This window comes from Metabacillus rhizolycopersici (assembly GCF_020075705.1).
The window spans coordinates 1-56,106 of sequence record NZ_JAIQUM010000034.1 but is presented as its reverse complement, the minus strand read 5'-3'; the positions used below and the strand labels follow the sequence as shown (position 1 = coordinate 56,106).

Here is a 56,106-nt window from a genome sequence, read left to right as displayed (position 1 = left end):
TACAGTACCAAAATTACCCTTACTTTCAACTTACATCCATCGCTTTAATGGCTATCTAATACAGATCATAATGAAATCTTAAGAATAAGCGAGGAATCCAGAGTTATTCCTTTCTTTATAGAGGGAGGTTAGTGGAAGAAGTAGTGCTAAAATAAGGTTAAATTTTACCTTATTGAGGTTTTAAAAATGAAGAAACCAGTTTGGAGTTCAATTATTATATCTTTTTTTCTTAATAAAATAGGAAAAAAGGAGTAAAATCAAAGTAAATTATATAAAAACGACAAGGAAGGTTGGATTTGATGGGAAGTCAAGTACGTTCAGTTCCTCGTCCGCTTGTGCGAACAAATCAGTGGTTTATTGTGGTGTCTGTATTGTTTACCTGGATAACTAAGCAAGAATGGATCCTTGCTATTCCTTTCTTAGCAGGTTTAATGGGTTTATTTTTTGGATTTAATCCTGTAATGCGTTTAGCTAAGCTGTTTTTTAGAAAGCACCCATCACAATATATTCCTGAGGAATGGGATCAGCAGCAATTCAATCAGACAATTGCGGTCATTTGTCTAGCAGGGGGATTAATAAGTTTTCTAATGAATTGGACCATTTTAGGTTATGTCTTCACCATTATGGTTGCTGCAGCTGCATTTATTGCAATTTTAGGTTTTTGTGTTGGTTGCTATATAAGATTTCATTGGAAACAATACCAATACAGAAGATCTCTAAATAAACAATAAATAAATGTGATGGTTGAGACAGGAAATATTGTTCATTTTCTGTCTTTTTTTATTAATTAGAAACACAAAAGGTGCAATTGTTAAAGATCACCAGCTACTTCGTCATTTTTTTTTCTTGTTCAACGAAGCAGGTTAGTGTAATAAAGGGTCCAAGGGTTATAATTAAGGATGCAGCTTTATTAAAAAACTAGCAAGTTATTAGGTTAGAGAAGAGGTTAACAATGAAAAATAGAGAGGAAGCTATCGGTTACTGTTTGGGGATTGGTAATACATATGAAGATTATCCATTTCGCGATAAGAATTGGACTTTAATACGACATATAGATAACAAGAAAGTGTTTGCGTGGATATTTGAAAAGGATGGCCATATTTGGATTAATGTGAAATGTGAACCCGGTTTTTTAGATTATTGGCGTCAGATTTACAATTCGGTAGTTCCGGCATTTCATCTTAATAAGGACCATTGGAATTCGATAATTCTTGACGGTACTGTTCCAAAGGAAGAAATTTACGAAATGATAAAACAAAGCTATATGTTAACTAAAAAAAGTAATAGTAAAGTTAATTTCAAAAAGTAAAGGCATTGATTCAGCAGGAAGGATTAATGCCTTTTTCTGTGGAACCTTACTATGATTGTGAAATAATCTACTTAAAGTAACGGGTGCGTTAGTTTAATAAAACATAGAACAAAAAAATGGAATTTTTGGACCCAGTTGATAGTAAAGAATATAAAGATGCTACCGCACTGAGCAATAAAGTAGTATTGAAGATCAAAACAATTTCTAGCTAACAACAAAAAAACTATTTACTGACTAGATAAATAGTTTTTTGTTATGGTGTCTAAATTTAAATCCAATTTACGTATTTGAGGCCATAAACAGAGCCAACTGTCATAAAAATTGACCAAATGACTAAACTGATTCCCATCCAAGTAATTACTCTAATTCTAGATGAACCAAGCAAAAGAGCTGTTAAAGCAGCTAAATCTGTTCCAAGTAACGAGGGTGAAAGCAAAGAAAACACTGGAAGACCATATTTTTCCCAAATATGTCTGGCTCTAGTTTCTCTTTTTGAAGGCTCCGATTTTCCTTTTTTTTCTCTCCGTTTGTTACGCCATTCAGAAATTTGTCTAAAAAACATTGCAAAGACTAAAACCATAATAAAATTTCCTAAAAAAGCAATAATCCCAACGGCTACAGGTGACATCTCCAACACAATACCTACTGGAATAATATAAAAAACATCCAGTAATGGTAATATTGATATTAAAAATAAAGCGATATATTGCCAAATTCCATCTGCTTGTTGAACTAAACCAGCTAATCGAAGCCCGTTTCTTATTCTATTAAAGGGCGCGATTGTGGAGCAACACAGGTAGAAAATGATCAAACTTTTTTATAAAACCGATACTTAACTCTGCTGGATATGAATCCATTTTGATCAATCTTTTTTCAAAATGGATTCTTTGTATTTATCGTAAAATATTGGTTTGTCAGGTAACTTTGATCAAACTTTATTTCAAAGCAACAGAATTCCAAAAGAATGGCGGAAAAATTGTGATGAATGGTGGAAAAAAAGCAATCAATAGTGGAATTCCCTCCATCCAATCGAGGATAGCTTGATGATAGGAGCGATTCTAAGTTTAATGGTAAAATAAAAGCAGTGTATAAGTCTACAAAATACATAAAATCGAGTTTACAACTAGGAGGGGAGAAAGTGGACCATATTACCTTTTATCCACAGGGCGATCGGGCAATCACGATTAATTTTGGGAACGAAATACAGAAAGATCTCCATCAGAAAATAACTATTTTCACCAAACACTTAGAAACAGACCCATTTCCAGGTATGCTTGAGGTAATTCCAAGCTTTACAGCTGTTACTATCTTTTATGACCCAACTAAAGTTGAGTTACCGACACCCAATCAGACTCCATACGAACAAATCGTTAAAATAGTAAAATCTAAACTATTCACTCTCCCATTATCCAATAGTCAAAAGTCAAAAACTGTGACAATCCCAGTGTGCTATGGTGGTGAGTATGGTCTGGACTTACAAGCAGTAGCAAACTACCATCAATTATCAGAACAGCAAGTCATACATATCCACTCAAATCAAGAATATATCGTTTATATGATCGGGTTTGCTCCAGGCTTTCCTTATTTGGGTGGGATGGCAAAAGAAATTGTCACACCTCGAAAAGCGACACCGCGATTGAAGATTCCAGCTGGGAGTGTAGGCATTGGAGGAGAACAAACAGGTGTTTACCCAATTGAAAGTCCAGGAGGCTGGCAAATTATTGGCAGAACACCACTCCAGCTTTTTCAGAAAAATTCGAAACAACCTAGTCTATTAAAAGCGGGAGATGTTGTTCGCTTTCAACCAATTACACCACAAAGATTCACGAGTATGGAGGTTTTTGAGTAATGACGTTAAAAGTTATTGACCCAGGATTATCGACATCCGTGCAGGATTTGGGTAGAATCGGTTTTCAGCAATATGGAGTTGTTGTTGGTGGTGTAATGGATGAAATCGCTGCTAGAATTGCTAACGTCCTCATCGGTAATAAGGAAGAAGATGCAGTTCTTGAACTGACACTGATGGGACCAACATTGTTGATTCAAAAAGATATAGTCATATCAATTTGCGGTGCTGATTTGTCCGCTAAAATTGACAGGGTGCCTATCCCATTATGGAAACCAATTTTCGTGAAAGAAGGAAGTATTCTTCATTTTGGACGTCCTCAAAAAGGGTGTCGTGCCTATTTGGCTATCGCAGGTGGAATTGATGTTTCAATGATAATGGGAAGTCGCAGTACATATGTAAGAGGTGGATTCGGTGGGTATCAAGGTCGTGCATTACAAGAGGGAGATGTTCTTAATCAGAACCCACACAAAAGCAAAAAAACAACCTGTTTAATGGATTACCTTGGCAGGAAAATTAGTTCAAATCCTTTTCATACCGTTCATTGGACAGTGAGTTCTAAAATAAAGCCAATGTATGATAAAAATCCAGAAATTCACTTTATAAAAGGACCACAGTTTGATCAATTTTCAGTGAAATCAAAGCAAAAGTTTGTAACTGAACACTATCAAGTTACATCTAAATCTGATCGCATGGGCTACCGACTGTCTGGAACAGCATTGGAATTAACGTCACAAGTGGAACTCTTGTCAGAAGCTGTAACAATGGGAACGATCCAAGTTCCGAATGATGGACAACCGATTATCTTAATGGCAGATCGACAAACGATTGGTGGCTACCCGAAAATTGGCTGTGTAGCAAGCATTGATTTTCCTGTATTAGCTCAAGTGATGCCAGGAGAAAAACTGACCTTTAAAGAAATCACCATTAATGAAGCACAGAGACTGTTGATTGAGAGAGAGCATGCATTTTCTGAGTTAAGAAGTGGAATATCATTAGCGATTAGGAGGATGAAAAATGGTGCAAATTGATTTGAACTGTGATATGGGGGAGAGCTTTGGGAGATATACAATCGGTGCTGATGATCACATTATCTCTTCGATTACTTCTGCTAATATTGCGTGCGGTTTTCATGCCGGAGATCCAGCGACGATGAGGAAATCAGTCCGCATAGCGTTAGATCAGTCCGTTAGCATTGGGGCTCACCCTGGCTTAGATGATTTAAGTGGATTTGGCAGAAGGAACATGTCAATCACTCCACAAGAGGTTTATGATATCGTTGTTTACCAAATTGGTGCACTGCATGGTTTTGTATTAGCAGAAGGAGCGGTGTTGAATCACGTTAAACCTCATGGTGCTTTATATAATATGGCTGCAGTTAATGCGAAGCTTGCTGAAGCAATTGCCGAAGCCGTCTATAAAATAAATCCAGAACTTATTTTATATGGGCTTTCAGGGAGTGAATTAATTAAAGCAGGAAAAAAGCTCGGACTAAAAACAGCGAATGAGGTATTCGCAGATCGGACGTATCAGGAAGATGGGACGTTAACACCACGAATTCGCGAAAATGCACTCATCAAAAATGAAGGCGATGCAGTCGCACAAGTGTTAAGAATGGTAAAAGAACAAACGGTTTTCTCAACAACGGGAATTGAAGTACCGATAAAAGCAGATACAATTTGCATCCATGGCGATGGAGATCATTCAGTAGAATTTGCTCGGAAAATACACAATGTTCTTCGTGAGAATGGAGTAGAAGTTAGGTCGTTGTGAGTTGAAACAAGGTTAGATTAAAAATTCAGGAATTTTTAATCTAACCTTGTTTTATCTTTATCTAATCCTCAATGACAAAATTTCTATTCTTTAACTAAAGTTGATAGAAGCGTCTAGCAAGTAGTACAATTAAATCTATATTTGGTTGCGTTTACATTTTTGAGGTGTAATAGCACTAAGCTGAAGGATACTTAATTAACTCTTGTTTCGAAATAATCATAACTTACAAAAATAGGGTGTGTTTAGAATGAAAATCAATTTCTATGATGAGAGTATTAGCCAGAATTTAGTAGTAAATGATCGTAAAATTGTATTCCCCTCATCGGCTTTTGGGATTCTCAGGAAAGAGTTGGTTAGGAATATAGGGATAGATAGACTAAAAGGTTTTCTTTTCCATTTCGGGTGGGAAACGGGCGTTAATGATGCTAAAGAAGCTTTGAAAAAGGGTTTATCGTTAGAATATATGATCAAATATGGACCAATTCTTCATATTAATAATGGTCATATCAGAGGGATAAGGCATGAATGCAACGTTGAATTGGATGAAAATCATAACATCCTATCCTATTTTTCAACGGGGACTTGGATTGATTCTTATGAGGCAGAGGAACATATAAAACAATTAGGTAAATCTACATCTCCAGTCTGTCATACACTTATCGGTTATTCAAGTGGATTTATGTCAACGGTAGGTGGCGAGCCACTTCTTGCTAAAGAAGTAACGTGTGTCGGAAAGGGAGATTCAGAATGCAGTTGGATCTTAAGGACACAAAAAGAATGGGAAAGTGAAATGCAAGATGAACTTCCTTTTTACAATGAAACACCTATCGTAAAGGAACTAGAGTATACGTACGAACAAATGCTTGAACAAAAAAACTTCGTTACACGTTTGGCAGATTTTCAAAAAAAAATAACGGAAGAGATAACCAATGGAAGTAATTTGCAAACGATTGCCAATATGGTATATGACATCGTTCAATTACCAATCATCATTGAAGATATAGATCATCAAACGATTACTTATTCAGGTTTATCTGAAGTAAAATATCTAGAACTGAAAGATGATATGGAACAATATATTCAAGAAAATGCACATAAAAATACGATAAAAAGAAAGGAAAAAAGTCTATTACCGTTTAGAAAAAAAACAATTAAAACCCTCAATCAGGAACGTCTTGTTACGCCAATTCTTGTTCAAAAGGAGGTTTTGGGGTATTGTAGCTTTATTTATGAGGAAAGAAAAAATGACAAATATGAGGAAGATTATTTGTTTCTAGATCGCTTTGCAAATGCGGCTTCTCTTATTCTATTAAATGAAAAGACTAAATTTGAATCTTTTGAGAGGATGAAGGGGAATTTTCTAGAACAAATATTAGACGGACAATTCACTGCAAGTGAATTAATCAAAAGGGGAAAGTATACGGGTCTAGATCTTGGACAGCCTTATTATATAACGGTGATGGATTATAAAAAATCGCAAACGTCTATTGAGGAAGAATTTCTTTTGCAGGAAAAAATCTTCGACACTACCTTTCGCTACTTTAGTGAAAAAAAACATAATATCCTAGTATGTCAACGTGATGGAAAGATGATTCTATTTATAACGAATGAAACTCTCAAGAAGCCTACTATATATGATGTGATGGAAAATTTCCATGATTTTATGATAGTGAAATATCCTCAAGGTGATTTTAAATTTGGAATTAGTAATGTAGGCGACGGGATAAAACATGCTGCAAAATACTATGAGGAAGCAATGATTGCCCTACGATTAACAGGAAGGAAAAAAATTGTTCCATTTAAAACATTAGGGATTGTAGGGGTACTAATTAACTCAAAAAATATAAGTGGCATTAAAATGACAGCGGAACAAGAACTTGGACCTCTATATAAAATGACAGACCCCAAAACGAAAGAACTCCTTAAAACGTTATACAATTTCTTGCTAAATGGTGGGAAGCTTGAGCAAACTATGAGTGATCTTTCTCTATCAATGAGTGGTTTAAGGCATAGGATTAATAAGATAGAAAGTTTACTAGAAAAGGATCTTCGAGATCCAAATGAAACACATCAATTATTACTGATTTTAAAATCCTTAATCGTTTTAGGTGAATTAGATATCGAATAGAAAAGGCCGTCCAGTTTCTAACTGGTTGGCCTTTTCTATTTTTATTCTATTAGAATTTAAAATTAGCATAAGGAAAACTAAGACTTTCGCCATAAGGAATGTAAGATAAGCCAAGTTTTTTTAATCGTAAATTAGGCAAACCTCACTTCAAAGTTTTGTTGAATAAGAAAAGTGCGGGATAAACTACCCGGAAATATGTATGTACGTCCTACAAACGACTGAAGGAAGTTTACCTTATAGGAGTAATTAGTCTTGATATTTGTTAGATGGACAAAAAATAGTCAATAAGAGAAAAAACATGGACAATTTTTGTTCTATTATGAAAATTGCGAATTTAATACACTATAGGTAGTAATTGATAAGAAAAAAAGCTTGAAGGAAACAATGTAAGCGATGTCAATTGTTGAATCAAAGACCATCAATATCAACGTATTTATGCAAAATCAAATAAACCATAAGTAAACAAAGGGGTGTAAATATGGGGAACATTGCAGTAAAGGAAGAAGTAACGGCTGAGCAGATTTTAGCTGGAGCAGAAAAGATTGGGAAATTAGCGGAAGCAGAAGCGAAGGAAGCAGAAAGGAATGCGACGATTTCTGAAAATGTCATTAACTTGATCAAAGAAACGCAAATATCCAGGTTAATGCTTCCTAAGAAATATGGTGGACCACAAATCGATTTGCACACGTTTGCGAAGATGGTTCGTACAGTTGCCAATTACAATATTTCAGCAGCGTGGTTAACGTATCTTTATCCGCTACATAATGTGTTGCCGTCCTATCTTCCTCCGAAGGGGAGAGACGAAATCGTCAATCAAGGTGGATTAATCTGTGATGTATTTGCAGCAGTTGGAAAGGCGGAAAAGGATGGTGACGGGTATCGCATAAGTGGGACGTGGAATTTTGCCAGTGGTTGTTTATATAGCGATTGGCTTGGTCTTGGTGTTGCGATTCAGTTTGATGATCAGGAAAAGCCAGAAGTTTGTTTGCCAATCTTAAAGGCATCCGACATTCAAATCGTAGAAAATTGGGATACCTTTGGATTAAGAGGTTCTGGAAGTAACCAAGTAATTGCGGATAACGTGTATGTCCCGATGGAACGTATTTTACGCCTAAATGCAGCAGATCGTACAGGTAGACCACCAGAGGAGGATTATGATAAAGACTATCCACTATACCATGTTCCATTTTTCCCTGCATTTTATCTAGGATTTCCAAACATGGCATTAGGTGGTGCAGAGCGGATCCTTTCAGAGTTTAAAACACTTACTGAAAAACGTGTGCGCTTAATGGATGGAGTACGTGAAAGTGAATCACCTCGTAGTCAAAGGGTATTAGCAGAAATGACAACAGAATTTCATGCGGCAGAAGCATTGATGGATAAATATATTCGTTTATTAGAGAACTATGAAAAAGATGGGAAGAAAACAGGCCGAGCAGAATTCTTTGCGATTAGAACAAAAATAATCAAGATCTGTACAGACATCGCTGTAAGAGCACTTTTAACGCTTGGAGGAGCAGCACTTTATAAAGGCGGAACAATGGAATTATTTATTAGAGATATTTTATCAGTAGCTACACATAAGACATCGCTATATGAGGATTCAGTAGCTGCCTATGGAAAAGAAGTATTTGATTTCGAGAGTGGAGTTAGAGGATAAAAGAAGGAAGTATCCATACTTTATAACTAGTTTAATAGTTAGATTTAGAAGGATTTTGTCTAAGTCATTGATAAATAGAAAATTTTATTCCAATACATGAAAAATAGGAGGAATTTTAAAATGGATGATCGTCAATTTCGTAATGCAATGGGGAAATTTGCAACAGGTGTAACAGTGATAGCGACAGAGGTGGAAGGAGAAGTGCATGGTATGACAGCAAATGCTTTCATGTCTGTGTCAATTAATCCAAAGCTTGTTGTTATCTCAATCGGAGAAAACGCACGAATTCTTAACAAAATTAAACAAAGTAAAATATTCACAGTTAATATTTTAGCAGCAGATCAACAGGAACTTTCAATGATTTTTGCTGGTCAGTTGAAAGAACACCGTGAAGTCGAGTTTGATCGTCTTGATGGCAAACCGGTTACACCTGGTGCTGTCGCACAAATAGCTTGTGAAGTATCAGCTGAGCATGTTGAAGGTGACCATACTTTATTTATTGGGAAAGTGACAGATATTCACCTTGAAGATGCTGAGCCACTCATTTTTTACAGTGGACGTTATCGTTCATTGACAGAAGAAAAAACAGCAGCATTGTAGATTACGTTTGAAAGGAGATCGTATGGAGACGATTTATTTGAACCCAACCAATTTGGCACACTGGCAGAAAAGGGCAAGAACAAGCGTTATTGCACTTGGATTTTTTGACGGCATTCATAAAGGACATCGCCTGGTGATTGAAACAGCTACACGGAAAGCGAAGGAAAAGAATCTCTCACTTTCTGTCATGAGTTTTTTCCCGCACCCTAAAACCATTTTATCCAATGGGAAAAAGCGTGTAGATTATTTATTGCCGCTTTCTGAAAAAGAGAAAATGCTCCAAACATTGGGTGTTGATACGTTTTATATAATTGAATTCGACAAAGATTTTGCTGCGCTTTCACCAGAACAGTTTGTGACTAAATATTTGATTGGGCTCGGTGTCGTCCATGCAGTCGCTGGCTTCGACTATACGTATGGCAGTCTTGGAGCAGGGAATATGGATCGCCTCAAAAATGATTCGGGTGGTCTCCTTGAAGTGACAAAGGTGTCTAAGGTTGAATGGTGTGGTCAGAAAATCAGTTCATCATGCATTCGAGAAAAATTGTCAAAAGGCCATGTCGAGGAGTTGCCTAACTATCTCGGATACTCTTATGAAGTAAAATGTGACTGGGACGGAATGTTATTTAAACTTAGCCCATACTATACACTCCCTGCACCCGGTCGCTATGCTGTCACGCTGAAAAATGAGATGGGTTCAACGCAAACTGAAGTGATTGTAATGGAAAAACAAGAAGGTCAATCTCTGAAATGTGTGAAGAAGATCCCCATATTCATGAAAGGAAATCTATCCATTGTATGGCACCGTCAAATCAGAGTAGAGGATGTCAAAACTAAGCACGTAAATACGAATGTATTAGTATATTAAAAGCTAAAATCATTATTTCATAAGTTCTTAAGGGAGTGGGGAAAATGGCTGAAATTATCGCAGGTATCGCAATGTCACACAGTCCAATGATCATGACGAATGAAGCTGGCGGTGGAGAAAAAGGGAAGCGGTTTCTTGAAAAAACAAGCGAAATGAAGAAATGGTTGGAAGATAGTGGGGCAGATATTATCGTATTGGTTTCAGATGATCATTTTAACAGTTATTTCTATGATCATATGCCTGCGTTTACAATCGGAATCGGTAAATGTGAAGGATGGGGAGACTGGCAAATACCAGAATACAAAATTCCTGTACAGCAAGACTTGGCAAAGCATATCCTCCAAACTAGTTTAGAAAATAATATTGATTTTACATTTACAATGTCAATGAAGGTAGATCATGGTCATACGCAATCTATTTATTTCTTAAACTCAGATCTAAACATACCGGTTGTTCCAATCGCTGTAAATACATCTGCACCACCGTTACCAACAATGGATCGTTGTTTCCAAGTAGGTGAAATGATACGTAAATCGATTGAGTCGTGGGATTCTGATAAAAAAGTGGCAATTGTTGCGTCAGGTGGATTATCTCATTGGGTACCAATTCCAAAAATTGATAGTGAGAAACCAGAGGATCAACAGTTGATTCACATATTAAAAAATGGCCGACAAGAAATCGAACAACTTGACGAATACTTACAAACACGAAAAACAAGAGTCACACAAATTAAATCAGGTCCAGTGAATGAAGAATGGGATCGAGAGTTTTTGCGTTTAATTACTGAAAGGGATTTTCAAGCTTTAAGAAAATGGAGCCCTGAATTTATTGAGGAAAATGGCGGGAATGGAGGCCAAGAAATCCACAACTGGCTTGTATTGTTGGGTGCCCTCCAAAACTTTGAAACAGAGGTGGCATACTATGAGCCGATTCCAGAATGGGTAACAGGAATGGCGATTGTACAGTTCACTCAGCCGATTAATCAAAATAAAAGTAATAAATCGTCTGAATACGAAACAATTAAGTAACCATAAATAATTAGTATTCGTTTAAGCAAAATGATTATCATTCCAGTAGGAAATGTAATCTTATTATAAAAAATGAATACAGGTACATGATATTCACTCTATGACCATAGATGGGTTTGTTATTTAGTAGAATGTGATTCTACTTTATTTATTAAAAAAAGGGGAGAGATTGAGATGACAATTTGGACGGACTTAGCAGATTTAGAATTAAAACTTCACTATATAAATGCGGGTGGAATAAAAACAAGAGTGCTTGAAGCTGGTAGTGGAGAACCACTTATTTTGCTTCATGGTACTGGGGGACATATTGAAGCGTACGCAAGAAATATTAGAGGCCTCAGTGAAACTTTTCGAGTAATCGTTATTGATATGGTTGGACATGGATATACAGACAAACCAAATCGTCCATATGGAATCGACTATTATAGTGATCATTTATTATGGGTTATGCAGGCTTTGGATTTGTCGGAAGCGTATATTTCCGGTGAATCATTAGGCGGTTGGGTAGCAGCTTGGTTTGCAGCACATCATCCTGAATATGTGAAGGCCTTAGTTTTAAATACGCCAGGAAACGTGAACAACAAACCTGAAGTGATGCAAAAACTGAAAGATTCAACTATAAAGGCAGTTATTGAAGCAAACTATGAAAATGTAAAAACAAGACTTGAGTGGCTAATGTATGATAAAAGCCAAGTAACAGAAGAACTAATCGAAGCACGGTATAAAATCTATACACAACCAGAGTATCAACAATCGGTGTATAATATCGTTTGCCTTCAAGACATCGAAGTAAGAAAACAATACAGCTGGGATCCATCTTGGTGTGGGAAAATTAATGTTCCAACTTTATTAGCTTGGACTAGCCATGATCCTACTTCAACTGTAGAGGAAGGAAAACCGCTTCAAGAAATGATTCCAAATAGTGAATTTGCAGTCATTCAAGATGCGGGACACTGGCCACAATGGGAAAAGGTTGAAGAATTTAACAGCGTGTTAACAAACTTCCTATTGGAAAAGGGTAATTTAATCGAAGCAAAATAACCGGAGTATTTTATAATAAATCAATAATCATGCTTCTTCATAAATAATAGGTTACTAGTTTAGACTATTAAAAAATAGATTTTTTCAAAGAGGGGGTTATCCTCCTCTTTGATTGCTAAATTAAAGTTATTACTTTTTATAGAAAGAGGTTTTTTCTTTGAGCAACCAAGTAAAAGATCGAGAAAATCAGGCATATGAGCATTTGCTACAGGCGGAAGTAGAGAAGAAAACTGTTAAACCACTTACAGATTTATATCCAGATATGACAGTTGATGAGGCATATCAAGTACAATTGAAAGCCATTGATCAGAAAGTAAAGGACGGCCAACGAATTGTCGGCAAAAAAATTGGTTTAACTTCACTTGCCATGCAGGAGCTGCTAGGTGTTGACCAACCGGATTACGGGCATCTGTTGGATAGTATGGAAGTTAGTAATAATGGCGTTATTACAATGAATCGTGTTTTCCAACCCAAGGTGGAAGCGGAGATTGCATTTGTTCTCCATAAAGATCTGAAAGGTCCATCTGTCACCATAGAGGATGTCTTAGACGCAACCGAATACATTGTCCCTGCTTTAGAAATTGTGGACAGCAGAATCGTTGATTGGAGAATAAAATTACAAGACACCATTGCAGATAATGCTTCTTGCGGCCTCTTTGTGTTAGGAGATAAAAGATTTTCTGTAACTGATTTAGACTTAACAAAAATCGAAATGAATTTGTATCAAAATGGAGAACTTATGAACACGGGATATGGATCAGCTGTATTAGGTAATCCAGCAAAATGTGTGGCTTGGCTAGCAAATAAATTATTTGAATACGATGTCATTCTTAAAGCTGGGGAAGTTATTCTTTCAGGAGCATTATCGGCAGCAGTAAATGCACAAAAAGGAGATCGATTCACAGCCGAATTTACTCATTTAGGAAAAGTAGAAGCTACTTTTCATTAAACGGAAGCAAACACAAATACAAGTACTTAAATTACGGGGAACTGTTACTATCTAAAGGTTCCCTCAATCAAGAGATTAGCAGATTATACTGGACCCAATAAGATTTTGTTGAGATGAGTTACAGATGCTTGAAAAATGTTTGAGAAATTTCCGCCCCGTCGTTTCGTTTCAACTAGGAAAATAAAATGTAAACGCAAACAATGAGCGTGATCTTACACCATAGTCTTTTTAAGAGTCAGAATATGCGAAATAAAACTACCTAGTCAATATTGTTTTTTGAAAGAAAAATAAGAACTAGGACTCTGCTTCTATTCTATTTTAAATAAAAGGTTCATTACAGGGGGTAACTTTATGGCTCAAAAGGAAACAAAAAAAGCGTGGATTGTGATTAGCTTATTATTCTTATTGACTGTGATTAGTAATGCAGATAAGGCAATTATCGGATTTGCTTCTGTTCCAATAATCGCGGAACTAGGATTGACTGCCGAGCAATGGGGAATTGTAGGGAGTGTTTTCTTCTTATTGTATTCAATATCAGCCATTCTAGGTGGTGCACTTGCCGATCGGTTTGGAATTGGAAAAGTAATCGTTGGAATGGTAGCAGTTTGGTCTCTCGTTCAGTTTTCAACTATATTTGTGTCGAGCTTTACATTTTTATTAATTACGAGAATCATTTTAGGGGCGGGTGAAGGACCTTCATACTCTTTAGCGATGACTGCAGCATCTAGATGGCTTCCTAAGGAAAAACTCGGAGTAGGAATATCGATGGTATCTATTGGTGGACCTCTTGGGGTAGCAATATCAGCTCCAATTTTAATGTATCTTATTATGAATTTTGGGTGGCGTACAGCTTTTGTAGCTACTGGGATCGTTGGTGTAATTTGGATTGTTGTATGGTTATGGTTAGTAAAAGAGAAAGAGGATTCAGCAGTTGAAACATCATCGACAAAAGTAGGTTCTGGCACATCCACAATCCAACCAGAAACAAACTTCTCTTCTGTCTTACTTTCTAAAAATTTCATCTTCGTTGCTTTATGTGGCTTCGCAACATATTGGTCATTTACAATTGGATTAAATTGGCTCCCTAATTACTTAGAGAATGTTCGTCAACTAAGTGCAGAACAATTACAAATTGTTGTAGCCCTACCTTGGATTCTCATTACGATTTCACAAGTCGTATTTTCTGCAATTTCAGACCGTTTGTATCGTAAAACTCAAAATGTTGTCAAAGCGCGAGTGTTTGTTCTTGGATCTGTCCTGTTAGCGGGATCAGTCTGCTACTTTATTGGGACGATGGTAAGCTCTAACTTCATGGCAATTGCTTTACTATCCCTCGGGTTAACTTTTGGATGTATTACATTAGTTCAAGGACCTGCCATATTAGTGGAGCTTGTTTCTAAAAAGCATCATGGTAAAATTCAAGGTTGGTTTATGGCAATCACCTCATTAGGTGGTATCGTTGGACCATATGTAACAGGTTTACTCGTTCAAAATGCTTCAAATCCAGCTTCGGGATTCCATTACTCTTTTCAGGTTAGTGCATTACTTCTTCTTGTTTTTGGAGGACTTGCCTTGGTTGCTGTACGCCCGAAGAAATTTGAACATACAGCAAATGTAGAATTAACTAAAAATATATCAAGTTAGGTAACGTATTGTAGCCCTACCTTACTTTGAAATAAGGGTTGAGGGTTATGATTTTAAGAAATGTTCTAGTTTTTAGCAAAACATTTAAAACCATCAAAGGAACAGGACGCTTAGTTAACCAAAAAATGAATGCGCTAACAAAATAAAGAGGTCCTCGTGTAAATAGAATAGGTTACAGAAGATGAGAGAATCCTCTTTGTTTTGTTGGAGTGAAACTAAGTCAATAGGGAGGCGGAGACACATTGGGGGAAAGATTAAACGTGCTGAACTGGTCATCGCTACATAAGTTAACGATTTTTACTTCTGCTTTATCGTTATTATCGGGCTGTTCGTTGAAAGCTTCTTCTAGCTCCGTTATACGTACAGAAGCAGCAAAGTCAGAGACAAAGGTACAGAAGGAAACTATTCAAGAGAAAGACGGAGAGAGTTCATCAAAACCAAATGTGGTGTTTATTGTTTTAGATGATTCTGGGTTTTCTGATATTGGAAGTTACGGATCGGAAATTAAGACACCTAACCTGGATTGGTTAGCGGAAAACGGACTTCGCTATAACAATTCTCATGTAACACCATTATGTTCACCGACCCGAGCCTCTTTGTTAACAGGGAGGAATGGGATTGGTCACCAATTATGATCTAGGTCCTGAGTGTGACTTTAAGAGATAAATTGCACATAAAATGATGAAAATATTAAATTTCTACTAGGGGTCCTATCATATTTCCATCGTTAGCTTGATAGGCATGGTCTATCATTAGGAAATTGCAGTTTACAACAATAAGCACTTTAATACAAGACCTATACGAACGGGTGTTTCATTGGAATAACTCATATATAATCGAAAATGCAGGGCTCCATAAAGAAGTAATTCATCTATGTGAACACCTATTTTTTATCAAAGATACAGGATTCCTTAAAAATAATTGTCGTAATTTTGGGAAAATTCTTTTACAATATTACGACAATTATTTTATAATAAGATTATTAAGAAAATTCCTTTATTAATTGATAGCGATTACATTTTGAGAGGAGACTTCCTATGTCTATTTCCAAAAGTGCATTACAGGATCAATATACAAACGGAACACATCAACAAATGGTAGGTAAGAATTCTGTTCAAAAGGCAAAAAAACCAAATGAAATTTTGCTGATTACGGCTCTAATGTTTGGCTATTCCTTGCTTTACATGGACAAAAATATGATTTCGACAGCAATTATCCCTATTGCAGAGCAGTACAATTTCACAACAAGTCAAACGGGATTAATAATGAGTTTATTTTTCTTAGGCTATTCCTTAATGCAAATTCCGGGAGGATGGTTAGCAGATAAAATTGGTTATAAAAAGGTATTAATTCTGTCTCTTTCACTTATTTCTGTATTTACATTTGCATTTGGTTTTGCAGGAAGCCTTATTTTATTTATTTTGATTCGTTTCTTCGCAGGCGTTGGTCATGCAGGCTATCCACCAAGCACGTCAAAAAGTATCGCGGAGAATTTCTCGAAAGATAGGCGGACTTTTATCCAATCCCTTATTTTATCTACAAGCGGAATTGGAGGAATCTTGGCTTTTCTAATTGGAGCAAGGCTAATCGATTGGAACTGGCAAAATTCTTACTATGTAGTAGGTACATTATTTGTTATTTCATTAATATTAGTTATTTTCTTTGTGCCAAACGATACTCCAGCAGTGAAAAGGAAGGTTGAACCAAAACAAACACAAACTAGTTTTAAATCAGTCATTTTAAATCGCAATGTCATCACCCTATTTATTGTGATGATTTTAGTCAATATGGCTTTTTACGGAAATATGTCATGGCTTCCATCTTTTTTAAAAGAAAAATTCTCATTATCGATTAGCACAGTTGGAACGATCCTAGGTATCAACGCAGTTGGGGGAACAATCGCTTCCTTATTAGCGGGCATTTTATTGACAAAATTTTTTGCTGAAAAAGAAAAAGTATTATTTTTAAGTAGTTCTATCCTTTCAGCTGTAGCGTTTGCCGGTTTGGTGCTTACTAATTCATTGGCAGTATCTATTGGATTGTTATATTTGCTTACATTCTTCATAACCATTATCTTTGTTGGGGTATTCTCTTGGCCACACAAAATCCTGCCTGAAAAAGTAATTGGTTCATCCGTTGGGATTATCAATACCGGATCGACACTTGGCGGCTTTATTGCCCCAATGACATTTGGAGCTTTAATTTCTCTAGCTGGCGGATCTTTCTCAATCGTGTTTATCAGTTTGTCAGTAGTGATGGTTGTCGCCGGGTTTATTGTTCTTGCGGTTAAAACAAAAGAGTAGGAGGAAATACAAATGATCGATCAATTATTAAAAAGACTTGAAGAAAGAAAAGAGGAAATGATTGAGATAAGGAGATATCTACATCAACATCCTGAAATATCTTTTAAAGAAGAAAAAACAGCGCAATATATAGCAGACTTTTATGAAGGAAAAGATGTGCAAATTGCACGTAATGTTGGCAATGGATATGGAATCGTGGTCACGATTACTGGGGACAAGCCTGGGAAAACAATCGCCTTGCGAGCAGACTTTGATGCGTTGCCAATTACAGAAGAAACCGATGTGCCATTTAAATCTTTAAATGAGGGCGTTATGCATGCTTGCGGGCATGATGGGCATACGGCATACCTAATGATTCTTGCGGATTGTTTCATTGAATTAAAATCATCCATCTCAGGTACCATCAAAATTATCCATCAACATGCAGAAGAAACGCCTCCGGGTGGAGCAAAAAGTATTGTAGATTCGGGCATCCTTGATGATGTTGAACATATTTTTGGTATTCATTTATTCCCTACTGAACCCACTGGTACAGTAGGATATAGAAGCGGATATACGATGGCCGGACGAACTTATTTTAAATTGGCTATTCAAGGAGTTGGAGGACATGGCTCATCACCACATATGGCCAATGATGCGATTGTTGCTGGTGCACATTTTGTAACAGCAGTCCAAACAATCATTAGCCGGCGCTTAAACCCTTTTGATATGGGGGTTGTAACAATTGGTTCATTTGATGGAAAAGGAAGCTTCAATGTAATTAAAGATCGTATTGAGCTTGAAGGTGATGTTCGTTACATGACAGATGACACACAACAGTTGATTGAAAAAGAAATACACCGTATTATCAAGGGACTGGAAGTTGAGTTTGGGGTAGAATGCGAGCTTACCTATGAAGCAGATTATCCACCTTTATATAATGATCCGGATATTACGGATTTTGTTAAATCCAGTATGGAAAATATGAATGATCCTGATATTCAACGAGTAATCGAATTCCCTAAATTCTCCGGTTCAGAAGACTTTGCCTACTATACACAGAAAATTCCGGGCTCTTTCTTTTTCATTGGATGCAAACCAAAAGATGTGGAACAAGCATACTTTAACCATCATCCTAAATTTGATATTGATGAAGATGCCCTTTTAGTGGCAGCGAAATCAGTGGGACAAGTTGTTTTTAATTATTTTGAAACGTATATTTTAAGGAAACATGCTCATCAACAGGCTTTCGTCAAATTGAGCAACGATGAGATCAAATTTTAGATGTTCCAGAAAAGGTCGCAATTCCAGAGTGAATTGCGACCTTTCTTTATGTCTAGCACGCTTATCTTTAATACTAGTCTTTACAAAAGATAGGGATTGTAAGAATCACCCTCAGATATTGGAATGTTTAATTCTGCGGCAATTTCAGCGATTCTTTTCCATCGATTTTCAGATAAAACTGTTCTCGTTGGATTTTGATAGGTTGGATTTAAGAAAATAAACTTAATTCGATGCTTACGATACAAGGTAATGATATCTTCCGGATTAATGCCATTTTCATCAACAGGTAAGCCAAATACACGTAGACCGGCGGATTGAAATAATAGAAAAGGATAAATATATGAAGGAGATTCAATTGCAATAGCATCCCCAGGACTAAGTAAACATTGTGTAATGAGATATATTGATTGCTGAATACCTGTTGTAACAATGATAGAGGAACTAGTTGCATTAATGTTATAAAATTTTTTCATGTAGTGAGCAATTGTTTCTCTTAATAATAATTGCCCTTGCACATGTTCAAACCCAGTCTCAACTTCTGTACTATCCTTTAGAAACGACTCCAGTAAAGAAGAAGGAAATAAATCTGTAGGTAAATCCCCACTAGCTAAATCATAAATATCTTTTATACTATTAGCCTCTTGTTTTATACGTTTAATCAGTGGAAGCACTGGTAAGAATGTATCACCTTCAACGTAACTCTTCCAATTTGTCGTTCCTGAGTGAAGCATTCCCCATTTAGAGGTGCTAACACGAGTACCGCTCCCTTGTTTTCTTTCAATTAAGTCAGATGTAAGAAATTCCTAATAAACGATTTTGTGCTCAATCATTTCAAATTCTACCTTCACAGAATTTGGCTAGTGGAAGACTTGATAAATCATTGAATACATGCAGCAGTGTATTATTTAGGCTAATAACAACCTGGAGAGTTTTTTTAAATAAATGAAAATATTAAAATGGACAAAAATTGCTGTAAAATTGGTATTCTTGAACAATTTTTGCCCTATTCTGAATAGTAAGAATTTAATAGACTATAGATAGTAATTGATGAGTGAAAAAATTGAACGAATCAATGTAAGCGATATCAATTATTGTTTTAAAGACCATCAATATCAACGTATTTATGTAAAATCAAATAAACCATAAGTAATTAAAGGGGTGTAAATATGGGGAACATTGCAGTAAAGGAAGAAGTAACGGCTGAACAGATTTTAGCTGGGGCAGAAAAGATTGGAAAATTAGCGGAAGCAGAAGCGAAAGAAGCAGAAATGAATGCGACGATTTCTGAAAATGTCATTAACTTGATCAAAGAAACGCAAATATCCAGGTTAATGCTTCCTAAGAAATATGGTGGACCACAAATCGATTTGCAAACGTTTGCTAAGATGGTTCGTACAGTTGCCAATTACAATATTTCAGCAGCGTGGTTAACGTATCTTTATCCGCTACATAATGTGTTGCCGTCCTACCTCCCACCAAAAGGGAGAGACGAAATCGTCAATCAAGGTGGATTAATCTGTGATGTATTTGCAGCAGTTGGCAAAGCAGAAAAGGATGGCGATGGATACCTGATCAGTGGAACGTGGAATTTTGCCAGTGGTTGTTTATATAGCGATTGGATCGGTGTTGGTGTCGCGATTCAGTTTGATGATCAGGAAAAGCCAGAAGTTTGTTTGCCAATCTTAAAGGCATCCGACATTCAAATCGTAGAAAATTGGGATACTTTTGGGCTGAGAGGTTCTGGAAGTAACCAAGTGATTGCGGATAACGTGTATGTCCCGATGGATCGTATTTTACGCCTGAATGCAGCAGATCGTACAGGTAGACCACCAGAGGAAGAGTATGATAAGGACTATCCTTTATACCATGTTCCATTTTTCCCTGCCTTTTATCTAGGGTTTCCAAACATGGCATTAGGTGGTGCAGAGCGGATTCTATCAGAGTTTAAAACACTGACGGAAAAACGCGTGCGCTTGATGGATGGAGTACGTGAAAGTGAATCCCCTCGCAGTCAAAGAGTATTAGCAGAAATGACAACAGACTTTCATGCGGCAGAGGCATTGATGGAGAAATATATTCGTTTATTAGAGAACTATGAAAAAGACGGCAAGAAAACAGGCCGAGCAGAATTCTTTGCGATCCGCACAAAAATCATCAAGATCTGTACAGATATCGCTGTAAGAGCACTTTTAACGCTTGGAGGAGCAGCACTTTATAAAGGCGGAACAATGGAATTATTTATTAGAGATATTTTATCAGTAGCTACACATAAGACATCTTTATATGAGGATTCAGTAGCCGCTTATGGAAAAGAAGTATTTGGTTTTGATGGAGAAGTTAGGGGATAAAACAATCTCATAATGTAAAAAAAACGAAATAAATAATTCTAGTATATTGATAATACTCAAGACTACTGGTTTTGTGGTAGTCTTCTAAATCGAACAAAAGTAAGAAAGGTGGAGACATGATGAGCAAAGTAAAAGTAGCAGTCCTTGGTTCAGGTAATATCGGAACCGATTTATTGATGAAATTGGAGCGTTCAAACGAGTTGGAAGTAACGACCATGATTGGAATTGACCCGAATTCTGATGGGTTGCAACGGGCTAAAGAAAAAGGCTATAACGTTGTCGACACAGGGCTAAAGGGATTTCTTGAAACAGAACACGATGTAGAAATTGTGTTTGATGCTACTGCTGCAAAGGCGCATGTCCGCCATGCAAAGATGCTGCGGGAAGCAGGGATCATTGCGCTTGACTTAACACCAGCTGCAGTGGGTGAGCTAATTGTGCCAACTGTAAATTTAGAAGAACATATCGATAAGGATAACGTGAATTTAATAACATGTGGAGGTCAAGCAACGATTCCAATTGTCCATGCGATTAACCGTGTTAGTCCTGTCGAGTATGCTGAAATTGTTGCGACGATTTCAAGTAAAAGTGCCGGTCCTGGAACACGTGCAAATATCGATGAATTTACCGTAACAACAGCACATGGGATAGAAGCAATTGGTGGTGCTAAAAAGGGGAAAGCTATTATTATCTTAAATCCGGCAGAACCTCCTATTTTAATGCGTGATACAGTTCATGCGTTAGTCGAAGAAGGTAGCATGAATGAGGATGCTGTTATTCAATCGATTCAAGAAATGGTTCAATCTGTTCAATCTTATGTGCCAGGCTACCGCTTGCGAACGGAACCGATTATTGAAGGAAATAAAGTAACCGTATTCATCGAGGTAGAAGGTGCAGGTGATTATTTGCCTAAATATTCAGGTAACCTTGATATTATGACATCAGCAGCTGTACAAGTGGCAGAAACGTTTGCTAAAAAAAGACTTGCTAAAGAATCAGTTTAAGGAGGAAAAAAAATGACTAAAGAACGAGAAATTCTCATAACAGAAGTAGCATTGCGTGATGGCAGTCATGCTGTTGCCCACCAATATACAGTAGGGAAAGTACTAGCAATCGCAAAAGGTTTAAATGAGGCAAAAGTTCCATACATTGAAGTGTCACACGGAGATGGTCTTGCAGGTTCTTCCTTGCAATACGGATTTTCGCGCACAAATGAACTTGAGTTAATTGAGGCAGCTGTTTCTGTTTGCGATACATCGAAAGTGGCTGTATTACTGTTGCCAGGAATCGGAACAGTAAAGGATTTAAAACAGGCAGCAAGCCTTGGTGTGAAAATGGCTAGAGTAGCAACACATGTAACTGAAGCTGATGTATCAGCCCAACATATTGATGTCGCGAAAAGTCTTGGTCTTGAAACAGTAGGTTTCTTAATGATGTCTCATATGGCATCCGTTGCACAGCTAGTTGAACAAGCTAAGCTTATGGAAAGCTATGGGGCTGATGTCATTTATATGGTTGATTCTGCTGGAGCACTTTTACCACACGAAGTTACCGAAAGAATTAAAGCTTTGAAAGAGTATGTAGGGGTTGAAATCGGTTTTCACGGTCACAATAATTTATCACTTGCTATGGGTAATACGCTCGCAGCCATTGAAGCAGGGGCGACTCGCATTGATGGAAGTATTCGCTGTCTAGGCGCTGGCGCTGGAAATACGCAAACAGAAGTGCTAGTTGCTGTTTTGGATCGAATGGGAATTCAGACAGGCGTAGATTTGTATAAAATCATGGATCTTGCTGAAAACGTCGTGGCACCAATTTTACCAAAACCACAGGAAATTACGAAAGACAGTCTTGTGCTTGGTTATGCAGGTGTGTATTCAAGCTTCTTATTGCATGCCCAACGTGCAGCGGAAAAATATAACATCGATTCACGCGATATTTTAATAGAATTGGGACGTCGCAAAGTGGTTGGCGGTCAAGAAGATATGATTGTAGATGTAGCAACTGAAATAGCAAAGGAAAGCAAAAGTCAATCACTAACGAGTTAAGAACAGTTGAGTAAGGGGTCATTAGTTTGCGTACAATTTGAAAATGTGAACTGTGTTTAATTAGGATAATTTAAAAAGAGATTAATATCATTTCGTAAAAGACTAGTAGATAAAAAATGTGAGGAGTGGTTAATCGTGATTTTACGTTTAGGACAAATTGAACTTTTTGTAACCGATTTAAATAAATCCAAGGAATTTTATGTAGATGTATTAGGTTTTATCGAAGTAGAGAGAACTGAAAGTAGCTTATATTTACGAGCAATTGATGAGTTTGATCGATACTCGCTTATTTTAACTGAAAAACCGTTTGCTGCTTTAGGCAGTTTTGGATTAAGAGTGTCAAGCCCTGAGTACTTAGAAGTATTAAAGAAGAAACATGAAGAGATGGGCATTAAAACAGAATATAGTCTAGATAGTATTCATCCAGGTAAAGGACCAACTTTAAAAGTGGCGGAACCGAATGGACATCCAGTGGAGTTTTATCACTCAATGGAGCAAATAAGTGTGGGTAATCAAAATGGTGGTGTAGATGCATTGCCAATGCGATACTCTCATCTTCATAGAGGTATTCCACCAATTTGTATTGATCATATGAATCTACGTGTGCCGAATGTTGATAAAGCTCTTGATTATTGGGAGGAAATTGGATTTAGCATTTCAGAATATGTTCAAGATGGCGATGAAAAATTTGCAGCATGGACAAGAGCTAAAACTTCTACTCATGATGTAGCATTGGTTAAACACAGTGAAGCGTCTCTACATCATATTGCGTATATTGTGGATGGAGTTGCCGGAGTAGTTAGAACTGCAGACTTGTTAGCAGACGCAGGATATAGAGATTCAGTCGAATATGGTCCAGGAAGACATGGAGTTACAAATGCGTTCTTCTTGTATGTCAGAGATCCAGATGGACATCGTATTGAAATTTACTCTGGAGATTACAAAAGAGATACTGATCTCACGCCGATTGGTTGGACAAAAGAAGAATACGATCAAAAAGGTCGTTTATGGTGGGGACCAACTGTACCAGAACGTTTCTTTGAGACAACTGCGATTAATCCAGAATGGATGAAATCTGTTGTTAAAAGGTAAATAAGGGATAGAGTGAGGAGTAATTCTTTTAAAAAAGGGAGAGATTGAGATGACAATTTGGACGGACTTAGCAGATTTGGAATTAAAACTACACTATGTAAATGCGGGTGGAATAAAAACAAGAGTGCTTGAAGCTGGTAGTGGAGAACCACTTATTTTGCTTCATGGTACTGGGGGACATATTGAAGCGTACGCAAGAAATATTAGAGGTCTCAGTGAAAAGTTTCGCGTTATTTGTATTGATATGGTAGGACATGGTTATACAGAAAAACCCAATCGACCGTATGGGATTGATTATTACAGCGATCATTTATTAGGGGTTATGCAGGCATTGGATCTATCACAAGCGTTTATTTCAGGTGAATCATTAGGCGGTTGGGTAGCTGCCTGGTTTGCAGCACATCATCCCGAATATGTGAAGGCCTTAGTGTTAAATACGCCAGGAAATGTGAATAACAAACCTGAAGTGATGCAAAAACTGAAAGATTCAACTATAAAGGCAGTCATTGAAGCAAATTATGAAAATGTAAAAACAAGACTTGAGTGGCTCATGTATGATAAAAGCCAAGTAACAGAAGAACTAATCGAAGCACGATATAAAATCTATACACAACCAGAGTATCAACAATCGGTGTATAATATTGTTTGTCTTCAAGATATCGAAGTAAGAAAACAATACAGCTGGGATTCATCTTGGTGTGGCAAAATTAATGTTCCAACTTTATTAGCTTGGACTAGCCATGATCCTACTTCAACTGTAGAAGAAGGAAAACCACTTCAAGAAATGATTCCTAATAGTGAATTTACGGTCATTCAAGACGCAGGACACTGGCCACAATGGGAAAAAGTTGAAGAGTTTAATAGTGTATTAACGGATTTCCTGTTGGCGCAGGTAACTAAGTAATCATTATCGTTTTCGGGAGAATCTTTTCTATTATGTCTATCATTTGACTATGATGGAAACAAAAACACGAGCAGCTTTGTGCTCGTGTTTTTAAATTTAACTTGTAACAATTCATTTCAATTTAAAAGGCTCTTTTCTGAAAGATTAAGTATAGTAGAAAATGAAAAATTGATAAGCGATGGTGATTTTTAAAATGTAAAAAAACTAGGGAGGATATTCTAAAACTTCATTGATAAGCTCAATATATTATTAAGCTAAAGGGGGGGGCGTTTGTTGAAGTATATAAGATAGCCTTTTAACATATTGGACATGTCAAATATGTTAAAAGGCTTATATTTTTGGATTTCTGTATTTTAGTCTTAATAATACTGTACCAATAGGAATGGTTAGGCGATGAAGCTCTTTGAATTTCGCTGTTACATTATTTTTGTGTCGAGTAAATATTTTTACTTTTCCGTTGAACATAGAAAGGGTTATTCTTATGCCATCCTCATTGATAAGTGCCAGGCACTTATTTAGTTATTTCCAATATACTCAAGTGAGTAAATATGTGTTTTCGTTAGCTCAATGACTTCTTGGATGAATTCCTCTTGGGATTCTTTGAAGCCATTTTGGATCCAATTGTGAAGGAGTCCATAAAAGCCATAGGCTGTATAACGTTTAAAATAATCCATATTGACCGGGATATTGTTGATTGTTTCGAAGATAAATTGTTCCTTATAGATTTTTAAGATCGATTGAGGGAACCTTGTATGTAATCCTGGTAACGTGTCATCGTAATTAATCAGTTCAAAAAAATTCCGGTTTTTATAGATATATGAAACGATATTAAAAGATGGTGCATTTAACTTGACTGTATAAACCTTGTGACCAGGTACATATGGTTTGCCTACTGAAGCTTCTAACCCTTGAAGCATGGAAACAAGTAAGTCTTCAGCTAATTCAATTTTATCTTGGTAATGGATATAAAAGGTACTGCGATTATAAGTGGCATAATCGACAATGTTTTTTACAGTAACGGAATGGTAACCCTTCTCTTTTATGAGTTCAATTAATGCTTGCTTTAAATGGTCTTTTGTCCGATTTTGCCGCCCGGATGTCGTATTTTGTTCGTCATTCATAGAAAAACCTCCCTCAAAATAGACAGATTCATCATAAGTGTCTAACTAGTAGACACCTAATGATATCTTAATGATTGTTAAATGTGAACAAAATAGTACAATTAATTTGTAAACAAAATAGTACAGACATTAGATCTGTCTAGTACTTTTCTCAGGTAAGAGGTACAGAATTTTTAATACTAGGAGGATTTAGGATGGGAAAATTACAAGATAAAGTAGCTGTGATTACCGGCGGAGCATCTGGTATTGGGGAAGAAACAGCACGTTTATTCGTTTCAGAAGGAGCCAAAGTGGTTCTTGTTGATTTAAACGAGGAAAAAGGGAAGGCTTTTGAGGAAGAGTTGAAAGCGCTTAATTATGAAGCGCTTTTTATAAAAGCAAATATTACGAGTGAAGAAGAAGTCGCAAATATCTTTAAACAAACCGTTGAAACGTTCGGCAAAGTGGATGTTGTCTTCAACAATGCGGGTATCGGTCGTGTTCATCCTTCACATGATTTAGAGTACTCAGAATGGCGCAAAACCGTAAATGTTGACTTAGACGGTGTCTTCTTAGTAGCACGTGAATCCATTCGTGAAATGTTAAAAACAGATGGCGGTACGATTGTTAATACGGCATCTATGTACGGTTGGGTTGGGTCACCTGGTTCAGCAGCCTATAACGCAGCAAAAGGTGGCGTGATTAACTTAACTCGTTCACTTGCACTTGAATATGCAGAACAAAATATTCGTATTAACGCATTATGCCCTGGTTTTATTGATACACCAATTATACCGGAAGAAAGCAAGCAAGCTTTAGCTGCAGCAACACCGATGAAACGTCTTGGTAAAGTAGAAGAAATGGCAAAAGCAGTATTATTCATGGCTTCTGATGATTCTTCATTCATGACTGGAAATAGCTTAACGGTTGATGGTGGATATACGGCGCAATAATCATTCATGGGGACGAATCTTTTGCTTCAAGCTTGAAACAGTGAATGGTTCTTCGCGACCTAGCTTTGTGGGATTACTTGTACCACCTGGGGACTAAGTAGGAAAAGGTGACTTTCACCGTTATATATCCTTAATAAGAGATATGTTTTAAAAAATAATTAAAGGGGATATCTAAGCATACGTTATTTATCGTTTCCTACGATAATAGGATCTTCCTCTTAAACCTAGAAACAAAAATAAAGGAGGAAATTTCAAATGAGCAATCGTTTTGATGGGAAAGTCATAGTAATTACAGGTGCAGGATCTGGTTTAGGACAAGCCTCTGCCTTACAAATAGCAAAAGAAGGAGCAAAACTTTCACTCGTTGATTTAAATGCTGCTTCATTAGAAGAAACAAAAAGTAAAGTGTTAGAAGTTGCACCAAACGCAGAAGTGTTGCTTATCTCTGCGAATGTGGCAGATGAAAAAGCAGTTGAAAACTATGTAAATGAAACAGTTGAGAAATTTGGGAAAATCGATGGTTTCTTCAACAACGCAGGGATCGAAGGAAAACAAAACCTAACAGAGGATTTTGGGATTGATGAATTCCAAAAAGTAGTCAGTGTCAACTTAAATGGTGTGTTTTACGGTATGAAGCACGTATTGAAAGTTATGAGAGAACAAGGCTTTGGCTCTATTGTAAATACTGCTTCTGTTGGCGGTATTCGTGGGGTAGGAAACCAATCTGGTTATGCAGCTAGTAAACACGGCGTGGTCGGATTAACAAGAAACTCTGGAATTGAATACGGACAATACGGAATCAGCGTCAAAGCCATTGCACCAGGCGCAATCATGACACCAATGGTCGAAGGTTCATTAAAACAAATGGATCCAGACAACTGGGAAGAAGTAGGAAAACAATTTGTTGAGCCAAACCCAATGAAACGTTTCGGTAAACCAGAAGAAGTGGGTTATTTAGTGGCATTCCTACTATCTGATCAAGCCAACTTCATCAACGCAACCGTTATTCCAATCGATGGTGGACAATCTTATAAATATTGAGAAGTGTGGAGATGCTTCTTCACCTAACCGTCACTTTCGATTACACTAGAAAAAACTGATATTTCACCTATAGTAGATACTTATTATAATTTACTAACTATCCAATACAAACAGAGAAGCACGGGAACCGTTCGAGACCACTGAAAAAGTGTTCACTTTGAATGATTGACAGTTATTTCTAATGATATATAGTAATGAAAAGAAGTTGATCATCTACATATAGTAGGTAATCAACTTCTTTTTTTCTTTCAATGAACTTTTTCAGTGGCTTCGAACCGTTCCAGTGCTTTCTTGTCACACCCTTATTACTTACCAATCCTCCCTACAACTTTTATCCAACACAATCTCAACCTGCACATTCTTATATCAAGATCCTTTGTTAAGGACTATGTGTAACACACCCTTTGTAATATTCACTCCACAATTTAACGAATTTTTTAATAAAGTTGCTATGGGAGTTATGAGGGATTTACTTAGTGAAGAATTTTAAAAAGGTGCACAGTTTCCGACTACTGTGCACCTTTTTGTGCTAACGGGTGCGTTTCTTAAATATCCTTCTTCCGATCTAGGCAGCTTTTTATTGAACTAAAGTTGAAGTATTCGTCTGTAACACGTTAAAAATCATTTAGAGTGAGTGGAGATTTATCTCTATAAAAAAATAGGATAATACTAACTTTATCCCTTTCAGCTATCAAAATTGAAAAATATCAAGTATTACTATTTTCTTGCCTGACCAGTATAATCAGGAATGGGAGATGAGATAAATGAATAAAAAAGACATCGCTAATATCCGAAAGCAATTTAAATTAGACAATCATTTTATGGAAATTCGAGAAATCTTCAATATTTATGTAAAGAAAGAATCAGGTGAGATTTACCATCAAGTAAGTCAACCGTTTCAAATGTTAGAACAGGAAGCACAAGAATTGTTTTTAGCAAACTTTAAAAAGGTTTTGACAGGTCATCTTGATGCCAAACTGTTTGAGCTGAAATTCAGGCGTGATGTGGAAGACAGCACACAAACGATCCTCTTCGAAGGATTACGAGCAGAATCAACGGAAGATTGGAAAGCAAACATGCTCAAAATCGTCGGGAAAATGTTTGCTCATGCTGCTTACGATTTTGATACTGTGGTGACATTTATCCGAGGTGAATATCAAAAGGCGACTAGGAAACGGGATCCGGAATCCGAAAAAGGTGGGAATGATGAGGTTTATTCCAGTGAGTTTATCCTTTGCAGTCTCAATAAAACCGATCAGCCGAAAAAAGTCTTGCTGTTTGATTATATCGAGAAAGAATTCAAATCGAATAACGCAATTGATCCCATTATTAATTTGACTACTCCGTTAACAGGTTTTCTTTTTCCTGCCTTTAATGAAAACTCAGGAGATGTAAATCATATTCTCTATTGTGGAGGGAAAGTGAATCAACCAGATGATTCATTTATAGAAGAAGTTCTCAACTGTGAAGATATTATTACCGCTGTGGAAGATAAGGACAGCTTCGAACAAATCTTAAAAATAGTAATGGGAGACGAAGTGGATTCCAACGTCATTTCTAATGTCTATGAGGAAATCGATAAGATAGTACAGGAAAATGAAGAAGATGAAGAAAGTGAATCTCCTATGTTGAATTATCGGGACATCGAACGCATCTTAGAGGTAAGCGGCGTCGAAAATGTAGATACCGCCAAAGTGGAACATGCCTTCAAAAGTGTCGTAGATGACGAAAAACACGAAATCAAAGCAAGCAGTATAATACCTAAATCTATTAAAATCAATACGAAGGTAGCTGATGTATCCGTCAGCCCAAAAGATCTGAAAAATGTAAAATATATTAATTACAATGGAAAACGGTGCCTATTAGTTGAGATCGATGAAGATGTGGTCGTCGAAGGATTTCGACTGGAAACGAAGACACTCTAGTGGGTTTTGAGGGACAGAAATTATACTTAAACGAACGGATGCTAGAATGGAAAAAAGGGTGATTTAATTTAAATATTTTACCTCAAAACGGAACTATTTAATAAAAGGGGGAAGGCTTATTTAACTTCCCTTAAGCCCTTCCCTTCAAGAATCTCTTGAATACCTTCTTCACAAACTCCATATGACCGCCAGGAACAAGATTCACACACAATTTGAATATCGGAGGGGACGATATACTTTCGGATGAGCGACTCAATGTCCTCCCAATTCAGAATTTGTCCGATTTTAAGCCCTAATTTCTCTATAATAGCGGCATCTCTTTCATAAATAGTGTCGTCTTGGCAGTGGTATTCACCTGAGTTTGGGTACTTTTCACACAACTGATCGGGACCCTTTACAAGTTGAATCCTAATCTTGGGATTGTTTCTCAAGGTTTGGTGCAGACTTGTCATATTTTCCACGTATTCTTGGGAATAGCCCATTCCCCGATAGCCCAAAAGGCAAAAAAGATGATGACCTCGTAGCTTATACATAATTTCCCCCATTTCGACAGGTTCGATTAAATATACAAGTTAACCAAAACATCTAATCAGTTAACTTGTATATTTAGGTACAACGAATGCAAGAAACGGTTTAGATTCTATTACTTGATTTCTCATATAAAGCGGTTTAACGGATTTCCTAATTAAAACTTAATCATAAATAGATTCATTTACGTAATTGTCGAATCATTATGCAGATTATAAAATCAAAACAAACCAAAGAATAACTATGTCATGTTCAATATTTTGAAAATTCACAAAATATCATGATTTATTGTACCAAATATTTACTTGGAAAGTAATGTCTTTTATTAGAAAGCCTAAGATTATTAAATAACGAAGGTAAGGGAATTATTATTGATTAAGCTTTATTCTAAATTTTAAGGGATTTCATATGTTATTCTCGACCAGAATGAAGGTACGGTACAAGTACCCGAAGAGTTGATTGATTCTTTGGAAGACGCATATGAAGGATGCCCGACTGAGTCGATAAAAGTTGCGGAAGATCCTTTTAATGGAAATGCGCTAAAATATGAAGAAGCCATTTGAAAATTCCATCATGATTTTAAACAGAAAGAACTCAATTTTAATAATATTTGTAAAATGAGTTCTTTTGTTCCTATTAAAATCAATATTTCTAGTACAGTTTTGATCAAACATTTAAAAAAAGCTCCCTACAATCCCCAATCAGATTTTAAGATATCTTTCAGAATCGCTATTTGATCAGCAATTTTTTTCTCAAGTTTCGCCTTTAAGGCTTCATTTTTCTCAAAACATTCATTGCCTAATGCAGTTAACTTTATGCATTTATCTTTTTTGTTATGTTCTGCGTTTTTAATTTCAACTAAACCTTTTGCCTCAAGACTTTTTATGAACTTATGAACGGCCTGCCGAGAGATGTCTACATGTTTTGTCACATACGAAATGGTAGGCTGCTTTTTATATACTCTTGCCATGATAAATCATTCGGAATTTGAAACATAAATATTACTGCTATCATTCCATGATTTCTCAGATATACTACGAAGCAGAAGATGACGTTCACTTAACAAATCTATCAAATCTAAGTATTGTAATTTAGAATTCAACTATTTCACTCCAATCGTATTTATCGCTACTAATGAAGATGGAACGGATTATGATATAAGTACAGCATACAATTCAATAGAAAATAAATGAAAAATCAAGTATAAGGCTATCAACGACACAAACTCTGCTTCTTAAATGTTGGAAGAGGTCTTGTGTCTGTTGATAGTGTTTATTTTTTTGTTGCTTGAAAACAGGTTTGGATATAAACATTTCCAACTTTAGAATTTATGCCAAGCAGAGATTAAAAAATCATTTCGTTTCAGTTGCTTCTATAGACGAATAAGAAAATCAAAAAGTTAATTCAAAGTCAACATGAGCAGTGGATCTCTGGCCTCCCAGTTTTATTTCAAGGCTTATTTGCCGATTTCATTCTGCGAAAGTTGAGTGAATAGTTTAGTGGTAATAGGTTTGTTGCAAATCCTTTAATGTTCCTTATTGCTTGACCTCAGGAATGTCTCAAAACATGTTTGTCTTTTCTTTCTACCTTTTTTATACTAAAAAGGACAAACACGGGGGTGGAAAAGTGAGTAATGGCAGTAGTTCGATCTTAATAGCTAAGGATAAGGAAGCAGTTTGGAATGCGATTGAAAACGATGAGAAATTTTCGGTATGGTATGCGCCGGGTTCGAAATGGGATATTCCTACATTTGCGGTCGGAGAGCAAGCAGTTTTTACATTGATGCCAAGTTCATACAATGACCTAAAAGAAGGCGAATGCATGCCAATGAATTTTACGATTAAAGAAGTCATCCCTAATCAAAAGTTTTCTTATTACTGGGATTCAAATGAAATGCATTTTACAATTGAGTTATGTTCAGAATCTAGCGGAACAAGAGTACAATTTAACCAAGATGGTTTCGAATATTCTTTGGCAAATTTAAAAGCTTACTTAGAAGGAAAAGAATTACCCTACGTTTAATAAATATAATATGTTCCTTTTAAAGTGATTTTTTTAAAAATTAAGAATAGGGGATTTAAATTATGTATGAACTCAAAACAAAAGAAACGGACAACAGTGTCATTGAATTTATAGAAAATGTCGAAAGCCCTAAAAAACGTGAAGACGCATATAAACTATTAGATCTTTTTACTGAAACAAGTGGGTTTAAAGCAAAGATGTGGGGCCCGAGTATTATCGGATTTGGTTCATATCATTATAAATATGAATCCGGACATGAAGGCGATGCACCACTAGTTGGCTTTTCACCACGTAAGGCAAAAATTAGTTTGTATTTTGCGACCGGTGATAAAAAACGAGAGGAATTGTTAAAGGACTTTGGGAAACATACGACAGGGAAAGCGTGTGTGTACATCAATAAGGTAGCAGATATTGATGTTGATGTTTTAAAAGCATTAATTAACCAATCTATCTTATTCTTGCGAGAAACCTATCCGAATCAATAAGTCCTTCATGGGTAGTGAATCGTGACTATTTTGAAATACTTCTTTTAGAAATTTTTTAATAGAAGTATGCTTTTATCTGTAGTTTACCGAAGTTCAGGAATAGCTAATATGGTGAGACTAATGAATATATTTAAATCAAAAACGGGTTTGAAGCAACTTTTCCAAGCTCTTTTTTACGTTATGTCACGTCTGATATTAGGTACGAGTATGTAATTTCTTACGAATGATTTATGGGTAAAATCTCAAATTAAGAATAAAATTGGTATTAATTGTAAATAATAATAATGTAAAGTGTTTGATCTCATTCTTACCTTTCAGTAAAACCAGAACCTCAAGATTCAAGTGAAACAACGAAGATAGAGTGATAAAGAAAATCCCCTCTGATGGATGTCTCTCGTTCTTAAGTGGTTAGTTGGTTGTATCTTCGTCTTATTATCTAGTTTGTCCCATTTTTCTAAAAAATTTTCGTTTCCGCTATGTCTTGAAGTGAGGTTTTTTTATCTATTATTCTGGAATAAATGACATGTTTTAAACATATAACAGTAGGTTTTTGGGCTTAAATCGTCCAAATTAATACGATGAATTGATAAATATGATGAATAGGAAACTTTAATATGACATCAAAAATAGAAGCAATATTTTGGAGTATTGCCTTACCTGGATTTGCTCAATTACTGAATAAAAAACTTGTTAAAGGAATTGTCTTAATCGCTTTAGAATTTCTAATTAATGTGAATAGTAATTTTAACTCAGCCATTATGGCTAGTTTCCTGGGAGAAATAGACAAAGCAATCCACATTATAAACTTTCAGTGGATTATGTTTTATCCTTGTGTGTATATGTTTGCGATGTGGGATGCATATAAAGATGCAAAAGGAGAAACATCTCGATATTCGTTCCTTCCATTTGTATTTGGAGCGTATTCCGTCACAGTAGGACTTATGTATTCGCCCGTTTTTACGATTAGAGGTGTCCTATTAGGTCCTATTTGGCTACCAATTCTCTCACTTATACCTGGATTGCTTATCGGAATTTTATTATCAATGATCCTAAGAAGAGTTAAGAAGATGAAGAAACAAGAAGGGAATCGTCATGGATGATGAATGGGATATTCACGAACTAATTAATAAAGGATGAAAATAAGATCACTAGTGAAACTCCTAGCAGGGAGGCATTGAAACTGAATCCTATTAGTTAATTATTGAAGCTACTACTAATAATTTTTTAAGTTGGGAAGGTAATAAAATTCAATCGTGTAATCAAGTCTCTATATTCTTCAAAAGAATCCATTACATATGATTACTATCCAAACCCCCATAAAACGAAGACCCTTCACGAATTTTTTAATTTAGCACTGCTTATTTCTAAACTACTTAGCCACATATGAATGGAAGGTAAAGAACTCTATTCATTCATATGTGGCCTATTTTTTCGAAGTCGAAAAACGCATTTGCTTTTTCTACAACTACAAAAAATAATATTTAGTGAGATTTTCATCGTTATTGCTGGAGTATTAGAAATTAAATAAAAATGATTTCAATTTTATCATTTTTGTGGAGATATATCTGTTAAAATAAACCAAAAGACCGTAATTTTAATAGGTTCGTTAACTATTCAGGTTTAGTATATGTAAGAGATAATTTATTTTTTGCAGGAGGATATTATGACAATAGAAAAACAACTAATCCATAAAACATATTATGAAACGTATTTGGGAGAAAGTGATAAAAGAACGCCTGCTCAAATACTAGGTCAAGTCTATTTTGAAGAGCAAAACAGTGATGAAAGCTTTGATTTGTCATACATTCGTTTTGCTCAAGGGGAAGTTTATTATCTTTATCAGGATTATGAAACAGCCATTTTTAAATGGGAAAATATAAAAAATGAGCTCGAACCATGGGCGAAAAAAAATATCGGTGATGCTTATAACGAGTTAGGATTGCTATCAGCTGCCGAAGATATGTACATATCAATCGAAACAGATGATAACACGTTAACTATTGAAGTGGCTCTTAAATTATTTTCTTTGTATCAAGATAGGAATAAAGTAGAAAATGCATATGAAATCATAAAAAAGGCGTTATCAATCAATCCAGATTATCCACAAGTTACTCGGATTGCCCGAGCTTTTTATGAAGAACGTCATGATTACGACAATGCAGTAAAGCTTGCGGTCCTTGAATCGATTCGAACAGAGCAAGAAGAATGGTTCTCTACCTTGATTTCATATGTAAAAGCTGGGTACACAAAAAAATTCCAACCTGATTTTTTTGCAGAAGCACTACTCACATTTTTCGAAGTTAGCCAAACTTCATTTGCGCAATTTATTGGGGCGTTATGGGATAGCTATAAAAATGAGAAATCCTATCTTACCTGGTTAAAAACGATTAATGATATGTTTTTTACAGTAGACCTTAAAACAAGTGATCATCAATGGGATCAAACCGTACAACTTTTTGAAGAGACATATCTTGACTTGACAGGTGGGTCTTACTATTTAAATCAGCTACATGATGTTATACCGAATTTATTGGCTAGCTGGTTAAAGCTTTCAACACGAACAAATGGTTTGTTTCCATCGGCGACTGTATTAGCTTGGAATGAAATTTTTCCTGGTACGGTTCTGCCTGATGCTGTATATAAAGCTGAATCGATTATTTTTGAAGCAGAAAATAATCAAAGTGGATTAGAAAACGCGTTACAACTATTTGATACGATTAGTGGGTGGGCGGAAAGTCATTCGGTAGAGATAGATTTTAGAATTAATTGGTGGTTAGAAGAGCTTATCAACCCACAAATAAAAAATCATTTTCTGTTAGCGGGAAAAGCTGGAAGTGGGAAAACCACGTTTGTTAATTCCTTATTAGGCGACCAATTGTTCAAAGGGTCAACATCATCCTTCGTAGTGATTCATGATGATGACGAGCTAACGATGAATCACGTTACTGATTCAGAAGTACGGCCTGTACATAGCCAACGTTCGTTAGATGAATTAATGAAAAAAGAAGTAACGTCACTTTTTCATGTGAAGCACCCTTGTATTTTATTGCACGAACATCAGTGTGCAATCATTGATACACCTCCAATTAATGATCATCATGAATCAAGAAACCAGCTGTTTGATTCGCTACTCTTGGCTGATGGATTGCTATATGTTCTTGATGGGGCATCGGAGTTATCTGAAAGAGAGTACGATGTATTATGCCAAATGAAAAAATTTGCACCAGACTTAAAGGTACACTTTTTGTTGAATAAAGTTGATGTAATTTCAAGTGATGCCCATACTCAAACTCGGACTTCCGAAGTTAAGGAAAAAATTGCAAATGTATATCCTGAGTCAGAGATACTACCTTATTCGTCACTACATCCATTTAGTCAGCAGTTAAGTCAATTAAATTCGTTTTTATATACGAATTTCCCTAATAGCATGAAGGAGAAGCAAGAGAAGCAGACTGCAAAGGTTCTTACATTGATTCGTAAAATGCTATCTAACTTAATTCAAAAACGTGTAGATATGGAAAAAGGGTTAATTGATTCAATTGAATGGAATGAAGATCTTTTAGGGCGTTTAAATGGTTTTACGAATAAACTAATTGATCTCCAACACGAGAAAGTTGCCGCAATTTTAACTGCATACAAAGCTTTAGTGACTGAAAGTAGAAATGAGTTAAAAGAAGCAGTACCTAAATTGTTAAAAGAAAGTTCAGAGCTTATTAAAGAAGATAGTGATTTTAAACAAATTCACATCATGCTTAACGAAAGTATGAATGTTAAAGTACAGGATTATTTTGAACACTCCTTGCTACCATCTGTTTTTGAAAAACTTGCAGATTGGGTTTCTGCATCACATGATGAATTACTAGAATGTCAATCTTACTTAAAGGAAATGAGCGAAACCTTTAATGAAATCTATCAACAGGATAAGCTAAAACTAACATGTGAGTTTACAGTATTAGAGGACTGGCGTCGTGATATTCATCGAATGACAGGTAGAATTCAGTACGAAAAAGAAAACATCATGTTAAGACATAATCCAGCGCAATTATTATTAAAAAGTGCAGGTAAACTATTTGGTGCAATGAATCAAAATAAAACGATGCTTGCTAATCAATATAAAAAATACGTTGAAAATGAAACATATGAGGAAGTAACAAAATCTATTGCGATGAAATTGTTTATACCTTTTGATTTGTTTGAGAAAGGGTTAAATCAAGATGTTTCCTCTTTCTTTAATGGACCATTAAATGAAGTGACGGAAACAATTGTTGAAACTGAAACAGCGATAAACGAAGGTAAAGAAGCATTAAGTAATATGCAAGCAAACCCTGAAATCTTTTATGATCCGTTGAAATTGTTTGAAGTCAATTTGCTACAGCGGGAATTCACGCTACAGGCGAAAAAAGACTATAGTCGTACAATGTAATTCAAAGAGACTGAATTTGGCTGGAAGTGAATGCTTCCAGCCAAATCCCAGTCTTTTTTTATCGATTAGAGAACTGTGAAATTATGGTGATGTGGATGAGCGCGCGACATCCAGCTCCAGCGCTTTTGTTCACTGCCCAAATTTCAATCTAATCCACTCCTCTTTTAGAAGTGAGACACCTACCTCAAGTTTTAAGAAGTAACTCGCGCTTTATATCAAGTTGTTGAAATTCTATTTTTCATTAAATAAGAATATAATAATATAGTATATTAATACATAAACAAAAGAGGAGATTATCTAGTGATACGAAAATACTATAAATTCTCAATGAAACGGATATTGATCACGATGATATGTTTGATCATTATTGCCTTTATCCCGACACCATTCTATCTTTATCAACCAGGGCCTGTTGAAGCATTAGAGCCGATCATAACGGTGGAAGGTGGACACAGAGATGAAAAAAAAGGAAGCTTTAACCTTACAACGGTACTATCTATAAAAGCTTTTAACCCTTATATATTAGCGTACGGGCTTATTGCGCCTCACACCGATATTATGAAAGGTGATGATGTGAAAGGTGATTTATCTGATGATGAATATACAAAGCTATTAAACTTTATGATGAAGGACTCTCAGCAAAATGCCTTAGTCGCAGGCTTTATAGAAGCAGGTGAACAGGTGGACATTGCCTATCATGGAATTTTCGTAAGTGGCATTCTTCCAGATTCACCGGCAAAAAAAGTACTGAAAGTCGGCGACATCATTACGAGTATTGATGGTGAAAAAATAACGGAAGCACCTAAGTTTATCTCATATATTGAAGAAAATAAAAAAATAGGTGATAGTGCCACACTAACAATCGAACGTGGTGGACAAGAGTTGAAAGAAAATGTTGAAATGATTACTGTAGATGCTTCAACTAATAGGGCTGGTATAGGAATTGTTCCAGAAGAAGAATTCACAGCCACTGTATCAAAAAAAGTAAAAATAAATAGTGAGGATATTGGTGGACCATCAGCTGGCTTAATGTTTTCCCTGGAAATCTACAATCAACTAACTTCAGCCGATTTGACAAAAGGATACAAAATTGCCGGTACTGGTACAATTGATCATAACGGTAACGTAGGTCAAATAGGTGGAATCACTCATAAAGTGACAGCAGCTAATGAAGAAGGGGCAGACATCTTCTTCACACCAAAAGATCTCACTGCTATCGACACGAATGAAAAGGATGTCCTCGCAGAAGTTAAGGGAAATGAATACGACCTTCAAGTAGTACCAGTTGCTTCATTAGAGGAAGCTATTGATTATTTGGAAGATCTAGAAGAGAAACAATAAATTTTACAAAAGTCGGTGAATATTCTCGTAGCTACTTTTTGTAAAAAATTTTAGGAGCCTCCGTGAATTTGGAGGTTTTTTCGTCGTCTCAAATAGATAGAGGCAAATGTGGAAGAGATTGTTCCTCTTAATATGGAAACGGCGTTAATAAAAATTAAATCATCTACATTCTAAAATTTTTTTCGGGAAAACTATGAAGAATTTTTCAAACTTATAGCTATACACAAAACGAAAGAAGAAGGGATGGGTGCAAAATCATTATTAAGAAGAAAAGCAAGTGGAGAGCGATTATTATAGTTTTAATGAGTTTATTGATATTATTCATTTCGACTCCAGTTGCACCTGCGAAACCTATTGAGAAGATGCCTAAAAAACATCTGAGAGTGTTCATAGCTGGAGATTCAACTGTGCAGACATATGATAAGAAATGGGAGCCAAAAGCTGGTTGGGGACAAATGATTTCACAATTTTTCAGCTCGGAAATTATGTTTGAAAATCATGCAATTAGTGGCAGAAGCTCGAAATCGTTTATCAATGAAGGTAGATTAATGAGGATTTTAAGGGTAATGAAACCGAATGATTATCTTCTTATCCAATTTGGACATAATGATGCCAAAAAAAATCGTCCAGAGCTTTATACATCTGTGGGAGATTTTAAAAAATATTTAAAAATATATGTTGATGGGGCACGTCAGCGTGGGGCAACACCTATTTTAATAACACCAATTGGACGAAGAGTTTTTAATGAAGCTACTGGCCAATTCAATGTCAGTTTTCCAGAATATGTCCAAGGGATGAAGGAGGTAGCTACAGAATTAGATGTTCCATTAGTAGATCTCAGTGCCTTAAGCATTGCGTACTATAATAAGATTGGTCCAAAGGGGACACGATCGGTATTTCTACATACAGAACCAGGAGTGTATCCAGCATTCCCAAAAGGTTCACAGGATAATACACATTTTCAAGAATACGGAGCTATCCAAATGGGCAACTTGGTGTCCCGTGCAATACAAAATCTAGATATTCCACTATCTAATTATGTTATAGATGTAGACTACCTATCATCCATTCCCAAATAAGCTAAATAACTACTAGCATGACTGATGAGGGGAATTTGAGGAGTATTCAAATTTTAGTCACAAGAAGTGTTAATCATAAAAAATGACGTGTGAATTAGCACACGTCATTTTATGTTATTTGAAGGACTAAATTTTGCCCGAAATCACTGGCGGTAACGAAAAAGTAATAAACGTGTCCAAAAGGGCAATGCGGGTAACCAAAAACCCTTAACTGTGACCAGAAACTAAGATATCAATTCTTCTGTAATTTGAAAAAGCAACCTAAAACGGAACCCTTTGTAATTAATTTGGAGGTTTATTAGTTTCTTCATAGTAGCCAATTAAATCTTAAGGAATTCTTCATATTTCTCTTACCCTTTAATTAAGAACTACTGCTTATACTAGAAATAATCTTAAAATCCACACATGGTATACTTTGGAAAGGAGGAATGTGTAAATGGATAATTATGTTGTGTTAGTCGTGGATGATGATAAAGAAATCCGAGACGGGATTAAAATATATTTAAAAAATGAAGGAATGACAGTATTAACTGCACGGGATGGCATTGAAGCAACTGAACGATTAAATGAACATGAAGTCCACTTAATTTTATTAGATATTATGATGCCAAGAATGGATGGAATTGCAACAACATTTAAAATACGTGAAAAAAAGAATATCCCAATTATTATTTTAAGTGCAAAAAGTGAAGATACCGATAAGATTTTAGGGTTACAAATTGGTGCTGATGATTATGTGACAAAGCCATTTAATCCATTAGAACTTATTGCCAGAGTGAAATCTCAGCTTAGAAGATATGTGAAATTAGGTCCATTTGAAGGTGGAAACAAACAGATAGATCTAAATGGACTTACGATTGATCAAGCCGCAAAAGAAGTTGCTGTAAATGGTGAAGCTGTAAAATTAACTCCGATTGAATACAGAATCGTTGAATTATTAATGGTGAATGCTGGTCGAGTGTTCTCTATCACTGAAATTTATGAAAAGGTTTGGAAGGAACCTTGCTACAACGCGGATAATACCGTTGCAGTGCATATTCGTAAAATTCGGGAAAAAATTGAAATCGACCCTAAAAATCCAAGATATTTAAAGGTGGTATGGGGAATTGGATACAAAATGGAAAAGTAGAGCCGCGATGATTGTCTGGCTTATTTTATTTACTTATGGAGTGAGTGGTGTATTTGCAGCATTAGTTAATGATAGAGAGTACACAAAGCAAAGCTATTTTAAGACGATTCAATTTGAAGAGAGGGTAAGCCAATTAATTGAATATATCCAGGCATTTGAGGTTTCTTATCAATCTAAAGAAGAAATGAAAAAATCGATTGCGATAACAAATGAAGAAGTAGAAGAATATCGTTATCGATACGGTGATCTTGCCGAGCAAATTACAAGTATTGAACAACAATATGAAGAAAACATTCAAAATGCTCAAGATAGCAATGACAAAAATATTATGGATATATATAGGAATGAAAGAGATACAAAGATAAAAGATATCACAAAAAACTTTGAAAGTGATGAGTATGTCAAGGAGAAAATACTAAAGGAAAAGGAACAACAAATTGATGAATATTACAAGGACTTAGAAACGCATCGTGAAGATTATCTAACATATCAAAAGGTTTTTACATATTATCTTAAGAACATATCAACTGATGAAATATACACTAATCTTCCAAGTAAAGAAAGTCAATCAGTTGATAAGTATATAAATAATAAAACGATGGCATTTATTCGTAGTTATCCAATGGGGAATCATAATTACCTTAACATGTGGGAGCATCAATTCAGCTTAAGTAATGATGAATTTATAACTGATTCTAATGCATTATATGAAGGGAAAATCTCGATTTCTAAAGATGCACCTAAATCAAATTATATAATGGGCGAATATTATGAATATCAGGAACAAAGAAAGTTGTTTTGGATATTTACGATTGGAGCAGTAATAGCTTTAGTAGTAAGCGTGTTGATTGGGAAGAAAATAAGGATTGTTAATAGAATTGCTTCAAGTAAGTGGAAGGCATACTATGATAGAATCCCGTTTGATGTTGCCTTAATTCCTTTTGGAGTAACAGCGGTGATTTCGCTATTTTTGATGCTTGATATATATGATTATTCCATGCTTAGAGAAATGATTAATCTGTTCATTTTATTAATTTTGTTTTTTGGAGTTACTGTCATACAAGGAATCTTAATGTATCCGAGACTAATTTCTTTATTTACTAATAAAGAAATCTGGAAAACCTTATTGATTGCACAATTCGTAAAAATAATTAGAGATGCATTCCTAAATCGAAAAGTAGGAACACAAGTATTTATCATTCTAACATTAGTCTTTCTATTTGGAGTAGGAACCATCCTAATCATCATCGAACCATTATTCCTACTCCTGTATGTACCAGCGTTTTTCATTGTCGTAGTACCATTGTTTTTCCTTATCGTCAAAAGAACAGGCTATTTTAACGAAATAATTAAAAATACCCATGCATTAGCAAATGGACATTTTGAGCCTGATCTAAAAGTTGTCGGAAAATCAGTTTTGGCTAAACTTGCAGAAGATATTAATACAATGAAGCATGGTGTGAAGGTTTCACAAAAAGCGCAGGCAAAAAGCGAAAGGTTAAAAACAGAATTAATAACAAATGTTAGCCATGATTTACGTACGCCATTAACATCGATTATTACGTATTCAGAGCTTTTGAAAAATCATGAAATAACCGAAGATGAACGTAGTACGTATCTTGAAGTGATTGATCGAAAATCAAAACGCTTAAAAGTATTAATTGATGATTTATTTGAAGCATCAAAAATGGCGAGTGGAAACATCGAGTTAATAAAAGTAAAAGTTGATATCGTTCAACTACTACAACAAGCGTTGGCTGAATATAACGAAACGATTCAAGACTCCTCGATACAATTTAGAGTTATAAATCCGGATCAACCAGTCTATGCCATTGTAGATGGCCAAAAGATTTGGCGTGTATTTGATAACTTAATTGGAAACATCCTTAAATATTCCTTAGAAAACACAAGGGCATATATTAATGTCAAAGTGGAAAAAGAACATGTGATGATTACGTTTAAAAACATCTCAAAATATGAGCTAAATGATGATGTTGATGAGTTATTCGATCGATTTAAGCGCGGTGACGAATCACGTAATACGGATGGATCTGGCCTGGGTCTAGCGATTGCTAAATCAATTATTGATTTGCATGAAGGGGCTTTGGATATTGATGTTGATGGTGATTTGTTTAAAGTTACCCTAAAGTTAGAATTATCGAATAGATAAGAGAAAAGACCCTCCTTTTTTAAGTAGGGTCTTTATCCCGTTTCACAGTGCAGTCATATCCATGCGGATTCAAATCACGATTTTGAAAATGAAATAATAATGTTAGCTTTTCTGTAAAAAGGCTCCTTCAAAATTAATTTAGTGAGTTGAATCACGATTTTTCAACGAATATTTTACTGGTTAAAAAAGATAATAAAATTAGATGGAAATCTAATTAGTTATAAATAGAATCGATACTTTTTATTATTTTAAAATTGCTAGCAGGACTGTTTAGTTTCCAATTCATTTACATTTCGCGTTAAAATGTAAAAAAACATGCTTATTAGATGTCTAATTTAGATCAATTCCGTAGAATTCATCTCATGTTGATATCATTAATACGTTTTTTGCTGATTTTCTCTCTAGAAAATGTTATGATAGAATTATCTTAATATTTACCAGAATAACAAAATTTGAGGGAAGTGAATCTATGACAACAAGTATTGATACAAATAGTAGCAGTCTCCCATTACGTCGTGATATAAAAACACTAGGTCATATTCTTGGTGAAATCCTTGTTCATCATGGTGGAATGCAGCTTCTAGAAAAAGTTGAAAAGTTAAGAGTGATGGCGATAACTCTTCGAAAAAATGATGATAAAGATATCTATAATGAATTAAAAGAAGAAATTGTGAATTTAGATCCACCGATGCGTAAGCAAGTTATTCGCGCCTTTTCAATTTACTTTCATCTAATCAATGCCGCAGAATTAAATCATCGCATCCGCAGACGCCGAGAATATCAGCTTCAAGATGATCATGTCGTACAGAAGGCCTCAATCGAAAGTGCAATTTTATCCTTGAAAGAAAATAAAATTGATGAGGCGACAATTCAAAATGTTCTAAATACGATATCGCTAGAGTTAGTTATTACTGCCCATCCAACGGAAGCGACGAAGCGTTCAGTAATCGAAATCCAAAAGCGTATCGCAACTATTTTGAAAAACTTAGATAACACTACGTTGACAAAAAAGGAACGCAAAAAACTGGAGGATAGTTTATTAAATGAAGTAACGATTCTATGGCAAACTGAAGAGTTACGTGAAAGAAAACCGACAGTTATTGATGAAGTACGTAACGGACTTTATTATTTTGATCAAACCTTTTTTGATGTCCTTCCAGATATCCATCAAGATCTTGAAGAAGGTCTTACAGAGCAATTTCCAAAGCATAAGTGGGAAGTTCCTAATTTCCTACATTTTGGTTCGTGGATTGGTGGGGACCGCGACGGGAACCCAAATGTAACTCCTGAAGTCACTTGGGAGACCTTAATACGACAACGTGAATTAGCGATAAAAAAATACAAAGAAGCACTAGTCGAATTGATGAAACGCTTCAGTCACTCGACAACACGTGCAAAGGTTAGTGAAGAGCTAATTGCAAATGTTGAAAATGATGAAAAAACGTACCTAAAAATAGAAAAGCGTTGGCCAGTTGAAACGGAAGTATATCGTCGCAAAATCGCTATTATTATAAAACGTCTTAAAGAAGTAGGTAATTCAGAAATTGGGTATCAATCAGCTAACGAATTACTGGATGATCTTTTATTAATTCATCAAAGTGTAAACAATCATCAGCCGGCAGATCGTGAACTAAAAATGCTTAACAAATTAATTCGACAAGTTCAATTATTTGGCTTCCATTTAGCTACACTTGATATTCGGAATCATAGTGGAGAGCATGAAGCGGCGATTACAGAAATTTTACGTAAAGTGAAAGTAACGGATGATTATGCAGCACTTTCTGAAGATGAAAAAATGAAGACATTAGAAAACGTGTTGATGGACCCTCGTCCAGTTTTATTATTAAATGAGGATTATTCAAAAGAAACTCAAGAAATGATCAAAGTCTTTACAATGATCAAAGAAGCACATGAAACTTTCGGTAAAAAATCAATTCTTGTGTATCTAGTAAGTATGACTCAATCTGCAAGTGATTTACTTGAAGTATTGGTGCTAGCGAAGGAAGCTGGTATTTACAGACTTCATGCGGATGGAACCGTTGAAAGTCATTTAAATGTGGCTCCGCTTCTTGAAACAGTAGATGATTTAATCGCAGGTCCAAACATTATGGAAACATTATTTAATTTGGATGTTTACCGTAATCACTTGAAAATACATGGAGATTCTCAAGAAATCATGCTTGGCTACTCTGATGGTAGTAAAGATGGTGGAACTCTAACGGCAAATTGGAAGCTTTATAAAGCACAGCTTGAAATCCATGACATGGCAAAACGCCATAACATCGGATTGAAGTTTTTCCATGGTAGAGGTGGTTCTTTAGGACGTGGAGGCGGTCCATTAAATCGAAGCATTCTTTCACAACCAAGAGAAACACTTGGAGATGGAGTAAAGATTACAGAGCAGGGGGAAGTCTTGTCTTCTCGTTACTTGCTTGAAGATATTGCTTACCGTAGTCTTGAGCAAGCAACCTCAACATTAATTGAGGCTTCTGTTAACTTATCAGAGGAATCAGAGCAGCAACACTTGCGTGAAAAAGCATGGGAAGAAGCAATGGAAGAGATCTCAGATATTTCTCTTAAAAAATATCAATCTCTCGTGTTCGAGGATCCTGACTTTTTAACGTATTTTACAGAAGCAACACCTTTGAACGAGGTCGGAGAATTAAATATTGGTTCACGTCCTTCTAAACGTAAAAATCGTAATCGCTTTGAGGACTTACGTGCGATTCCATGGGTTTTTGCGTGGACACAAAGTCGCCAGCTAATACCAGCATGGTACGCAGCGGGTTCAGGCTTAGAAAGCTTTGCTTCAAAAGGTGAGGAGAACCTTAAGTTATTACAACGTATGTACGAAGAATGGCCATTCTTCCGTTCGACAATTGATAATCTGCAAATGGCACTAATGAAAGCAGACATTACGACTGCTAAGGAATACACATCTCTTGTACATGACAAAGAAATTGCAGATCGTATTTTTGGAAATATCGTTGAAGAATATGAAAAGACTAAAGCGGTTCTACTTAAAATTTCTGATGATGAGGAATTATTGGATCATACACCAAATATCAAGGAATCTGTTCATCGCAGAAATCCTTATGTAGACCCATTAAACTTTTTACAAGTTGAACTAATTAAGGAACTTCGAGAACAAGAAGAACCTAATGAAGAGTTATTAACGGAAGTATTATTAACAATTAGCGGTATTGCAGCTGGTTTACGTAATACAGGTTGATAATTTACATAACAAAAGGGCTGTCGAATGAATCGTCGGCCTTTTTGTTATGTGAAAAAAGAGGATTCAAATAAAATTGTTCTGAAAGATAATAGTGGTGAGATTAATATGCACACTAAGGAGATCACATTAGGATTAATGGTGGAATCGATAACAAGTTAGATCAAAAATCATTAAAATAGCTTGCGTTAATATGCTAGATAATGGGATAATAATCAATTATATAGAATTAACTTAATAGTTAGAGATTTTAATCTAATTCTTAACGAAAGTAAAATCCTAACCTAAGAATTAGAAGAAACAAAGAAGATAGATGGGAGATTATTGCCCTTAAAGATTGAGGGAAGTCTCGTTTTGTAATGATTTGTAGAATTCATTCGAACCAAGCGTTTTGAAATTTTGGAATTTTACAAATGATGATTCAAAACATAGTATACATATTAACTTGGTGAGTACTAGGATGAGACTGTTTTTTAAAGGATAAGTATAAATTTTTTGACTTAGTTTTCGTGTCCAGCGCAAGCGTCCGGCCCCTCGAGGTCAAAAGCGTCTTATTTGCCCGAGGCTGAACAAGGCGCTTGTGCTTTTCTTATTTTTTATTTAGCAGAAGAGGGGTTTAATTAATTGACTATAACAAAAATCAAAGCACCATTTAGAGCAGATCAAGTAGGAAGTTTTTTAAGACCGGAACGTTTAAAAGAGGCAAGATTACAAAAGCAAAATGGGGAAATTACTGCTGAACAGTTACGTTCCATTGAAGATGAAGAAATTATCCGTCTAGTTAAAAAGCAAAAGGAAGTTGGTTTACGTGCAGTAACAGATGGTGAATTAAGACGCGCTTGGTGGCATTTTGATTTTCTTGGCGGACTTGTCGGAGTAGAGTTTTACGAAACAGATAGTGGCCTTCAATTCCATGGAGTAGAAACGCGAGCACATGGTGTAAAAGTAACTGGGAAAATTGATTTTGATCAACATCCATTCTTAGAGGATTACAAATTCCTTCATTCAATTGCGGGAGATCATGTTGCTAAGTTTACGATACCAAGCCCGAATATGTTGGTTGCAAGAGCTCAAGTGGATCAAAAGGTGTACCCAAATCAAGAAAGTTTAATTGACGATTTAATTCGCGCTTATCAAAAAGCGATTAAAGCATTTTACGATGAAGGATGTCGTTATTTACAATTAGATGATACATCATGGGCAGCGTTATTCTCTGAAGAAAGTAGAGAGAAACTAGAGAAGAATGGACAAGACCCTGAAAAATTAGCTGCATTATATGCTAGAGTTATTAATGAGTCGATTATGAATAAACCCGAAGATATGGTCATTACGATGCATATTTGTAGAGGTAACTTCAAATCTACTTATACTTCTAGTGGTGGATACGATTATGCATCGGAAATTATTTTTGGTGGTTTAAACGTAGACGGATTATTCCTTGAGTTTGATGATGAACGCTCAGGAGGATTTGAATCATTACGTCATGTCAATCGAAGTAATCTTCAAATCGTCCTAGGTTTAATTACATCAAAATTTGGTGATCTAGAAAATCCGGAAAATGTAAAGGCAAGAATTGAAGAAGCAAATAAGTATATTAGTTTAGATCAAATTTGCTTAAGTCCACAATGCGGATTTTCTTCCACAGAAGAAGGAAATCTTTTAACCGAGGAGCAGCAATGGGATAAAGTACGTCATGTAATTGAGATTGCAAATGACGTTTGGAAATAATCAGTGTGATAAGAAAGAGGATGCCGTTATTCGGTATCCTCTTTTTATATGTGTTTAGGAAATGAAAAAATTCCTGGTTGGCTTATTTGCCCAAGGCTGATCAAGGAGCTTACGCTTTTGTTCTTGGAAGATTAACTTTAGAAGTAGATGTCGAAATTTGCTGAATGATAGATAAATTCAAAAAGTTGATAGATTAACACTTAAAGTTGATAGATTATCATCTAATATCGAGGAAATCTCCATCATCACCAAAATTCTTGTCCTGTGGATAAGCGCACGGCATCCAGCGCTTGCGCTTTTGTTCTTCAACAAACACACAATAAAGATATCGTTATTTATTCTTATCGAAAGATAAATCTTTAGGTTGATAGATTTAAATGAAACTAAGGCTTTTTCCGTGAGTGTTTATTGACGGTGGAATGTTTTTTAATGAAATAGAAGGATGGAAATGACAATATCCTACAAATATTTACGAATGCCCTCTGAATTTTACATAATATTAACAATTACTAAACATTCACTTAGTAAGATTAGAATTGTGATAAAAAACAAAATAGGGAGGAAATGAAATGTCATTTAAAACGAAACATGTTAAAAAAGCATTAATCGTTTTTGTTGCTTTTTTAATAATGACTACACCGGTCTTGACGGGTATTGGACCAGTAGGAAAAGCAGCTGAATTACAGGCTGAAGAGTTGTTTTTTTCTGAATATATAGAAGGGGGAGGCAACAATAAAGCGATTGAAATCTATAATGGGACCGGAAATCCTATAGATTTAAGTGGCTATACTGTTGAGCTTTACAGCAATGGAAAGTTAGAAGCCGGAAATAGTTTGACATTAGAAGGCACTCTTAATAGCAATGATGTTTATGTCATTGCACATTCTCAAGCTGTGGAAACAATAAAAGGACAAGCAGATTCAATGAGCGCTGTTGCTAATTTTAATGGAGATGATGCGCTTGTTTTAAAGAAAAACAACGTTATTATTGATGTTATTCATACGGTGGGTTCTACTGATAACATCCTTGTAGATTTGACCCTAGTTAGAAAATCTACTATTACAAAAGGTAGCCAATCTTTTAATCTTGGAGATTGGGAGGTACTACCAAAAGATACATTTACAAACATTGGATCTCATCAAATGGATGGACAAGTTATTGAAGAGCCCCCAGTTGATGAACCGCCAGCAGAAGTAGAAGTGAAAGAAATACAGGAGATTCGTAATACGAGTAATATAGATGTTGCTGTTGAAGGTATTGTAACAGCGATTTTCGTTGCTGGTGGACAGGCGAATGTTTACATACAAGACAGTACTGCTGGAATTATTGTAAGAGCAGCAGGACTTGATAGCAAAGTAAGCATTGGGGATAAAATTAAAGCTGTAGGTAAAACGACTCAATATTATGATATGGCACAAATTACTGCAACAGCTGATACAGTAACTGTAGTGGAGAAGAACGCTGGAGCTCCATCACCTCAAGTGATTACTTCAACTGATTTAACAGAAGTTGTTGAAGGAAAACTTGTAACTGTAAAAAATATTTTCATAGAGTCAGTCAATAGCTATGGCGAGCATACTGCTAGTGATGAAAAAGGATCATTTTTAATTGATTCTGATTTAGTGAAAGTTGGGAAAAGTTATGACCAAGTTACAGGAGTTGTAGAATATAGCTTTAACACATATAGATTAATTCCAAGAAATGCATCAGATGTCATGGAAGACAGTAGCAAAGTTGCATCCATCTTTGCAAATCCTGAAGCGGGCATAGTTGCTGAGGGAACAAAGGTAGAACTTACTACTGCAACTGAAAATGCAACAATTCATTACACAACAGATGGTACTGAACCAACTGTATCTTCAAGAGTATATGAACAACCTATTGATATTACCGAAAAAGTTACAATCAAAGCTATTGCTGTTAAAGATGGTTTAGAAAACAGTGATGTCGCAACGTTCTTATATGAAATAGGTAAAAATCTAGATAAATTAGAGATTCATGACATTCAAGGAGAAAGTCATACATCACCTTATAAAGATAAAACAGTTGCAAATATTGATGGAATTGTTACTCATGTTGATGGTTCTAATGTGTATATTCAAGAACCAAACCCAGATGACAATCTTAAAACATCTGAAGGACTACTCGTTTATAAGAAAAATCATGGTGTAAAAGTAGGAGACCACATTAACGTTGCCGGTCAAGTAAAAGAGTATTACCTAGACGGCTATGCTGAAAAAGCAACAACTGATTTAACATTTACAGAAATTAATGCGACAAGCGCCGAAGTCTTATCAAGTGGTAATGAACTTCCAGCTGCAATTATTTTAGGAAAAGACGGGCGAGTTATTCCATCTCAAATCATTGAGAATGACTCATTCAGTGAGTTTGACCCTGAAGAAGATGGGCTTGACTTTTACGAGAGTTTAGAAGGAATGCGTGTGCAATTGGACAACCCTACTGTGGTCGGTCCGCAGGAATATGGTGATGTAGCAGTAGTTGTAGATAGTGGTACAGTACAATTTAAAACACAAATTGGTGGCTATAAATTAACAAAGAATGATCCTAATCCCGAAATCCTTTATGTTCAAGCAGGAGAGAAATATGTAGCGAAAGTCGGAGATACGTTTGATGGCTCGATTACAGGTGTATTAAGCTACGACTTTGGAACATATAAAGTATATCGCGATACATCTAAAAATCTTCCTAGTTTAATAGATGGAGGAGTAACACCGGAAAAATCAACGATTACGAAAGATAAAGAAAAGCTATCTGTAGCAACTTATAATATTGAAAACTTTTCAGCTAAAACAGATGCTTCAAAAGTAGAAAAAATTGCAAAATCAATTATCGAAAACCTAAACACTCCTGACATCCTAGGGTTGGTAGAAGTTCAAGATAATGATGGTGGGACAGATAGCGGTACGACCAGTGCTGATGATTCATACAAAGTCCTAGTTGATAAAATTAAAGAACTCGGCGGACCAAGCTATGAGTTTACAGACATTGCACCAGAAGATAAACAAGATGGCGGTGCGCCAGGTGGTAATATTCGTGTAGGTTATCTATATAACCCAGAACGTGTGTCATTAGTAGAAGGAGAAAAAGGTTCTTCGACAGAGGCAGTAGATTATGAGAATGGAAGTTTAACATTAAACCCAGGCCGTATTTCACCTGATCAATTTCCTAACACACGTAAATCATTAGCCGCAGAATTTGAATTTAATGGGGAAAAAGTAATTGTAATCAATAACCATCTTAATTCAAAAACAGGAGATTCTCCATTATTTGGACAATCACAACCACCTGTCTTAGGTAGTGAAGAAGAACGAATCAAAATTGCATCAGAAATTAATAGGTTTGTTAAAGGAATTATGACTGAAAATAACGATGCAAATATTATCGTTCTTGGAGATATGAATGATTTTGAATTTTCAAAACCACTTGAAGCTTTAAAAGGCACGGAACTTGTAAATATGATTGATCAATTGCCTGAAGAAGAACGTTGGACATACAATTACCGAGGGAATTCTCAAACTCTTGATCACATTTTAGTAAATAACCGTCTTGCTGCGGCAACAGAAGTAGATATTGTAAACATTAACTCCGCATTTATGGAGGAACATGGAAGAGCTAGTGACCATGATCCAGTATTAATTCAAGTTAATTTACCAACTGCTGATGAAACGGGAGAAAAAGCAATTAATATTTTGCATACAAATGATTCTCATGCACGCGTTTTTGAAGGTCCGAATGATGGAATTGGTTTTGCGAAATTATCAACATTGATCAAACAGCTTGAAGATGAAAATGAACATACACTTGTTTTAGATGCTGGCGATACATTCCATGGTACAACATTCGCTACATTGGAACGAGGTAGTAGCATTGTTAGCATTATGAATGAAATTGGCTATGATAGTATGACGGCTGGTAACCATGATTTTAACTATGGATACAATCGTTTACTTGAATTAGAAGAAATGGCTGATTTCCCAATTTTAAGTGCGAACGTCATCTATGAAGACACAGGAGAATTAGTACTTGATCCGTATGTTATAAAAGAAGTAAATGGAGTGAAAATTGGAATATTTGGATTAGCAACACCAGAAACACATTTCAAAACACATCCTAAAAATGTAGAGGGATTAAAATTCACAGATCCTGTAGAAGCTGCTAAAAAAATGGTTAAGGAGCTTGAGTCTCAAAATGTTGATGCAATCGTTGCATTAACACATTTAGGTACAGATGAATCAAGTACAGATACAAGCTTAAAAGTAGCACAAAATGCACCTGGAATTGATTTGATTGTTGATGGTCATAGTCATACGGTTGATGATATTGAAAACAGTGGCACTTTAGTTGTAAGTGCAGGAGAATATTTGAAAAATCTTGGTGTTGTTGAATTAACTTTTGATGAAAATAATGAGTTAATTGGTAGAGAGGCAACACGTATTACAAAAGAAGAAATGACTGATATTGTCCCAGATCCAGAAGTAGAAGCAGTTATGAAAGCAATCGAAGATGGACAGAAGGAAATTCTAGCAGAAGAAATTGGAACAACGAATGTTAAGCTTGACGGAGAACGTGCGCAGGTCCGTGCAGGAGAAACTAATCTAGGAAACTTAATTGCAGATACTATGATAGAGGTTACTGGTGCAGATGTTTCATTAGAAAATGGTGGTGGAATTCGTGCATCAATTGATGCTGGTGTCATTACGAAAGGTGAAGTGATCACGGTACTACCATACGGAAACTATATTCAAACACAAGAAGTACCAGGTTCAGCATTAAAAAAAGCACTAGAAAATGGAGTTACCGATTATCCAGAAGTGAAGGGTGCATTCCCGCATGTTGGAGGAATGACATTCGCAATTGATCCATCAAAACCAGCAGGTGAACGCGTTCATTCGATGAAAATCAACGGTGAACCAATTGATATGAATGCAACGTACACATTAGCAACTAACGATTTTCTTGCGGCTGGTGGAGATGAGTATACAGTTCTTGCGAATTACCCAGTAACAGGAGACTACCAAGCACTTGATGAAGCTGTGATCGATTACATTAAAAAACGCGGTACAATCGAACCGAAAGTAGAAGGGCGTATTGTTGCGGCACCTACTCCTGTAGAACCAAAAACAATCAACATCCTACACACAAATGATGTTCATGCCCGTTACAATACGGACAATGGTGGAATGGGCTATGCGAAATTAGCTACTTTAGTAGATCAATACAGAGCAGAAAACGAACACACTCTTTTACTTGATATGGGAGATACATTCCACGGTACAACTTTTGCAACATTAGAAAAAGGTAGTAGCATCATAGAAATCATGAACAAAATTGGTTATGATGGCATGACTTTAGGTAACCATGATTTCAACTATGGTTATAAGCGTATTTTTGAATTAGAAGAAATCGCTGACTTCCCAGTACTAAGTGCAAACATTATTTATGAGGAAACAGGCGAATTAGTTTATGAACCTTATACAATCAAAGAAGTGAATGGTGTGGAAATCGGGATGTTTGGCTTATCGACTCCAGAAACAGATTTCAAAACACATCCTAAAAATGTCGAGGGTTTAACATTCACAGATCCTGTAGAAGCAGCTAATGAAATGGTTGAAGAACTTGAGGCTCAAGGTGTTGATGCGATTATCGCATTATCACATTTAGGAACAGACGCATCAAGCCAAGATACAAGCTTTGACGTTGCTGAAGGTGTTTCAGGTATTGATCTAATCATCGATGGTCATAGCCATACAGTTGATGAAATCGAATTAAACGACACATTAATCGTCAGCACTGGAGAATATTTAGAAAATCTAGGTAGTGTTGCATTAACTTTTGATGAAAATGACGAATTAATTAATCGTGATGCAACACTAATTTCAACTGAAGAAACAGCTGAGATTGAACCAGATCAAGAAGTTGCTGCGTTAATTAATAATTTAGAAGCAGAACAAGAAGTAATTTTAGCTGAAGAAATTGGGGAAACAAATGTACACCTTGATGGAGAACGTGCGCAAGTTCGTACGGGAGAAACAAATCTAGGAAACTTAATTACTGATGCAATGTTAGAAACTACAGGTGCTGATATTGCTTTAACAAATGGTGGCGGAATTCGTGCTTCAATTGACAAAGGCATTATTACAAAAGGTGAAGTTATTACAGTACTTCCATTCGGTAACTACATCCAAACTTTAGAAGTACCAGGATTTGCATTAAAAGAAGCGTTAGAAATGGGAGTAAACAGTTATCCAGAAGCAAAAGGAGCATTCCCGCATATTGCTGGATTTACATTTGCGATTGATGTATCAAAACCAGTTGGTGAACGAATTCATTCGATGAAAATTAACGGTGAACCAATGGATTTGGATGCAACATACACATTAGCTACAAATGATTTCCTTGCAGCTGGTGGAGATGAGTATACTGCACTTGCAGCATTCCCAGTTACAGGAGACTTCTCAGCATTAGATGAAGCGGTGATGGATTATATTAAACAACGTGGAACAATTGAACCAACTGTTGAAGGGCGTATTATTGCAGCTGCTACTCCTATAGAAGAACCAGACGATAACAACGATGATGACGACAATGGAAACAATGGAAACAACGGAAACAACGGAAACAACGGAAACAACGGAAACAATGGAAACAATGGAAATAACGGAAACAATGGAAACAATGGAAACAATGGAAACAATGGAAACAATGGAAACAACGGAAACAATGGAAATAACGGAAACACTGATCAACAAGTAAATACAAAGAAAATCATAGTAAAAGTGAAAGATGGAAAGGTTTCGATAAAAACTGAAGATCTTAATAAAATAGTGGCTAATGGTACACTTGTCATTGATGTTGGAAATGCAAATGTATTCGAACTAATACTTACAAGTGAACAAATTGCTATGGCTAAGGAAAAAGGTCTTGCTTTCCAGATTGAAAACAAAGATATGCAACTTACAATACCTTCTGATAATTTACCTGATGGTGATGTGGAAATTCATATCGAACGTATGAAAGATATAAAGAATGCTAAAAGTGCAGTATACGATTTTACAATTACATCTGATGGGGTTGAATATCATCAATTTGACCATACTATGACAATGTCATTTAATGTAACTAGTGAAGTTGAAGATGAAAATAATGTAAAAGTATACTATTACAATGTTAATGGCAGGAAATGGGAATTGATTGGTGGGGCTTATAAAGATGGCATCGTAACGGCATCTACAAACCACTTTAGTTCTTATGCAGTATTTGAAATTTCTACAAATGATGAAATTGATGCTATTTCTTCACCTGAAAAGGGATATACTTTACCAAATACTGCTACAGATTCATATAATTTATTAATGCTTGGGGCAATAGTATTAACTCTAGGTGGAGTAATTACTCTTATCCTAGCTAAAAGACGAAAAGAACAAAATTAAATACAATAAAATAAGAAATTCTTTTAAAGAAAATTAGTGTCAAGGAATCCTTGGCACTAATTTTTTTATCATTTATGAAGAAGGTACTACGCTTATTTCGATCTTTTTACACACTTAAATAAGTTATTATTACATTGCATAAAAGAAATTAGTTGTTTGAAATTTTTTTAAAGTTCAATATCATCTGGCTTGATAAAAACTGGAGTTTTCATCAGCTGAAACAAATGAAAATCCCCAATTTTGACAGTGAAATGACACCAAAAATTCTCAAACGTATTGTCACTGATCGTTCCATAAGATTGAACTGAACATAAAGGAAGCAAATAAAGTTCACCAGGTTTAGGATATAGGATAAAAGGTCTCATCGTTCACTTTGACGTATCCTTCACCTTCCATGATTTTGGGACTTTTGTATAAGCAGCTATTGAAACATCCAACTGCGCATTAGCGAGATATTTTCCCAAAGATCTATCTTTTTGAGTCGCCATATGTTTCTATTACATTCTTTCTATTATCCTTGGTTGCATAGAAAAAAACGAATAAGGGACATATAGATGTCCCTTATTCGCATACTGTTGAAAAACAAAATTGTCTATGGACAAAATGCGAAAATCTCGATAAAATCCCTCGTAAATCAAATGAAAACGAGGGATTTTTGTATGTATTTCACCTATTCAAATGTAGAGATTGAAGAA

Annotated in this window: 39 protein-coding genes and 2 pseudogenes; 36 read left to right on the top strand and 5 right to left on the bottom strand. The window is 35.8% G+C overall.

What is annotated here, in order from left to right; translation table 11 throughout:
- Positions 1–299: 299 nt before the first annotated feature.
- On the top strand, positions 300–731 hold the full coding sequence (locus tag K9V48_RS15215; RefSeq protein WP_224139890.1) for a DUF4395 domain-containing protein: 432 nt from the start codon (positions 300–302) through the stop codon (positions 729–731).
- Between the two features lie 221 nt (positions 732–952).
- The gene (locus K9V48_RS15210) at positions 953–1,309 is read left to right on the top strand and encodes an MmcQ/YjbR family DNA-binding protein (protein ID WP_224139889.1); all 357 of its coding nucleotides are present in this window, start codon (positions 953–955) and stop codon (positions 1,307–1,309) included.
- A gap of 268 nt (positions 1,310–1,577) precedes the next feature.
- Here the strand turns inward: K9V48_RS15210 and K9V48_RS15205 are convergent, their stop codons facing one another.
- A complete protein-coding gene (locus K9V48_RS15205; RefSeq protein ID WP_224139888.1) occupies positions 1,578–2,120 on the bottom strand; it encodes a small multi-drug export protein in 543 nt (180 codons plus the stop codon).
- A gap of 327 nt (positions 2,121–2,447) precedes the next feature.
- On the opposite strand from K9V48_RS15205, the gene pxpB reads away from it, so the two are divergent.
- From pxpB to K9V48_RS15135, 14 genes are all read left to right on the top strand, one after another.
- A complete protein-coding gene (pxpB, locus tag K9V48_RS15200) occupies positions 2,448–3,158 on the top strand; it encodes a 5-oxoprolinase subunit PxpB (RefSeq protein ID WP_224139887.1) in 711 nt (236 codons plus the stop codon).
- Positions 3,158–4,186: a 5-oxoprolinase subunit C family protein gene (locus K9V48_RS15195; protein WP_224139886.1), complete on the top strand. Its 1,029-nt coding sequence runs from the start codon at positions 3,158–3,160 to the stop codon at positions 4,184–4,186. Before pxpB ends, K9V48_RS15195 begins: the two co-directional genes overlap by 1 nt.
- Positions 4,173–4,928: a LamB/YcsF family protein gene (locus tag K9V48_RS15190; protein WP_224139885.1), complete on the top strand. Its 756-nt coding sequence runs from the start codon at positions 4,173–4,175 to the stop codon at positions 4,926–4,928. The genes K9V48_RS15195 and K9V48_RS15190 overlap by 14 nt, the downstream gene beginning before the upstream one ends.
- A 247-nt stretch (positions 4,929–5,175) precedes the next feature.
- Positions 5,176–7,056, top strand: a complete 1,881-nt coding sequence (locus K9V48_RS15185; protein ID WP_224139884.1) for a XylR N-terminal domain-containing protein — start codon at positions 5,176–5,178, stop codon at positions 7,054–7,056.
- Between the two features lie 478 nt (positions 7,057–7,534).
- Positions 7,535–8,716 carry an acyl-CoA dehydrogenase family protein gene (locus K9V48_RS15180; protein WP_224139883.1) on the top strand — a complete coding sequence of 394 codons (1,182 nt, stop codon included), beginning with the start codon at positions 7,535–7,537 and terminating at the stop codon, positions 8,714–8,716.
- 120 nt (positions 8,717–8,836) lie between these two features.
- The gene (locus K9V48_RS15175) at positions 8,837–9,316 is read left to right on the top strand and encodes a flavin reductase family protein (protein WP_224139882.1); all 480 of its coding nucleotides are present in this window, start codon (positions 8,837–8,839) and stop codon (positions 9,314–9,316) included.
- A gap of 22 nt (positions 9,317–9,338) precedes the next feature.
- Complete coding sequence (locus tag K9V48_RS15170) at positions 9,339–10,184, top strand: FAD synthetase family protein (protein WP_224139881.1); 846 nt, start codon at positions 9,339–9,341, stop codon at positions 10,182–10,184.
- Positions 10,185–10,228: 44 nt separating this feature from the next.
- Complete coding sequence (locus K9V48_RS15165) at positions 10,229–11,212, top strand: DODA-type extradiol aromatic ring-opening family dioxygenase (RefSeq protein ID WP_224139880.1); 984 nt, start codon at positions 10,229–10,231, stop codon at positions 11,210–11,212.
- A gap of 174 nt (positions 11,213–11,386) precedes the next feature.
- On the top strand, positions 11,387–12,253 hold the full coding sequence (locus tag K9V48_RS15160; RefSeq protein WP_224139879.1) for an alpha/beta fold hydrolase: 867 nt from the start codon (positions 11,387–11,389) through the stop codon (positions 12,251–12,253).
- Between the two features lie 157 nt (positions 12,254–12,410).
- Positions 12,411–13,202 (top strand): 2-keto-4-pentenoate hydratase, encoded by a 792-nt coding sequence (locus tag K9V48_RS15155; protein ID WP_224139878.1) that lies wholly within the window; start codon positions 12,411–12,413, stop codon positions 13,200–13,202.
- 351 nt (positions 13,203–13,553) lie between these two features.
- Entirely contained in the window at positions 13,554–14,846 is a 1,293-nt protein-coding gene (locus tag K9V48_RS15150; protein WP_224139876.1) for an MFS transporter, read from the top strand.
- 260 nt (positions 14,847–15,106) lie between these two features.
- A complete protein-coding gene (locus tag K9V48_RS15145; RefSeq protein ID WP_224139874.1) occupies positions 15,107–15,481 on the top strand; it encodes a sulfatase-like hydrolase/transferase in 375 nt (124 codons plus the stop codon).
- Between the two features lie 402 nt (positions 15,482–15,883).
- A complete protein-coding gene (locus K9V48_RS15140; RefSeq protein ID WP_224139873.1) occupies positions 15,884–17,149 on the top strand; it encodes an MFS transporter in 1,266 nt (421 codons plus the stop codon).
- 12 nt (positions 17,150–17,161) lie between these two features.
- Complete coding sequence (locus K9V48_RS15135; RefSeq protein ID WP_224139871.1) at positions 17,162–18,412, top strand: M20 family metallopeptidase; 1,251 nt, start codon at positions 17,162–17,164, stop codon at positions 18,410–18,412.
- Between the two features lie 80 nt (positions 18,413–18,492).
- On the opposite strand, the gene K9V48_RS15130 is transcribed toward K9V48_RS15135, so the two are convergent.
- Positions 18,493–19,143: an aminotransferase class I/II-fold pyridoxal phosphate-dependent enzyme gene (locus tag K9V48_RS15130; RefSeq protein ID WP_224139870.1), complete on the bottom strand. Its 651-nt coding sequence runs from the start codon at positions 19,141–19,143 to the stop codon at positions 18,493–18,495.
- A 435-nt stretch (positions 19,144–19,578) separates the two neighbouring features.
- Between K9V48_RS15130 and K9V48_RS15125 the strand changes: the two genes are divergently transcribed.
- The 5 genes from K9V48_RS15125 (at position 19,579) to K9V48_RS15105 (ending at position 24,804) form a co-directional block, all read left to right on the top strand.
- Positions 19,579–20,760 carry an acyl-CoA dehydrogenase family protein gene (locus tag K9V48_RS15125; RefSeq protein WP_224139868.1) on the top strand — a complete coding sequence of 394 codons (1,182 nt, stop codon included), beginning with the start codon at positions 19,579–19,581 and terminating at the stop codon, positions 20,758–20,760.
- A gap of 119 nt (positions 20,761–20,879) precedes the next feature.
- Positions 20,880–21,764: an acetaldehyde dehydrogenase (acetylating) gene (locus K9V48_RS15120; RefSeq protein WP_224139867.1), complete on the top strand. Its 885-nt coding sequence runs from the start codon at positions 20,880–20,882 to the stop codon at positions 21,762–21,764.
- Between the two features lie 12 nt (positions 21,765–21,776).
- The gene (dmpG, locus tag K9V48_RS15115) at positions 21,777–22,808 is read left to right on the top strand and encodes a 4-hydroxy-2-oxovalerate aldolase (protein ID WP_224139865.1); all 1,032 of its coding nucleotides are present in this window, start codon (positions 21,777–21,779) and stop codon (positions 22,806–22,808) included.
- A gap of 135 nt (positions 22,809–22,943) precedes the next feature.
- A complete protein-coding gene (hpaD, locus tag K9V48_RS15110; RefSeq protein WP_224139863.1) occupies positions 22,944–23,900 on the top strand; it encodes a 3,4-dihydroxyphenylacetate 2,3-dioxygenase in 957 nt (318 codons plus the stop codon).
- A 49-nt stretch (positions 23,901–23,949) separates the two neighbouring features.
- Entirely contained in the window at positions 23,950–24,804 is an 855-nt protein-coding gene (locus tag K9V48_RS15105; RefSeq protein ID WP_224139861.1) for an alpha/beta fold hydrolase, read from the top strand.
- A gap of 515 nt (positions 24,805–25,319) precedes the next feature.
- Here the strand turns inward: K9V48_RS15105 and K9V48_RS15100 are convergent.
- Positions 25,320–25,925, bottom strand: a complete 606-nt coding sequence (locus K9V48_RS15100) for a TetR/AcrR family transcriptional regulator (RefSeq protein WP_224139859.1) — start codon at positions 25,923–25,925, stop codon at positions 25,320–25,322.
- 194 nt (positions 25,926–26,119) lie between these two features.
- Between K9V48_RS15100 and K9V48_RS15095 the strand changes: the two genes are divergently transcribed.
- The 3 genes from K9V48_RS15095 (at position 26,120) to K9V48_RS15085 (ending at position 29,823) form a co-directional block, all read left to right on the top strand.
- Positions 26,120–26,857 (top strand): SDR family NAD(P)-dependent oxidoreductase, encoded by a 738-nt coding sequence (locus K9V48_RS15095; protein WP_224139857.1) that lies wholly within the window; start codon positions 26,120–26,122, stop codon positions 26,855–26,857.
- Positions 26,858–27,112: 255 nt separating this feature from the next.
- A complete protein-coding gene (locus K9V48_RS15090; RefSeq protein ID WP_224139855.1) occupies positions 27,113–27,898 on the top strand; it encodes an SDR family oxidoreductase in 786 nt (261 codons plus the stop codon).
- Between the two features lie 764 nt (positions 27,899–28,662).
- Positions 28,663–29,823, top strand: a complete 1,161-nt coding sequence (locus tag K9V48_RS15085) for a DUF4317 domain-containing protein (RefSeq protein ID WP_224139853.1) — start codon at positions 28,663–28,665, stop codon at positions 29,821–29,823.
- Between the two features lie 116 nt (positions 29,824–29,939).
- Here K9V48_RS15085 and K9V48_RS15080 read toward each other — a convergent pair whose 3' ends face one another.
- Positions 29,940–30,356, bottom strand: coding sequence for a DUF1284 domain-containing protein (locus K9V48_RS15080; RefSeq protein WP_224139852.1), 417 nt, complete (start codon positions 30,354–30,356; stop codon positions 29,940–29,942).
- Positions 30,357–30,749: 393 nt separating this feature from the next.
- Here K9V48_RS15080 and K9V48_RS30190 point away from each other — a divergent pair.
- A pseudogene (locus K9V48_RS30190) lies at positions 30,750–30,914 on the top strand (ferredoxin family protein); the annotation flags it as partial.
- A gap of 125 nt (positions 30,915–31,039) precedes the next feature.
- On the opposite strand, the pseudogene K9V48_RS15070 reads toward K9V48_RS30190, so the two are convergent.
- Positions 31,040–31,453, bottom strand: a pseudogene (locus K9V48_RS15070) (MarR family winged helix-turn-helix transcriptional regulator).
- Positions 31,454–31,977: 524 nt separating this feature from the next.
- On the opposite strand from K9V48_RS15070, the gene K9V48_RS15065 reads away from it, so the two are divergent.
- From K9V48_RS15065 to K9V48_RS15015, 11 genes are all read left to right on the top strand, one after another.
- On the top strand, positions 31,978–32,373 hold the full coding sequence (locus K9V48_RS15065) for an SRPBCC family protein (RefSeq protein ID WP_224139850.1): 396 nt from the start codon (positions 31,978–31,980) through the stop codon (positions 32,371–32,373).
- Positions 32,374–32,435: 62 nt separating this feature from the next.
- Complete coding sequence (locus K9V48_RS15060; protein ID WP_224139848.1) at positions 32,436–32,858, top strand: DUF1801 domain-containing protein; 423 nt, start codon at positions 32,436–32,438, stop codon at positions 32,856–32,858.
- A 614-nt stretch (positions 32,859–33,472) separates the two neighbouring features.
- Positions 33,473–33,958, top strand: coding sequence for a hypothetical protein (locus K9V48_RS15055; protein ID WP_224139846.1), 486 nt, complete (start codon positions 33,473–33,475; stop codon positions 33,956–33,958).
- 563 nt (positions 33,959–34,521) lie between these two features.
- A complete protein-coding gene (locus tag K9V48_RS15050; RefSeq protein ID WP_224139844.1) occupies positions 34,522–37,281 on the top strand; it encodes a GTPase domain-containing protein in 2,760 nt (919 codons plus the stop codon).
- Positions 37,282–37,581: 300 nt separating this feature from the next.
- A complete protein-coding gene (locus K9V48_RS15045; protein ID WP_224139842.1) occupies positions 37,582–38,622 on the top strand; it encodes a SepM family pheromone-processing serine protease in 1,041 nt (346 codons plus the stop codon).
- A gap of 302 nt (positions 38,623–38,924) precedes the next feature.
- Complete coding sequence (locus K9V48_RS15040; RefSeq protein ID WP_308012585.1) at positions 38,925–39,701, top strand: rhamnogalacturonan acetylesterase; 777 nt, start codon at positions 38,925–38,927, stop codon at positions 39,699–39,701.
- Positions 39,702–40,137: 436 nt separating this feature from the next.
- Positions 40,138–40,830 carry a response regulator transcription factor gene (locus tag K9V48_RS15035; protein ID WP_224139840.1) on the top strand — a complete coding sequence of 231 codons (693 nt, stop codon included), beginning with the start codon at positions 40,138–40,140 and terminating at the stop codon, positions 40,828–40,830.
- Positions 40,808–43,000, top strand: coding sequence for a HAMP domain-containing sensor histidine kinase (locus K9V48_RS15030; protein ID WP_224139838.1), 2,193 nt, complete (start codon positions 40,808–40,810; stop codon positions 42,998–43,000). Before K9V48_RS15035 ends, K9V48_RS15030 begins: the two co-directional genes overlap by 23 nt.
- Positions 43,001–43,469: 469 nt before the next feature.
- Complete coding sequence (ppc, locus tag K9V48_RS15025; RefSeq protein WP_224139836.1) at positions 43,470–46,232, top strand: phosphoenolpyruvate carboxylase; 2,763 nt, start codon at positions 43,470–43,472, stop codon at positions 46,230–46,232.
- 624 nt (positions 46,233–46,856) lie between these two features.
- Positions 46,857–47,960: a 5-methyltetrahydropteroyltriglutamate--homocysteine S-methyltransferase gene (locus K9V48_RS15020; protein ID WP_224139834.1), complete on the top strand. Its 1,104-nt coding sequence runs from the start codon at positions 46,857–46,859 to the stop codon at positions 47,958–47,960.
- A 569-nt stretch (positions 47,961–48,529) separates the two neighbouring features.
- Positions 48,530–55,411: a 5'-nucleotidase C-terminal domain-containing protein gene (locus K9V48_RS15015; RefSeq protein ID WP_224139832.1), complete on the top strand. Its 6,882-nt coding sequence runs from the start codon at positions 48,530–48,532 to the stop codon at positions 55,409–55,411.
- The last annotated feature ends 695 nt before the right edge of the window (positions 55,412–56,106 follow it).

Excerpts from the sequence above, each read along its gene's own strand:
- K9V48_RS15100 (WP_224139859.1), bottom strand. The coding sequence starts at position 25,925 with ATGAATGACGAACAAAATACGACATCCGGGCGGCAAAATCGGACAAAA.
- K9V48_RS15055 (WP_224139846.1), top strand. The coding sequence starts at position 33,473 with ATGACATCAAAAATAGAAGCAATATTTTGGAGTATTGCCTTACCTGGA.
- K9V48_RS15140 (WP_224139873.1), top strand. The coding sequence starts at position 15,884 with ATGTCTATTTCCAAAAGTGCATTACAGGATCAATATACAAACGGAACA.
- K9V48_RS15170 (WP_224139881.1), top strand. The coding sequence starts at position 9,339 with ATGGAGACGATTTATTTGAACCCAACCAATTTGGCACACTGGCAGAAA.
- K9V48_RS15195 (WP_224139886.1), top strand. The coding sequence starts at position 3,158 with ATGACGTTAAAAGTTATTGACCCAGGATTATCGACATCCGTGCAGGAT.
- K9V48_RS15060 (WP_224139848.1), top strand. The coding sequence starts at position 32,436 with ATGTATGAACTCAAAACAAAAGAAACGGACAACAGTGTCATTGAATTT.
- K9V48_RS15180 (WP_224139883.1), top strand. The coding sequence starts at position 7,535 with ATGGGGAACATTGCAGTAAAGGAAGAAGTAACGGCTGAGCAGATTTTA.
- K9V48_RS15215 (WP_224139890.1), top strand. The coding sequence starts at position 300 with ATGGGAAGTCAAGTACGTTCAGTTCCTCGTCCGCTTGTGCGAACAAAT.
- K9V48_RS15150 (WP_224139876.1), top strand. The coding sequence starts at position 13,554 with ATGGCTCAAAAGGAAACAAAAAAAGCGTGGATTGTGATTAGCTTATTA.
- K9V48_RS15095 (WP_224139857.1), top strand. The coding sequence starts at position 26,120 with ATGGGAAAATTACAAGATAAAGTAGCTGTGATTACCGGCGGAGCATCT.
- ppc (WP_224139836.1), top strand. The coding sequence starts at position 43,470 with ATGACAACAAGTATTGATACAAATAGTAGCAGTCTCCCATTACGTCGT.
- K9V48_RS15035 (WP_224139840.1), top strand. The coding sequence starts at position 40,138 with ATGGATAATTATGTTGTGTTAGTCGTGGATGATGATAAAGAAATCCGA.
- K9V48_RS15125 (WP_224139868.1), top strand. The coding sequence starts at position 19,579 with ATGGGGAACATTGCAGTAAAGGAAGAAGTAACGGCTGAACAGATTTTA.
- K9V48_RS15090 (WP_224139855.1), top strand. The coding sequence starts at position 27,113 with ATGAGCAATCGTTTTGATGGGAAAGTCATAGTAATTACAGGTGCAGGA.
- dmpG (WP_224139865.1), top strand. The coding sequence starts at position 21,777 with ATGACTAAAGAACGAGAAATTCTCATAACAGAAGTAGCATTGCGTGAT.
- K9V48_RS15080 (WP_224139852.1), bottom strand. The coding sequence starts at position 30,356 with ATGTATAAGCTACGAGGTCATCATCTTTTTTGCCTTTTGGGCTATCGG.
- K9V48_RS15015 (WP_224139832.1), top strand. The coding sequence starts at position 48,530 with ATGTCATTTAAAACGAAACATGTTAAAAAAGCATTAATCGTTTTTGTT.
- K9V48_RS15185 (WP_224139884.1), top strand. The coding sequence starts at position 5,176 with ATGAAAATCAATTTCTATGATGAGAGTATTAGCCAGAATTTAGTAGTA.
- K9V48_RS15210 (WP_224139889.1), top strand. The coding sequence starts at position 953 with ATGAAAAATAGAGAGGAAGCTATCGGTTACTGTTTGGGGATTGGTAAT.
- K9V48_RS15160 (WP_224139879.1), top strand. The coding sequence starts at position 11,387 with ATGACAATTTGGACGGACTTAGCAGATTTAGAATTAAAACTTCACTAT.
- K9V48_RS15105 (WP_224139861.1), top strand. The coding sequence starts at position 23,950 with ATGACAATTTGGACGGACTTAGCAGATTTGGAATTAAAACTACACTAT.
- K9V48_RS15050 (WP_224139844.1), top strand. The coding sequence starts at position 34,522 with ATGACAATAGAAAAACAACTAATCCATAAAACATATTATGAAACGTAT.
- K9V48_RS15190 (WP_224139885.1), top strand. The coding sequence starts at position 4,173 with ATGGTGCAAATTGATTTGAACTGTGATATGGGGGAGAGCTTTGGGAGA.
- K9V48_RS15120 (WP_224139867.1), top strand. The coding sequence starts at position 20,880 with ATGAGCAAAGTAAAAGTAGCAGTCCTTGGTTCAGGTAATATCGGAACC.
- K9V48_RS15040 (WP_308012585.1), top strand. The coding sequence starts at position 38,925 with ATGAGTTTATTGATATTATTCATTTCGACTCCAGTTGCACCTGCGAAA.
- K9V48_RS15130 (WP_224139870.1), bottom strand. The coding sequence starts at position 19,143 with ATGCTTCACTCAGGAACGACAAATTGGAAGAGTTACGTTGAAGGTGAT.
- K9V48_RS15085 (WP_224139853.1), top strand. The coding sequence starts at position 28,663 with ATGAATAAAAAAGACATCGCTAATATCCGAAAGCAATTTAAATTAGAC.
- K9V48_RS15135 (WP_224139871.1), top strand. The coding sequence starts at position 17,162 with ATGATCGATCAATTATTAAAAAGACTTGAAGAAAGAAAAGAGGAAATG.
- K9V48_RS15175 (WP_224139882.1), top strand. The coding sequence starts at position 8,837 with ATGGATGATCGTCAATTTCGTAATGCAATGGGGAAATTTGCAACAGGT.
- K9V48_RS15165 (WP_224139880.1), top strand. The coding sequence starts at position 10,229 with ATGGCTGAAATTATCGCAGGTATCGCAATGTCACACAGTCCAATGATC.